Origin of the sequence: Chloroflexus sp., from assembly GCF_034431535.1 — a bacterium.
Lineage (GTDB): Bacteria > Chloroflexota > Chloroflexia > Chloroflexales > Chloroflexaceae > Chloroflexus.
In genome coordinates this window covers 1-57671 of record NZ_DAOUDC010000046.1, presented here as the reverse complement: position 1 = coordinate 57671, position 57671 = coordinate 1, and the positions used below count along the sequence as shown (strand labels likewise).

At 59.3% G+C, this 57671-nt stretch carries 51 protein-coding genes, 1 tRNA gene and 1 pseudogene (1 of these 53 running past the window's edge); 35 read left to right on the top strand and 18 right to left on the bottom strand.

Annotation, left to right across the window (positions count from 1 at the left end; all coding sequences use genetic code 11):
* The 10 genes from U9R61_RS10970 to U9R61_RS10925 all read left to right on the top strand — a co-directional run.
* A protein-coding gene (locus U9R61_RS10970; protein ID WP_322488856.1) for a hypothetical protein crosses the window boundary here: on the top strand, positions 1–380 show its 3' portion. It extends 220 nt beyond the left edge of the window; only the last 380 of its 600 coding nucleotides appear in the window; its start codon lies beyond the left edge, outside the window; its stop codon occupies positions 378–380.
* Complete coding sequence (locus U9R61_RS10965) at positions 325–1506, top strand: Xaa-Pro peptidase family protein (protein ID WP_322488855.1); 1182 nt, start codon at positions 325–327, stop codon at positions 1504–1506. Before U9R61_RS10970 ends, U9R61_RS10965 begins: the two co-directional genes overlap by 56 nt.
* A 64-nt stretch (positions 1507–1570) precedes the next feature.
* A complete protein-coding gene (locus U9R61_RS10960; RefSeq protein ID WP_322488854.1) occupies positions 1571–2692 on the top strand; it encodes an AAA family ATPase in 1122 nt (373 codons plus the stop codon).
* Complete coding sequence (locus U9R61_RS10955) at positions 2689–3339, top strand: DUF4276 family protein (protein ID WP_322488853.1); 651 nt, start codon at positions 2689–2691, stop codon at positions 3337–3339. Before U9R61_RS10960 ends, U9R61_RS10955 begins: the two co-directional genes overlap by 4 nt.
* 333 nt (positions 3340–3672) lie before the next feature.
* Positions 3673–4770: an ABC transporter ATP-binding protein gene (locus U9R61_RS10950; protein WP_322488852.1), complete on the top strand. Its 1098-nt coding sequence runs from the start codon at positions 3673–3675 to the stop codon at positions 4768–4770.
* A gap of 9 nt (positions 4771–4779) precedes the next feature.
* Complete coding sequence (locus U9R61_RS10945) at positions 4780–5649, top strand: ABC transporter permease (RefSeq protein ID WP_322488851.1); 870 nt, start codon at positions 4780–4782, stop codon at positions 5647–5649.
* Complete coding sequence (locus tag U9R61_RS10940) at positions 5646–6512, top strand: ABC transporter permease (protein WP_322488850.1); 867 nt, start codon at positions 5646–5648, stop codon at positions 6510–6512. Before U9R61_RS10945 ends, U9R61_RS10940 begins: the two co-directional genes overlap by 4 nt.
* 26 nt (positions 6513–6538) lie before the next feature.
* Positions 6539–7693 (top strand): spermidine/putrescine ABC transporter substrate-binding protein, encoded by a 1155-nt coding sequence (locus tag U9R61_RS10935; protein WP_322488849.1) that lies wholly within the window; start codon positions 6539–6541, stop codon positions 7691–7693.
* 166 nt (positions 7694–7859) lie between these two features.
* The gene (locus U9R61_RS10930) at positions 7860–8537 is read left to right on the top strand and encodes a 4-vinyl reductase (RefSeq protein ID WP_322488848.1); all 678 of its coding nucleotides are present in this window, start codon (positions 7860–7862) and stop codon (positions 8535–8537) included.
* An 18-nt stretch (positions 8538–8555) separates the two neighbouring features.
* Positions 8556–9494 (top strand): pentapeptide repeat-containing protein, encoded by a 939-nt coding sequence (locus tag U9R61_RS10925; RefSeq protein ID WP_322488847.1) that lies wholly within the window; start codon positions 8556–8558, stop codon positions 9492–9494.
* A 41-nt stretch (positions 9495–9535) separates the two neighbouring features.
* Here U9R61_RS10925 and uvrA read toward each other — a convergent pair whose 3' ends face one another.
* The 10 genes from uvrA to U9R61_RS10875 all read right to left on the bottom strand — a co-directional run bounded on the left by uvrA (position 9536) and on the right by U9R61_RS10875 (position 21852).
* Complete coding sequence (gene uvrA, locus U9R61_RS10920) at positions 9536–12460, bottom strand: excinuclease ABC subunit UvrA (RefSeq protein WP_322488846.1); 2925 nt, start codon at positions 12458–12460, stop codon at positions 9536–9538.
* Positions 12461–12578: 118 nt separating this feature from the next.
* A complete protein-coding gene (locus U9R61_RS10915) occupies positions 12579–13799 on the bottom strand; it encodes a phenylacetate--CoA ligase family protein (RefSeq protein WP_322488845.1) in 1221 nt (406 codons plus the stop codon).
* A 566-nt stretch (positions 13800–14365) separates the two neighbouring features.
* Positions 14366–15157, bottom strand: coding sequence for an ABC transporter ATP-binding protein (locus U9R61_RS10910; RefSeq protein WP_322488844.1), 792 nt, complete (start codon positions 15155–15157; stop codon positions 14366–14368).
* Positions 15158–15211: 54 nt separating this feature from the next.
* Entirely contained in the window at positions 15212–16429 is a 1218-nt protein-coding gene (locus tag U9R61_RS10905) for an ABC transporter substrate-binding protein (protein ID WP_322488843.1), read from the bottom strand.
* 21 nt (positions 16430–16450) lie between these two features.
* Positions 16451–17509, bottom strand: a complete 1059-nt coding sequence (locus U9R61_RS10900; RefSeq protein WP_066789050.1) for a branched-chain amino acid ABC transporter permease — start codon at positions 17507–17509, stop codon at positions 16451–16453.
* A 33-nt stretch (positions 17510–17542) separates the two neighbouring features.
* Complete coding sequence (locus U9R61_RS10895) at positions 17543–18424, bottom strand: branched-chain amino acid ABC transporter permease (protein WP_322488842.1); 882 nt, start codon at positions 18422–18424, stop codon at positions 17543–17545.
* Between the two features lie 76 nt (positions 18425–18500).
* Positions 18501–20450 carry a long-chain fatty acid--CoA ligase gene (locus U9R61_RS10890; RefSeq protein ID WP_322488841.1) on the bottom strand — a complete coding sequence of 650 codons (1950 nt, stop codon included), beginning with the start codon at positions 20448–20450 and terminating at the stop codon, positions 18501–18503.
* 51 nt (positions 20451–20501) lie between these two features.
* Positions 20502–21311, bottom strand: coding sequence for an ABC transporter ATP-binding protein (locus U9R61_RS10885; protein ID WP_322488840.1), 810 nt, complete (start codon positions 21309–21311; stop codon positions 20502–20504).
* 191 nt (positions 21312–21502) lie between these two features.
* A complete protein-coding gene (locus U9R61_RS10880; protein WP_322488839.1) occupies positions 21503–21652 on the bottom strand; it encodes a hypothetical protein in 150 nt (49 codons plus the stop codon).
* The gene (locus tag U9R61_RS10875; protein ID WP_322488838.1) at positions 21652–21852 is read right to left on the bottom strand and encodes a hypothetical protein; all 201 of its coding nucleotides are present in this window, start codon (positions 21850–21852) and stop codon (positions 21652–21654) included. Before U9R61_RS10875 ends, U9R61_RS10880 begins: the two co-directional genes overlap by 1 nt.
* Positions 21853–22038: 186 nt before the next feature.
* On the opposite strand from U9R61_RS10875, the gene U9R61_RS10870 reads away from it, so the two are divergent.
* From U9R61_RS10870 to U9R61_RS10860, 3 genes are all read left to right on the top strand, one after another.
* A complete protein-coding gene (locus U9R61_RS10870) occupies positions 22039–23130 on the top strand; it encodes a HEAT repeat domain-containing protein (RefSeq protein WP_322488837.1) in 1092 nt (363 codons plus the stop codon).
* An 8-nt stretch (positions 23131–23138) separates the two neighbouring features.
* Positions 23139–24827 (top strand): SpoIIE family protein phosphatase, encoded by a 1689-nt coding sequence (locus tag U9R61_RS10865; protein WP_322488836.1) that lies wholly within the window; start codon positions 23139–23141, stop codon positions 24825–24827.
* Between the two features lie 111 nt (positions 24828–24938).
* On the top strand, positions 24939–25274 hold the full coding sequence (locus U9R61_RS10860; protein WP_322488835.1) for an STAS domain-containing protein: 336 nt from the start codon (positions 24939–24941) through the stop codon (positions 25272–25274).
* Positions 25275–25309: 35 nt separating this feature from the next.
* Here U9R61_RS10860 and U9R61_RS10855 read toward each other — a convergent pair whose 3' ends face one another.
* The 3 genes from U9R61_RS10855 to U9R61_RS10845 form a co-directional block, all read right to left on the bottom strand.
* Complete coding sequence (locus tag U9R61_RS10855; protein WP_322488834.1) at positions 25310–26920, bottom strand: iron ABC transporter permease; 1611 nt, start codon at positions 26918–26920, stop codon at positions 25310–25312.
* A 54-nt stretch (positions 26921–26974) separates the two neighbouring features.
* The gene (locus U9R61_RS10850; protein WP_322488833.1) at positions 26975–28018 is read right to left on the bottom strand and encodes an iron ABC transporter substrate-binding protein; all 1044 of its coding nucleotides are present in this window, start codon (positions 28016–28018) and stop codon (positions 26975–26977) included.
* A gap of 167 nt (positions 28019–28185) precedes the next feature.
* Entirely contained in the window at positions 28186–29517 is a 1332-nt protein-coding gene (locus U9R61_RS10845; protein WP_322488832.1) for a M20/M25/M40 family metallo-hydrolase, read from the bottom strand.
* A 156-nt stretch (positions 29518–29673) separates the two neighbouring features.
* Between U9R61_RS10845 and U9R61_RS10840 the strand changes: the two genes are divergently transcribed.
* The 3 genes from U9R61_RS10840 to U9R61_RS10830 all read left to right on the top strand — a co-directional run bounded on the left by U9R61_RS10840 (position 29674) and on the right by U9R61_RS10830 (position 32310).
* Positions 29674–30639 carry a COX15/CtaA family protein gene (locus U9R61_RS10840; protein WP_322488831.1) on the top strand — a complete coding sequence of 322 codons (966 nt, stop codon included), beginning with the start codon at positions 29674–29676 and terminating at the stop codon, positions 30637–30639.
* 143 nt (positions 30640–30782) lie between these two features.
* Positions 30783–31412 carry a DUF4388 domain-containing protein gene (locus tag U9R61_RS10835; protein ID WP_322488830.1) on the top strand — a complete coding sequence of 210 codons (630 nt, stop codon included), beginning with the start codon at positions 30783–30785 and terminating at the stop codon, positions 31410–31412.
* Positions 31413–31512: 100 nt separating this feature from the next.
* On the top strand, positions 31513–32310 hold the full coding sequence (locus tag U9R61_RS10830) for an alpha/beta fold hydrolase (RefSeq protein WP_322488829.1): 798 nt from the start codon (positions 31513–31515) through the stop codon (positions 32308–32310).
* Positions 32311–32404: 94 nt separating this feature from the next.
* Here U9R61_RS10830 and rplS read toward each other — a convergent pair whose 3' ends face one another.
* A complete protein-coding gene (rplS, locus tag U9R61_RS10825; protein WP_066789007.1) occupies positions 32405–32770 on the bottom strand; it encodes a 50S ribosomal protein L19 in 366 nt (121 codons plus the stop codon).
* A 1066-nt stretch (positions 32771–33836) separates the two neighbouring features.
* Here rplS and U9R61_RS10820 point away from each other — a divergent pair.
* The 15 genes and pseudogenes from U9R61_RS10820 (at position 33837) to U9R61_RS10755 (ending at position 48274) form a co-directional block, all read left to right on the top strand.
* Positions 33837–34298 carry a chemotaxis protein CheW gene (locus U9R61_RS10820; RefSeq protein ID WP_322488828.1) on the top strand — a complete coding sequence of 154 codons (462 nt, stop codon included), beginning with the start codon at positions 33837–33839 and terminating at the stop codon, positions 34296–34298.
* Complete coding sequence (locus tag U9R61_RS10815) at positions 34295–34696, top strand: hypothetical protein (protein WP_322488827.1); 402 nt, start codon at positions 34295–34297, stop codon at positions 34694–34696. The genes U9R61_RS10820 and U9R61_RS10815 overlap by 4 nt, the downstream gene beginning before the upstream one ends.
* A gap of 9 nt (positions 34697–34705) precedes the next feature.
* Positions 34706–36199 (top strand): methyl-accepting chemotaxis protein, encoded by a 1494-nt coding sequence (locus U9R61_RS10810; protein WP_322488826.1) that lies wholly within the window; start codon positions 34706–34708, stop codon positions 36197–36199.
* 6 nt (positions 36200–36205) lie between these two features.
* Positions 36206–38008, top strand: a pseudogene (locus U9R61_RS10805) (chemotaxis protein CheA); the annotation flags it as partial.
* 90 nt (positions 38009–38098) lie between these two features.
* Positions 38099–38458, top strand: a complete 360-nt coding sequence (locus U9R61_RS19935; RefSeq protein WP_416208843.1) for a response regulator — start codon at positions 38099–38101, stop codon at positions 38456–38458.
* A gap of 2 nt (positions 38459–38460) precedes the next feature.
* Entirely contained in the window at positions 38461–38820 is a 360-nt protein-coding gene (locus tag U9R61_RS10800) for a response regulator (RefSeq protein ID WP_066788996.1), read from the top strand.
* A 41-nt stretch (positions 38821–38861) separates the two neighbouring features.
* On the top strand, positions 38862–39947 hold the full coding sequence (cheB, locus tag U9R61_RS10795) for a chemotaxis-specific protein-glutamate methyltransferase CheB (RefSeq protein WP_322488824.1): 1086 nt from the start codon (positions 38862–38864) through the stop codon (positions 39945–39947).
* Entirely contained in the window at positions 39944–41368 is a 1425-nt protein-coding gene (locus U9R61_RS10790) for a CheR family methyltransferase (RefSeq protein WP_322488823.1), read from the top strand. Before cheB ends, U9R61_RS10790 begins: the two co-directional genes overlap by 4 nt.
* Entirely contained in the window at positions 41369–42508 is a 1140-nt protein-coding gene (locus tag U9R61_RS10785; protein WP_322488822.1) for a PP2C family protein-serine/threonine phosphatase, read from the top strand.
* A 169-nt stretch (positions 42509–42677) separates the two neighbouring features.
* Complete coding sequence (locus U9R61_RS10780) at positions 42678–44240, top strand: tetratricopeptide repeat protein (protein WP_322488821.1); 1563 nt, start codon at positions 42678–42680, stop codon at positions 44238–44240.
* Between the two features lie 77 nt (positions 44241–44317).
* A complete protein-coding gene (locus U9R61_RS10775; RefSeq protein ID WP_322488820.1) occupies positions 44318–44746 on the top strand; it encodes an ATP-binding protein in 429 nt (142 codons plus the stop codon).
* The gene (locus U9R61_RS10770) at positions 44743–45069 is read left to right on the top strand and encodes an STAS domain-containing protein (RefSeq protein ID WP_066788981.1); all 327 of its coding nucleotides are present in this window, start codon (positions 44743–44745) and stop codon (positions 45067–45069) included. The genes U9R61_RS10775 and U9R61_RS10770 overlap by 4 nt, the downstream gene beginning before the upstream one ends.
* Positions 45070–45256: 187 nt before the next feature.
* Positions 45257–46207, top strand: a complete 951-nt coding sequence (locus U9R61_RS10765) for an L-lactate dehydrogenase (RefSeq protein WP_322488819.1) — start codon at positions 45257–45259, stop codon at positions 46205–46207.
* 30 nt (positions 46208–46237) lie between these two features.
* Positions 46238–46618: a response regulator gene (locus U9R61_RS10760; RefSeq protein WP_066788972.1), complete on the top strand. Its 381-nt coding sequence runs from the start codon at positions 46238–46240 to the stop codon at positions 46616–46618.
* Between the two features lie 180 nt (positions 46619–46798).
* Complete coding sequence (locus U9R61_RS10755; protein ID WP_322488818.1) at positions 46799–48274, top strand: HD domain-containing phosphohydrolase; 1476 nt, start codon at positions 46799–46801, stop codon at positions 48272–48274.
* An 8-nt stretch (positions 48275–48282) separates the two neighbouring features.
* On the opposite strand, the gene U9R61_RS10750 is transcribed toward U9R61_RS10755, so the two are convergent.
* Complete coding sequence (locus U9R61_RS10750) at positions 48283–49194, bottom strand: M23 family metallopeptidase (protein ID WP_322488817.1); 912 nt, start codon at positions 49192–49194, stop codon at positions 48283–48285.
* A 384-nt stretch (positions 49195–49578) separates the two neighbouring features.
* On the opposite strand from U9R61_RS10750, the gene U9R61_RS10745 reads away from it, so the two are divergent.
* The gene (locus U9R61_RS10745; protein WP_322488816.1) at positions 49579–51381 is read left to right on the top strand and encodes a hypothetical protein; all 1803 of its coding nucleotides are present in this window, start codon (positions 49579–49581) and stop codon (positions 51379–51381) included.
* A gap of 68 nt (positions 51382–51449) precedes the next feature.
* Positions 51450–52787 carry a hypothetical protein gene (locus U9R61_RS10740; protein WP_322488815.1) on the top strand — a complete coding sequence of 446 codons (1338 nt, stop codon included), beginning with the start codon at positions 51450–51452 and terminating at the stop codon, positions 52785–52787.
* A gap of 62 nt (positions 52788–52849) precedes the next feature.
* On the opposite strand, the gene U9R61_RS10735 is transcribed toward U9R61_RS10740, so the two are convergent.
* From U9R61_RS10735 to U9R61_RS10725, 3 genes are all read right to left on the bottom strand, one after another.
* Positions 52850–53536, bottom strand: a complete 687-nt coding sequence (locus U9R61_RS10735) for a hypothetical protein (RefSeq protein WP_322488814.1) — start codon at positions 53534–53536, stop codon at positions 52850–52852.
* 372 nt (positions 53537–53908) lie between these two features.
* A complete protein-coding gene (ruvC, locus tag U9R61_RS10730; protein ID WP_322488813.1) occupies positions 53909–54406 on the bottom strand; it encodes a crossover junction endodeoxyribonuclease RuvC in 498 nt (165 codons plus the stop codon).
* A 38-nt stretch (positions 54407–54444) separates the two neighbouring features.
* On the bottom strand, positions 54445–55203 hold the full coding sequence (locus U9R61_RS10725; protein WP_066788950.1) for a YebC/PmpR family DNA-binding transcriptional regulator: 759 nt from the start codon (positions 55201–55203) through the stop codon (positions 54445–54447).
* Between the two features lie 145 nt (positions 55204–55348).
* Between U9R61_RS10725 and U9R61_RS10720 the strand changes: the two genes are divergently transcribed.
* Entirely contained in the window at positions 55349–57472 is a 2124-nt protein-coding gene (locus U9R61_RS10720) for a cyclic nucleotide-binding domain-containing protein (protein WP_322488812.1), read from the top strand.
* A gap of 113 nt (positions 57473–57585) precedes the next feature.
* Positions 57586–57669 (top strand) — tRNA-Leu (locus U9R61_RS10715).
* Positions 57670–57671: the final 2 nt, after the last annotated feature.

Genomic DNA, 57671 nt, shown 5'->3' with positions numbered 1-57671 from the left:
CGCGCACGGCCGGCGCGCAGCGCCACACCCTCGCTGTGACCACCTGTTTTGTCCCTCTCTGTACGTGGATCGGGCGCGGGTGGCACGGGCAGCCGATCGCGCTGGCGCGCGCTGCTGCCACCCTGCGCGACCGGTTCGTGGCGCTGACCAGCTCCGTCGGCTCTCGCGGGACCGGCATACCCGTGGCGGGGACAGTGCTGCCCGCAGGACCACTGCCGCACTCCATGCTGACGACAATTGAACGGCTCGCCACCGATCCACTTGCGCAACTGGTACACTGCTACTACATTGTCGATTCGTCAACCTTGATGATGGAGCGCCACGATGAATCTGTACCACGAAAAATTGCACCAAGCCGGAGAATTGCTCGATGCGCATAATCTTGACCTCTGGCTGATCTTGGTGCGGGAGACGTCTGAACACACTGACCCCGCCCTGAAACTGCTCGGCCACTTTTCGCTGACGTGGACAACGGCGATCATCGTTACCCGCAGCGGGCAAGCGGTAGCGCTGGCTGGGTTGGGTGATGATGAAGCGCTGCGCCGCACCAGCCTGTTCGATGAGGTGCGCTCTTATACCCAGAGCATCGGCCCAGAATTGGTGAGTCTGTTGCAGAGTTATGACCCGCAGCGGATCGGGGTTAACATTAGCCGGAGCGATGTCAGCGCCGATGGCTTGACCTATGGCATGTATCTCAACTTGTGCGATTACCTTGCCGGCACCCCTTACCGCGAGCGGCTGGTCTCGGCGGAGCATTTCGTCGCCGCGCTGCGCAGCCGCAAGACGCCGCAAGAAGTGGCGCGTATGCGCGCCGCCGCCGAGCTGAGTATGCGCATCTTTACCGCCACCGGTGACTTTCTGCGTCGCGGCGTCAGCGAGCGCGAGGTGGCCGCCTTTGTCCATGCCCAAACCCACGCGGCTGGCGCAACCACGGCGTGGAACCCCGTCCACTGTCCCGGCCTCAATGCCGGCCCCAACTCACCGTGGGGCCACACCGGCCCGTCAGATGAAGTGGTGCGGCCCGGCGAAATCTTCCACATGGATTTTGGCGTCCAGCTCGACGGTTACTGCTCGGATCACCAGCGGGTCTGGTATTGCTTGCGGCCCGACGAGCACGAGCCGCCGGCGGAAGTGCAGCACGCTTTTAATGCGGTCAAATCGGCGATTCGTGCTGCTGCGGCGGCCATTCGGCCCGGCGTGGTAGGGTGGGAGATCGACGCGATTGCGCGCCAGACCATCACCGCTGCCGGCTACCCGGAATATCCGCACGCGCTCGGCCATCAGGTGGGGCGCGCGGTGCATGACGGCGGCGTGGGGTTCTACCCGTGCTGGGAACGTTACGGCGACAAACCCTACGGCACGATTGATGCCGGCATGGTGTTGACCCTCGAACTCGGTGTGCGCACGCGCTATGGCTACATTTCGCTTGAGGAAGAGATACTAGTGACACCTGACGGCTGCGAGTGGATTGGGCCGCCGCAAGAGGAGTTGTGGCTGATTCGGTGAGACAGGCGGAAGTGGCGTGGTACAATGGCGCTACACCACTTCAGTGCGAGGAAATAGGTCGCTTATGGCTGGCCGGATGCTGACAAACATCAAGCTGCGAGGGTACACCACCTTTCGCGAACTCGATCTGGAGTTAACCCCGATCAATGTGTTGATCGGGGCGAACGGTGCCGGCAAATCGAATCTGATTGCGCTCTTTACGATGCTCAATCAGATGATGAACGAATCCTTGCAGCTCTACGTTGCGCGAGCCGGCGGCGCCGACCGGATCTTGCACTACGGCAGCAAGACCACCGAGCGAATGGAGTTGGAGTTGTGGTTCACCAACGACCAGCAGTCAGTCGCTAATGGCTATCGCTGCGAATTCGTGTCGGTGCGCGGTGAGTTGTGGCTGGCGCACGAGTCGACCTATTTTCATGATTTCCAGTACTTGCAACCGCTCCGGCGCAGTGAGTCCAACAAATTGCAAAGCGAATCGCTCTTGCCGCAGTGGGCAGCTAGAGATGGCAGCGTCGATCGATTTGTTTATCGGGATATGAACTCGTGGCGGCGCTATCACTTTCACGATACCGGCCCCACGGCGCGAGTCAAGCAACCATGCTCGTTGCGCGACCGGCACTTTTTGCACGCCGATGCAGCCAATCTAGCTGCGTTTCTTTTCCAGTTGGCGAAGCATCACCCGGCTGAATACCGCGCCATCATCGAAACCATCCGGCTAGCGGCTCCCTTCTTCGGTGACTTCGTGCTCAGGCCGCAACCGCGAAATTCTGATCTGATAACGCTTGCGTGGCGCGAGCGCGGTTCCGACTTTATTTTTGGCCCTGATGCCCTATCTGATGGCACACTGCGGTTTATCTGTCTGGCAACACTCTGCCTGCAACCCTCGCGGTATCTGCCGGCAACCATTGTGATCGACGAGCCGGAATTGGGCTTGCATCCGTATGCCATCACCTTGCTCGCCGAACTGGTGCGCAAAGTGGCCGCCACACGACAAGTGATCCTTGCTACCCAGTCGGTAGCGCTGGTCAACCAATTCGCGCCGGAAGAGGTGCTCGTGGTTGACCGGCGTGAAGGCATCTCCACCGTGCGCCGGCTAGACAGCGCCACCCTTGAGCATTGGCTGGCCGATTACGCGCTGGGTGAGTTGTGGGAAAAGAATGTGCTTGGAGGCAGGCCACAGCCATGAAGCGGATCTTGATCCTGTGCGAGGGGCAAACGGAAGAGACGTTTGTCAATGAGATCTTGAATCCGCATTTGGTCACACATCAGCGTTGGGCTGTGCCGACATTGGCTGTGACTAAGCGCACGGCTACCGGATCGCATCGCGGCGGTATTGTGTCGTATGCCAAAATCCGTCGCGATATTGTCAATTTGCTGCGCGACAACGATGCTCGTTGTGTGACGACAATGATTGACTATTATGGTTTACCTGCTAATTTCCCCGGTAAAGCCGCTGTACAGGGCCAAACGCCGCACGAACGAGTTGCTTTTCTCGAACGCGCATTTGCCGATGATATCGGTAATGCCCGGTTTTATCCGTTTCTGATGTTGCATGAGTTTGAGGCGCTGCTGTTTTCGGAACCCGACATCTTAGAGGAATACCTACGACCATCGATCTTTCGCCGCTCGTTTGGCCCGCTTGCCCAATTTGCGACGCCAGAAGAGATCAACGACGGCCCTGATACCCATCCGGCTGCCCGCATCACACGCAGCAAACTTGATTACCGCAAACCAATTGATGGAATCCTGATCGCCAAGAATATTGGCTTGGTCACGATGCGAGAACGCTGTCCCCATTTTGACCAATGGGTTAGGTATCTTGAAACGGTTTGATGCAGGGGATGATGGCACCGCACGGCCGTGGCGCAACCTTCATGGGGTTGCGGTGATTGACTCGGGTGATGCCGCACGGCCGTGCGGCGCTACCTTCACGCGTAACGCTGCATTACTGGTTTTCTGTGAATTGCGCCACGATATTCCGCCAATAGATTATGGTATACTACTGTTAAACTAACGCACAGTGTGATGCCTGCAGGCCACGATGCCGGCGACTTCTCTTGACCTTGTTTGGGTGAAGCGTTGCGATGCGAGATGGCTACCTCGATCAGCCTTCTCGCTATTCGCTACTCATCACTGGTGAGCCAACCAGTTGGGAGGAGTGTTCAGGTGAGCGACTCGATCGCGATTGAACTCCGCGATGTCGTCAAGCAGTTTGGCGACGTGGTTGCGGTCGATCACGTTAATCTCCAGATCCGTGACGGCGAGTTTTTTTCGATGTTGGGGCCAAGCGGTTGCGGCAAGACCTCAACGCTGCGCATGATCGCCGGTTTCGAGCTACCCAACGCGGGCAGCATTCTCATCCATGGCCGGGAGATGGGGCTGACCCCGCCTCACCTGCGCCCGGTGAATACGGTCTTTCAATCGTATGCCCTCTTTCCCCACATGACGGTGGCCCAAAACGTGGCCTTCGGCCTTGAGATGAGCAAGACGCCGAAAGCCGAGATTACCCGCCAAGTGAAAGAGGCGCTTGAACTAGTGCGCTTGAGCGGGTTAGAAGAGCGGCGTCCGCGCCAGCTTTCCGGCGGGCAGCAGCAGCGCGTGGCGCTGGCCCGTGCACTGGTCAACCATCCCGAAGTGCTGTTGCTGGATGAGCCGCTCGGTGCGCTTGACCAAAAGCTGCGCAAAGAGATGCAGCTCGAACTGAAGAGTTTGCAGGCCCGCGTCGGCATCACCTTTGTCTTCGTGACCCACGATCAGGAAGAGGCGCTTACGATGTCTGATCGGATTGCGGTCATGAATAAGGGCAAGCTACTGCAAGTCGGCACGCCGACCGAGATCTACGAACGGCCCAATTGCCGCTTTGTGGCCGATTTTATCGGTGAGACCAACTTTATCGACGGCGTTGTGATCGGGCGCGATGGCAACTACACCGTGCTCGAAACGCCGGAAGGGTTGCATTTCCGCGGCCTAGCGACGCGCCCGCTCAGCGATGGCACCCCGGTCACCTATTCGATCCGTCCGGAAAAGGTGCGGCTGCTGGCCCTCAATGGTGAATTGCCCCCCAATAGCTTAGCCGGCACGGTGATGACGGTGAACTATATCGGCAGCGATACCCGCATTACCGTGCGGATTAACGACCGGCGCACGATTGATATCTGGGAGCAAAATACCCGGTCGACGCTCGACCGGGACGAATACTGGCAACCGGGTGAAGCGGCAGTGATCGTCTGCCCGCCCGACAATGCACTCGTGCTGAGTGAGTAAGGAGGGGTAATGGCGACGATCCAGCAACAGCAACAACGCCGCGATCGCATCCGGCTGGCGCTGCTCCTCACTCCCGGCTTGCTCTGGCTGCTGCTCTTTTTTGCCCTGCCGCTGGTCATCATCTTTGTCTACAGCTTCATGACCAACGACGCGCTGGGCCGGGTGGTCTATGAGTCGACGCTGAATAACTACATCACCATCTTTACCCAGAGCCTGTACGTCAACGCATATGGGCGCTCGATCTGGACGAGTGTGTTGACGACGGTGATCTGTCTGCTGATCGGCTATCCGCTGGCGGTCTTTATTGCCCGCAGTCCGCAGCAATGGCGAATGCCGTTGCTGATGCTGATCCTCATTCCATTTTGGACCAATTTCTTGGTGCGGATTTATGCGTGGCAGATTCTTCTCGCCAACAACGGTATCATTAACGGCTTCCTTGAGATAATCGGCGTGGGCCGGTTGACCCTGCTCAACACCGAAGGCGCGACCTTGGTCGGCCTGATCTATGGTGAGTTGCCGTTTATGGTCTTGCCGCTGTACGCCGCCATTGACCGATTTGATTTCACACTCATGGAAGCTGCCGCCGATCTGGGGGCGAATAAGGCGCAAGCGTTCCTGCGCATTATGTTGCCGATGACCATGCCCGGGATCGTGGCCGGGTCGGTGCTGGTCTTCATTCCCACCCTCGGCCAATTTGTGGTGTCGGAGCTGTTGGGCGGGGCGAAGGTTGACTACCTCGGCAACTTGATCCAGCGCCTCTTCTTGCGCGCCAATCCGATCAACTGGCCGCTCGGTTCGGCGATGGCGGTGTTGATGATGTTGGTACTGCTCGTGCTGATTATGATGTACTTCCGCGTCACCTCGGAGGAAGAGCGATGATCAAAACGGCGCCTGCTACCACCGCCTCGGCGCGCATTCGCGGCGCTTTTAGCGAGGGCCGGCTGACGTGGAGCGGTCTGGCGCTCACCGGGTTTTCGATCTTTGTTTACCTGTTCCTGTATGCGCCGATTGTTATTCTCGTGCTCTTCTCGTTTACCCGCGACGAGTTCGGGGTACGGTGGACCGGTTTCACGCTTGATTGGTACTTCCGCTTGTTCAATAACCCGCGCATGATGGGGGCAGCGTGGAATACGCTGGTGGTAGCGACTGTCTCGACAATCGCCTCGACCATTATTGGCACCCTGCTGGCGATGGCGATGGAGCGATACCGCTTTCGCGGGCGCAATGCGATTGAGGGTTTGATCTATTTGCCGATTGTAGTGCCCGAAATCGTCATGGCGGTAGCGTTGCTCGCTTTCTCGGCAATCGTCTTCGATGTGATCAAAATGGTCACTGGCGAGACGCTACGCCGCAATTTAACCACCGTCACGATTGGTCATATTGCCTTTAGCATCTCGTTTGTGGTGGTGGTGGTGCGCACGAGTCTCAAAAATTTCGACCGCCGGCTTGAAGAAGCTGCCGCCGATTTAGGCGCTGATAGCTGGAATATCTTCTGGCGCATCACCTTCCCGCTCATTCTGCCCGGCATCATCGGCGGCGCGTTGCTGGCCTTTACCCTCTCGCTCGATGATTTCATCATTTCACTCTTTCTCTCTGGGCCGGGCACTTCACTCTTGCCGGTGGAAGTGTATAACCGGGTGCGGCGTGCCGTCACACCGGAAATTAACGCGATCTCAACGCTGATGCTCATCCTGTCGATGGCGCTGGTAGCGCTGTCGCATCTGTTGCAGCGCCGGCGGTGAGAACATAGCAAAAGGAAGGGAGAACGATGATGCAGATGCTTCGGGTGCTTACGGTGGCGCTGCTGCTGGCGCTGGCCTTGGCGGCCTGTGGCGGCGGCCCGGCGACGGGTCCGGGGAATGAGTACGGCGCTAGTGGCGGTGACACGACTGCGCCAAGTGATGGGGTGGATCGGAGCAAACTGGCTCGCCAACTGTACTTCTACAACTGGTCAGATTATATTGACCCCGCCGTACTCGACCAGTTTGAGTCTGAATATGGGGTCAAGGTGATCGTTGATACCTACGACAGCAACGAAGACATGCTGGCGAAGGTGCGCGCCGGCAATTCGGGCTATGACATTGTGGTTCCGTCGGATTATGCGGTGCAGATCATGATTGCCGAAGGGCTGGCTGCGCCGATCGATAAGACCTTGCTATCTAACCTTGTCCATCTCGATCCCAACTTGCTCGATCAGTATTTCGACAAAGGCAATGCCTATTCAATCCCGTATATGTACGGCATTACCGGCATCGCCTATAACACTAAATTCTTCCCCAATGGAATCGATAGCTGGGCGGCGATTCTTGAGCCGAGCCAAGTGGCGCCGTTCGCCGGCAAGTTTAGCATGCTCGACGATGCGCGTGAGACACCGGGAGCTGCGCTGCGCTATATTGGTCAGTCGCTCAATTCGACCGATCCGGCGGCGCTGGCGCGGGTGAAGGAGATTCTGTTGGCGCAAAAGCCGTATCTGGCCGCGTACAACAGCTCGGATGTGAACCGCAAACTGGCCAGCGAAGAGTATGTACTGGCGCATTCGTGGAGTGGTTCGGCCATGCAGGCTCGCAATGGGTTGGGCGATGAGTTCAGCGGCAATCCTGACATTGCGTTCGTGATCCCGAAAGAGGGCGGGATGATCTGGATGGATAATATGATGATCCTGAAGGACTCACCAAATGTCTACACAGCCCACGTGTTTATGAACTTCCTCATGCGGCCAGAGATTGCGGCTCAGATTACCGAATATGTCGGCTATTTGACGCCGAACAAAGATGCATTAGAGCTGCTATCGCCTGAGATCCGCGAGCTGTACACCCAAGGCTTCGCCCCCGACGAAGAGATGTATAAGCGGCTTGAATGGGCGGTGCGTAACGAAGGCACAACCGCTTTCGATGATCTGTGGACTGAGATTAAGGGCCGATAGCGAGAGGGTGTTCGGGCGACGGGTGTATCACCCTGCTTGGTGAGTGTAGCATGGCGAGATATGTAGAGGGCGACGCATGCGTCGCCCTTACAATTTGTGTCCGTTTTACGTTTATTATGGTATCCTAAGCTCATCCGCCAGTTATGGATGCGCAGAGGAGGATGGAATGGAGATCCGTGATCGCCCCGACCATGATCCGGTCGCCGAGATGCTGTTGGTTGATGCGTATATGCGATGGGCGTTGCTGGCGGCAGAGGAGGTCATCGGGCGAAACGGGTTGGCGGTGGTGCTGCGGCAGGCTGGCTTGAGCCAATTGATCGGCAACTATCCATCTGAACAACTGAAGGCGACCAGCGGTTTAACCTTCTACCATTACGCTTCGCTCAATGCCGGGTTGCTGAACTTTTTTGGCCGCTCGGCGCGGAGCATGGCGCTGCGGATCGGTCGCCGGACGGCGCGGCTGGCGATTGAGCAGCAGAGCGCGTTGTTCGGTACTGCTGCCTTGATTGCCTCAAAGGTGTTGCCGTTCGCCACCCAAGTGAAGTTAGGGTTGGCAGCGATGCAAGCCGGGTTGCGCCGGCTCAGCCAAGCGGTGAACCAAGATCGCCGGCTGGCGATCGAGGATCGCGGCGAGGCGTGGGCATATATTGATTATACTTGTTCGATGTCAGCCGGTAAGCAGGCTGATGAACCGATCGGCTATATCCAGTGTGGTGTGCTGCAAGAGGCGTTGTATTGGCAGACCGGTCGTGAATTTGCCGTCGAGCAAGTCGCTTGCCGTTCAATGGGTGCGCCGGCGTCAATTTGGCTCGTGTCTAAGACGCCATTATTGCCTGTCAGTTGATGGATAAAGGAGGGCCGTATGGCCGACCTGACCCCCGATCAGATCTACGATTTACTCAACCGGCCCGGCCCGCTCTGGTTAGTCGGCGCGAATCTGAATGGCGCTAACCTGAGCGCGGCGAACCTCAGCCACGCCAATTTGAGCGAGGCCCAATTGAACCGGGCCCGCCTCACCGACGCTAATCTGTTTCGGGCCGATCTGAGCGTCTGCGAGTTGGGGGGGGCTAATCTGAGTTGGGCGAATCTGCGTGAGGCGAAATTGAGTTGGGCCCAACTCGTGCGAGCCGATCTGAGCGATGCCGATTTGCGTAAGGCTGATTTGAGCTGGGCAAACCTTGAATTTGCCTCGTTGGTTGGCGCGAATCTGCGCGGTGCAAACCTCAGCGCCGCCGACTTCAGCGGCGCGAATTTGTACGGCGCGAACCTGAGCCTGTGTAATCTGAGCGGGGCTGATTTGCGCGATACGGTGATGATCGGCGCCAACCTCAGTGAAGCGCAACTCCGCGAAGCGCAATTGGTCAATTTGAGCGGGGCGAATTTGAGCGGGGCGATCTTGATCCGGGTCAGTCTCAATGGCGCGAATCTCAATGGCGCGAATTTGGCGAGCGCAAATGTGATGCACGCCAACCTGCGCGAGGCGACGCTCGATGAGTCCAACTTTATTGGCGCCAATCTCAGCGAAGCCAATTTGGGCGAGGCGAGTCTGTGTAACGCCGATTTTAGCGAGGCGAACCTCAGCGGGATTTATCTCAGCAGGGCCAATTTGCGCAATGCGATCTTGACCCGCGCTAATCTGTCGCGCGCCAACGTGAGCGGGGTCAATCTGCGCGGCGCCAATCTGCGCGGCGCCAATCTGCGCGAGGCGAGCTTGGCTGAGGCCGATCTGACTGATGCTGATTTGACTGATGCTGACCTGCGCGATTGCGATCTGACCGGCGTGAAGGGGTTGGCAATGTGAATTATGACGAAGACGGCCTGCTGGGCCGTCTTCGTCAATTCCTAATCAGCGTACACCCGCGTTTCCGACCCGCCGGCTGCCGCTACCGGTTCGAGGATTTCGCACAAAAATCTGCCGGTGTGCGACGTAGGATGGCGGGCAACCTCTTCCGGTGTGCCCAGCGCCACCACCTCGCCGCCGCCGTCGCCACCCTCCGGCCCCATATCGATCACGTAATCCGCCGTCTTGATCACGTCGAGGTTGTGCTCGATCACCACCACCGTGTTGCCGGCGTCAACCAGCCGGTGCAAGACCTGCAACAGATGCTGAATATCGGCGAAATGCAGGCCGGTCGTTGGTTCGTCGAGGATGTAGATCGTGCGTCCGGTAGCGACGCGGGCCAATTCCTTGGCCAGCTTCACCCGCTGCGCCTCGCCGCCAGAGAGAGTGGTGGCCGGTTGGCCCAATTTAATGTAATCGAGACCGACATCGTGCAGGGTCTGCAAGATGCGCCGCACCCGCGGCACATTGGCAAAAAACTCCAGCGCCGTCTGCACGTCCATCTCTAACACATCGGCAATCGTCTTGCCTTTGTACTTGACCTGCAACGTCTCGCGGTTGTAGCGTTTGCCCTTGCATTCGGCGCAGCGCACCCAAACATCGGCCAAAAACTGCATGTCGATCTTGATTTCGCCGTTACCCTCGCAGGCTTCGCAGCGCCCGCCACGAATGTTAAAGCTAAACCGGCCGGGGCCATAGCCGCGCAACTTGGCTTCCGGCGTCTCGGCGAACAGCTCGCGTAGCAGATCAAAGAGCTTGACGTAAGTAGCCGGATTTGAGCGCGGCGTGCGCCCGATCGGTTGCTGGTCAATGTTGATCACCTTGTCGAGCCGGTCGAGCCCGTGCAATACGCGGAAAGGGCCGGGTTTGAGCTGAGCGCGGTTGAGCCGGTTGGCTAGCGCCGGGTAGAGCGTTTCGGTGATCAGTGAGGATTTGCCCGACCCAGACACGCCAGTGACGGCGATGAAACAGCCGAGCGGAAAGTTAACGGTGACATCACGCAGGTTGTTGAGCGTTGCCCCTTCCAGCGTTAGCCAGCCTTGCTTGGGTTGGCGGCGGGTGGCCGGGATCGGGATGGTCAGCCGGCCCGATAGGTACTGGCCGGTGAGCGAGGTCGGATGTTGGGCCACCTGTTCCGGTGTGCCGGCGGTCACGACCTGCCCGCCTTTGACGCCGGCACCAGGGCCGAAGTCGATGATCCAATCGGCGGCCTGCATCGTTTCGAGGTCGTGCTCGACGACGATTAGCGTGTTACCGAGATCGCGCAGCCGCAACAGCGAATCGAGCAATTTGCGGTTGTCGCGCTGGTGCAAACCGATGCTCGGCTCGTCGAGGATGTACATCACACCGACCAACCCCGACCCGATCTGCGAAGCGAGGCGAATGCGCTGCGCTTCACCGCCGGACAGCGTCGGCGCGGCGCGGTCGAGAGTGAGGTAGTGCAGGCCGACATTGTGCAAGAAACCGAGCCGTTCACGGATCTCTTTCAGCACATCACCCACAATCGCCTGCTCGGTCTCATTGAGGTGATTGGGCAGCTCGCGCGCCCAATCGAGCGCCTGCGCTACATTCATACGGGTGACATCACGGATCGAGCATCCGGCAACGCGCACCGCCAAACTTTCGGGCCGCAAGCGCGCCCCCTCGCAATCGGGGCAGGGTTGCTCGCTCATATACTGGGTGTAGTACTCGCGCATCGCGTCCGAGCCGCTCTGCATATAGCGTCGCCGGATTTCGCTGGCCAACCCTTCCCACGTGCGGTAATACTCGCCGCGGGAACCGATCTCGTTTTCCCATGCAAACCGAATGCGCTCGTTGCCGCTGCCGTAGATAATCGCGTTGCGCTGGCGTTCGATTAGTTCATCCCACGGCTTGTCGAGGTCAATCTGATAGTATGCGGCAATGGCGAGCAGCGCCTTATAAGCCCACGTATCCTGTTTTTTGCGCATCTCGCCCCAGTACGTCACCGCCCCCTCGTGGATCGAGAGCGCGCCGTTAGGCACCAGCAGCGCCGGGTCAACCTCAAGCCGCGCGCCGAGGCCGGTGCAGGTCGGGCAGGCGCCTTGCGGCGAGTTGAACGAGAACATCTGCGGGGTGAGTTCGGGGAATGAGATACCGCACGACGGGCAGGTATTGCTCTCGCTCATCAACCATTCGCGGGGTTGGGCCGGATCAGCCAGATCATCGGCGAGACTAATGATCACCTTCCCTTCCCCCACCCGTAACGCGGTCTCGATACTGTCGGTCAAGCGCGTGGTAAAGCTGTCGAGGTCGCCATTACCAGCGGCTTGCGGTATCGCCAGCCGGTCAATCACCACCTCAATCGAGTGTTTGACCTTCTTGTTGAGCTTAATCTCTGCGTCGAGCGAGCGGATTTCGCCGTCAACCCGCACCCGTGCAAAGCCCTCGGCTTTGGCTTCGGCGAAGATATCTTTGTACTCGCCTTTGCGTTGGGAAACGACCGGCGCCAGCACCATAAAGCGGGCGCCCCGCGGCAAGGCCAAGACCCGATCAACCATCTGCTGGGCCGATTGGGCGGCAACGGGTTGGCCGCAGCGGTGGCAGTATTGGTGGCCGACGCGGGCAAACAGCAGGCGCAGATAATCGTAAATCTCGGTGACAGTGCCTACCGTCGAGCGCGGGTTTTTGCTGGCGCTCTTCTGCTCGATGGCAATCGCCGGCGATAATCCCTCGATCAGATCGACTTGCGGCTTTTCCATCTGGCCGAGAAATTGGCGCGCATACGCCGACAAGCTCTCGACGTAGCGTCGTTGCCCTTCGGCGTAGAGCGTGTCGAAGGCCAACGAACTCTTGCCCGACCCGCTCACGCCGGTCAGCACGACCAGCCGGTCGCGCGGAATCTCGACATCGATCCCTTTGAGGTTATGCTCGCGCGCGCCCTTGATTACGATTGTCGTCTTGGCCACCGCCGTCTCCGCTGAGGTACGAACGAAGAGAAAGCGCCGCCCCGTTGGCGACGCTACCAATTCTGTATTCTAGTATACCACGGTTTGCTAGAACAAACGAACTAGGCACAAAATGCGATCATGTCCACGTGCGCTGGTCAACGAACGGCTTGGCGTCAGGCGGCAACTCGGCAACCACCTCGACTTTGCAACGGAGCTTGATCGCTTCGTGCAACGCCTGCGCTGCGGAGTCGCGCAAGCTGGCGGGATCGGCATCGCCGGCGGGCACGAGCCGGCAGATCAGCTCATCGCGGTGATTTTCGCGCACTACGACCGCTTGATACGCCTGCACCCCCTCTAGCCGCCGGATCGCTTCGGCAATATGGCGCGGATGGACGAATAAGCCGCGCACTTTGACGCTCTCGCCGCTGCGGCCCAACCAACCCACCAAGCGCGGGGTCTGAATCACTGTCGGCTCATCAGACACCATCAACGCTGACAGATCGCCGACGGCAAAACGGATGAGGATGTAGTCGCGGCGGAAGAGGGTCACGACCACCTCACCGGTTTGGCCGGGAGGCACCGGCTCGCCGGTGTTGAGATCGCAAATCTGCACCAGCGCATCTTCGGGCAAATGCCAGCCGTGCCGTTCCGGGCCGTTGTACCCAAGGTTGCCGGTCTCGGCGGTGCCATAGCCATCGTAGACCAAAATCCCGTACTGCTCTTCAAACAGCTTGCGCAACGAGGGCGGCAGCGGCTCGGCAGCAACGAAGGCTTTGTTGAGCGGCCACGAGCGCGGATCGTGTCCTTGTTCAATCGCCTTTTCGAGCAGCGCCTTGAGATAGCTGGGCAAGCCGGCGTAAGCGGTGACGCCGAGATGGGCCATAGCCTCGATCTGTTGGGCCTGATTGCCGATCCCGGCCGGAATCACGGCGCAGCCAACCGCGCGCGCGCCCTCTTCAAACATCACCCCGGCCGGGGTTAGGTGATAGCCAAAGCAGTTAAGCACGACATCATCGGGGCCAAAGCCGGCAGCGCGGAAGGCCGGCCCCCACCGCCACGGATCGGGTTCATCAGATTCGGGATCGTAGATCGGGCCGGGCGATTGGAAGATGCGGCGCAATCGTGAGAGCGGCACGGTCAACATCCCGCCCAACTGCGGCCCTTGCCGTTGCAGCTCAACCAACTGCTCTTTGCGCAAAATCGGCAACCGGCTCAGATCGGCGGTGGTCTGAATATCAGCCGGCGTCAGTCCGGCAGCCTCCATCCGTTGGCGGAACGCTGGCGAATGCTCATAGCCAAACGCGACAATCTCGCGCACGCGCTGATCAAACCCGGCGTAAAAGGCTTGAATGTCCATCTCCGTCACCTCGTGCTTTAGACAACGACGCGCAGGCGCAACGGTCTTCCGGCGCTCACACAGTGTTGCGACGTCACTGGTTTGCAAACCGCACTCGCAAGGATCATTGTACTCAGCATTGTACCGCATTCGCACCCAACAACCAAGCAAAGGTGCAGAGGGGTGAAGGCAAAGGCGCAAAGGATTTTTGGATACCCCTGCTAAACCCTCCGCTGGGGGAGAGGAGTCTGGCTCCTCCCTCCAGCGGGGGGAGGCCGGGAGGGGGCAAAACAGTGCCTCTCACGCCCACCTAGCAGCTCCCCCTCGCTCGCCGTGAGGCGGGAGCGGGGGTCGGGGGTGAGGGCCATCAGCCTGTGCAGCAGGCTTCGTAAGGGTAGCGCGGCCCTTCAGGGTCGGGTACGAGCTGAGGCATCCGTCCCGCTCAAGCGGGAGATTGCTTCGGTCGGGCGCGCCCTGCTGCGCTAGGTGCCGCCACTCCCTCGCAATGACATACAGGACTCGCCAGTGCAAAACATACCCCTCTCCCTACAAGTGGTAAGAGGGGCAGACGCGCGTTGCGTACCGCGTTACGACAGCCAGCGTTTGCGGCGTTTGTAATGCTTCACCTCGCGATAACTCTTGCGGCTGCCAATCTCGTTGAGGCCAAGGTAAAACTCGCGTACGTCAGCGTTATCTTTCAAATCAGCCGGCGATCCATCGAGCACAATCCGGCCATTTTCCATGATGTACGCATGGTGCGCCGACTCGAGCGCCAAGCGCGCATTCTGCTCAACCAGCAAGATGGTCGTTCGCCGCTCGCGATTGATGCGGCGAATAATTTCAAAGATCTCGGCCACCAGCAACGGGGCCAACCCCAACGACGGCTCATCGAGCATGATCAGTTTGGGATGGGCCATCAAGGCGCGCCCGATCGCCAGCATCTGCTGTTCACCGCCGCTGAGAAAGCCGGCCACTTGATTGCGCCGGTCTTTGAGGCGGGGAAAATAGCTATAGACGAGCGCTAGATCCTCGCTCAACCGGCCCAGCGGTTGGGTGTATGCGCCGGCGCGCAGATTCTCTTCGACGGTGAGGTGCTCGAAGACGCGCCGCCCTTCCATCACCTGAAAGATGCCCATACGCACAATCTCGGCGGCGTCTTTCTTGTGGATCGGCTGCCCCTGAAACAGAATCTCGCCATCGGTGACTTCGCCGTTTTCCGGTTTGAGCAAGCCCGAAATCGCTTTGAGGGTCGTACTCTTGCCGGCGCCGTTTGAGCCGAGCAACGCGACGATGCGGCCTTCCGGTACTTCCAGCGAGAGGCCCTTCAGCACCAGCACCACATCGTTGTAGATGACTTCGATATTATTGAGTGAAAGCATAAGCGATTGATGAGGCGGAAGGGGCAGGTCTGCGACCTGCCCCGGCGATAGACCTTACCGCGCGCTAATGAAATCGGTAATCGGCACCCACTTGCCGTTTTCGACCCGGAACATCTTAAGCGACTTGACCCCGGCGTGATCGGTGGCGCTAAATTGCACCGACAGCGTCACGCCCTTCGTATCGATAGCGCCCATCGTTTCGAGGGCCGTCTTGATATTCTCGCCGGTCACCTCTTTGCCGTCGGCCACCACCTTCTCGACCCCGGCGATCAGAATCGACATCGCCGTCCAGCCTTGCACGAAGGTGCTATCGGCGCCGCCGTAGTCGATATTCTTCGCCTTGGCGAAGTCGAGCGCGATCTTGCCGCCTTCCGACTCGTGGTTGAACGGCACAGCGCCAACCACGCCTTCGGCATCTGCACCAGCCAGCTTGATCAAGATCTCGTTAGCGCACCAGTTCAAGCAGACGAACTGGACATTGTAGCCAAGGCTCTTGGCGTTCTTAATCGCCAGCGCCGCTGGGCTGGAAACGTTCTGCAAGAAGATGTAGTTCGCACCATAGTCGCGGAGCTGGGTCAACTGCGGGGTGAGGTCAGTCGCGCCGCGCGGCGAGGGCACTTCCAGCGGTGTCTCGATCCCCTGCGAGGTGGCGAAGGCGGTGCCGTCGGCCAGCGGCGAGCGACCGAACGGGCTATCGTTGATCAGATAGCCAAACTTCGGCAACCCGCTGTTGCCCTTGGCCTTCCAATCTTCGATCGCCCACTTCATCGCGATGATCAACTGATCCGAATAGGTCGGCGCGACGAGGAAGTTGTAGGGCGTCTCAGCCGGGCTAGCCAGTGTGACCGAGTACGAGGCCGAGATGAACGGAATCTTGTCTTCGGTAATCTTGGGCCGCAACGCCTCGGTATCACCGGTGCCCCAGCCAGAGAAGATAACCACCTTGTCTTGGGTCACGAACTTGGTATACAACTCTTCGGCGCGCGGCACCTGATAGGCGTAGTCTTCGCTGAACAACTGCAACCGTCGCCCATTGATGCCACCCTGCTCATTCTTCCAGTCAATAAAGGCAATCTGTCCACGAGCATAGGGTGTACCGACATCAGCCGTCGCGCCGGTCAAGTCGAAGATCGCACCTACTCTGATCGGTTCGGCACTAGCGCCACCGCCGCCCGTGCCGCCCGTACCGCCGCCACCACCGCATGCGGCCAGCAAGGTCGCAAAGAGGGCCAGCGCCACCAACCACCCGAACGTCCGTCTCTTCCTGTGCATGCCATCCTCCTTCTAAACGCTTCAATAACTGAACGGCCATAGCCGGAAATAATCCTTAATGTTGCGCCACATCTTCACAATGCCTTCCGGCTCGAAGATCAGGAAGAGGATGATAGCTAAGCCAAACGCGCCCTGTTGCATATAGGGCAGATAGGAGTTGATGTTGGGCACGACGTCGCTGAGGGCGCGGGCCAGATTAGAAAGGAATGCGGGCAAGAGCGTCATAAAGGCGGCGCCGTAGATCGAACCAGAGACGCTGCCCAACCCGCCGATGATGATCATCGCGAGGAAGAGAATACTCGTATCGATAGTAAACCGCTCCCACGAAATAATTCCGCGATAGTGGGCGGTGAGCGCACCGGCCAAGCCGGCGAAGAACGACGAGGTGGCGAAGGCGAGCAGTTTGTAGCGGAAGAGGTCAACACCAATCACCTGCGCCGCAATGTCTTGATCGCGAATGGCGACAAATGCCCGCCCGGCGCGAGTGCGGAAGAGGTTACTGACAAAGATGACGGTCAAGATCAGCGCCACTAGGCAGACCCAGTAGAAAGCGAAATCGTTATTTCCCAGCCGATCGAGCGGCAACCCAAACAGATTGTTGCTCGCCCGCGGCAGCGAGAGCGATTCGCCGATGCCAAGCAGTTTGCCGTGGGTTAACACCCAAATGATAATCTCTTGCGAGGCAAGGGTTGCAATCGCAAGGTACAAGCCTTTCAGCCGGAGCGATGGCAAGCCGAAGAACGCGCCGACTGCCGCCGTGAACAAGCTCGCCACCGGGATAGTGATCCACATCGGCGCACCGAGATGAACGGCCATCATGCCGGCGGTGTACGCACCGACGGCGAGGAAGCCGCCGTGACCAATACTAATCTGGCCGGTATAGCCGACGAGAATATTCAGCCCGATCGCACCGATCGCAGCAATGGCTATCGTATTGGCCAGATTGAGCCAGTACCGATCGGCAAACCACGGAAAGATCAGCGCCAGCGCCAAGACGATCACAATCCGGATTCGTTGCGGCCAATACGGGCGTAAACTAACATCGCTGGCATACGTGGTGTGAAACGTTCCGCTCTGCATAGCAAACCCAATCTTGTTATCGCCAATCGCCGCTTACACGCGCTCGATAATCCGTTGGCCAAAGAGACCGTATGGCCGCACCAGCAGGATGAAGAGCAAGATAATGAACGGGGCGACTTCACCCAAGCCCCATTCCGGCGGCAGCAAACCGCCGGCGAACGACTGGAGCAAGCCGATGATCAACCCGCCGATAATCGCGCCGGGAATGCTATCGAGACCGCCCAAAATCACCACTGGAAAGACGAGCAGACCGACTCGCCCGATTGTGCCCGACACACCGCCGAAGATGCTCATGAGCAGAATGCCGCCGACTGCGGCCGTAATCGCCGCGATCGCCCACGCCACCGCCCACACCTTCTTGACGCTAATGCCCATACTGAGCGCCGCTTGCTGATCGTCGGCTACTGCGCGCATCGCGATCCCTTCGCGGCTGAACCGGAAGAAGAGCGTGAGCAGGGCAAAGAGGGTGATAGCCAACCCAAAGGCCCAAATCCGATCAACACCGACATTCGCCCCCAGAATGGTGACGGTATCGGTCGGCAAAAACTGTGGCGCCGGACGAGGCGTCACTCCCCAAATCGCGCCCACAATGGCGCGTAAGAGTGACGAAAGGCCAATCGTCACCATAATCACCGAGATGGCAGGTTCGCCGATCAGCGGTCGCAACACCAGTTGCTCAATCAACACCCCCACCACGGCAGCCAGCGCCACTGCCACTACAACGCCTGCCGGCCACCACAGGCCAAACTGCTCGACCATCGCGTAGGTGAGGTAGGCCCCGATCAACAGCAACTCGCCTTGGGCGAAGTTGATCACGTCGCTGCTCTTGTAGATCAAGACAAAGCCAAGCGCCACCAACGCAAAGATTGCGCCATTGGCAATCCCGCTCAGCGCCAGTTGAATAATCCGATCCATGCGCGTCTCCGTCGTCGCCGAATTGCAAATTGGTGCCAGTATGGGTTTAGAACCGCGTTAGGAACGTACCCCTGTGCTACCGCGCCACGGTCCGCGCGGCCGGGGCTGGCGCCGGCGCAGCCGGGTCGTGCAATTCCTCAATGCGCAGGCGGGTCTTGATCAGCGCCGTGCGCCCGTCTTGATAGGTAATCGTCGTCTCGATTTCCAGCTCGTCTTGGTCGCCGTAGAGCGCGTCAACAATCTCTTGGTAGCGTTGGGCCACCAACCGCCGGCGCACCTTGCGGGTGCGCGTCAACTCGCCATCGTCGGCATCAAGCTCTTTGTGCAGCAACAAGAAGCGACGGATACGCGCCGCCGGCGGCAGGTCGGCATTCGCCCGCTCAACATCTTTGCGGATCAAGGCGTAGACCTGCGGTTTCTGGGCCAGATCGGTATAGGTGGTGTACGAGATTTGCGCATTTTCGGCCCACTTGCCGACGTTGGCGAAATCGATGTTGATCATCGCCGTGACAAAGGGCCAATCGCCGCCGAACACCACCGCTTCCTTGATATACGGGCTAAACTTGAGCTTGTTCTCGATAAACTGGGGCGAAAACTTGGTGCCGTCGGGCAGAGTCATCACGTCCTTCGCCCGGTCGATCACGATCAAGTGGCCATCTTCATCAAAATAGCCGGCGTCGCCGCTATGGAGCCAGCCATCTTCCAGCGCCTCGGCGGTCGCTTCCGGGTTCTTGTAGTAGCCAACAAACACCGACGGGCTTTTCACCAGAATCTCGCCATTCTCGGCAATCCGGATCTCGGTATTGGGCAGGGGCGTGCCGACCGTTTGGAACTTGATCTGGCCATCGCGATGGATGACGCTCAAGCCAGAGCTTTCGGTCTGGCCGTAGACCTGTTTGAGATTCACGCCGATGGCGTGATAAAAGCGGAAGACATCGGGGCCGAGCGCGGCGCCGCCGGTGTAGGCCCGCTTGAGAAACCGCAAGCCGAGATGGTCTTTCAGCATCTCGAACACGGTGATGCGGGCCAGCCAATAGCGCAGGCGCAGACCAAGATCGGGCTGCTTGCCGCTAAAGCGGGCATCGGCCATGGCATAACCCTGCTTCATTGCCCACTCGAACAGCGCCCGTTTTAAGCGGGTCGAGTCTTGAACCTTCACCTGCACCTGCGAGAGCATATTTTCCCAGATGCGGGGCGGCGAGAACATCACCCGCGGCCCGATCTCGCGGATATTCTCTTGCACAGTGCTGGCCGATTCGGGGAAATTGATCGTAAACCCGCACTGCATCCCGGCGGCGACCGTCACCATCTGCTCGCCGACCCATGCCAGCGGTAAGAAGCTGACAAACTCATCGTCGGGGCCGAGCGGATCAACCGAGAGCAAGCCGGCGCCTTGGCTGATCAAATTGCGGTGAGTGAGCATCGCCAGCTTGGGCTTGCCGGTGGTGCCGGAGGTGGTAGACAGGATAGCGACATCGTCGGGCGTGCCGGCAGCCAATTCAGCCTCAAACAGGCCGGGATGGGCGCGATCATAGGCGCGGCCTTGTTCTTCGATATCGGGGAAATGGGCAAGGTAGGGCTGCTGGTAATTGCGCATCCCCTTCGGTTCGTAGTAAATAACCTTCAGCACCCCTTCCAGCCGCGGCCAGATCTCGATAATCTTATCAACCTGCTCTTGATCTTCGACCACAATTACCCGCGCTTCAGCCGCCGAGAGAATGTAATACACCTCTTCGGCCACCGAATCTTGGTAGACGCCGATCGACATTGCGCCGATGGTTTGGGCGGCAAATTCGGCATAGAGCCATTCGGGCCGGTTATCGCCAATGATAGCGATGACATCGCCGCGGCGCACGCCAAGCGCGTGCAGCCCCATCGCAAACGCGCGCACGTGCTCGGCAAACTGCCGCCACGGCACCGTTTGCCAGATGCCAAAATCCTTCTCGCGTAGCGCTACCTTATCGCCGAAACGTTCCGCATTCTGGAATAATAAGCGCGGCAGCGTTGTCTCAGGTATCTGTATCATTGCGTCACCCGACCGTGAGACCGGCAGACAGCGCCGGAAGACTGGTATCGATTACATCCTCGGCATTGCGTGTTCACGGCCCAGATACGCATCTATCACCTTCGGATCTCTGCGCACCTCAGCCGGTGTGCCATACGCGATCAGTTGGCCGAATTCGAGCACCGCCACCCGATCGCTAATATCCATCACGACCCCCATATCGTGCTCAATCAGCACGATCGTTGTACCGTACTCTTCATTAATATCAAGGATGAAGCGGGCCATATCCTCTTTTTCTTCGGTATTCATGCCCGCCATCGGCTCATCGAGCAGCAAGAGGCGCGGATTCATCGCGAGCGCGCGGCCCAACTCCACCCGCTTTTGCAGGCCATACGAGAGCGCGCCGACCATCTTCTTGCGGATCGACTGGATTTCGAGCAGATCGATCACCTGCTCGACAAATTCACGGTGTTCGACCTCTTCGCGCTGGGCGCGCCCCCAGTACAAGCCACCGCTAAAGATACCGCTGCGCATGTGAACGTGACGGCCCAGCATCAAGTTGTCGACGACCGTCATGTGGCGGAAGAGCTCGATATTCTGGAACGAGCGGGCAATGCCGAGACGCGCAATCTGATGGGGCGGCATGCCGATAATGTTGCGCCCTTCAAAGCGGATCTGCCCTTGTTGCGGGCGATACAGGCCGCTGATGCAGTTCAACAGGCTGGTCTTCCCAGCGCCGTTGGGGCCGATGATAGCTTGAATGGTGCCGGGATAGATATCGAAGGTCACCGAAAGCAGAGCGCGGACACCACCAAAGCTGAGACCGATGCGATCGATCTCCATTTGGGGGGCGGGTAGCGCAACCGAATCACGATGCGTCATGCGATCCTCATTGATAATGCACGAAACAGGCACGCACCGCTCATGAGTCGATCAAGCGCATGAAGAAGCTGTAGAACCGCCAATTCGATCGCTGTGATCGACCAATGACGTATCACAAACTATGGGGAATACTTGAGGTCTATTATAACGAAGGTCGCAGAATTGCGCAAATGGGGGTTGGGTTATGGCAGCTACCGCGCGCCATACAGACAGAGGCCGGCCAAGGCGAGCCAAAACCAATGCCACAACCCAAACGGTTGCAGGAAGGCGACCACGAGCGAAATGATCACAAAGATCAGGCCAAGGAGGGCTAGCAAGGCGCGACGATGGTGGGCTGGCATCACGCACCTTCACGCACGACAAAGAAGGCGAGCACCAATAGCGCTGCGGCAATGAACAGCAGCAACGAAAAGGCGAGATTGCCGGTAGCGCTGATCAAGAAAATCGTCATCGCAATCACAATGATCGCCATCATACTACAGCCGCGGCGCACACGGCGGACACTGGCGGCGACATCGGGGTCTTCAGGAGTCTGAGCCATGATTGTTTCCGCTGCTAAACGCTTCCTCCCTATCTTAGCACATCCGTAGCGTGCGACGTGCTGTAATGGTACTGCAATCATAGTTTAGTACTAAAGTACTGTGCAATCTGGAGCCAACATGCTATACTACAGATGTAGGCGAAGCAACAGCTTGGCTGCAATGGCGCATGGGGAAAGGAGCTGCCGATGTTTGACCGCGAGACGTGGCGGCAACGGGTAGCCGAACGATTCAACAACTTTGCTCGCAACCCACGGCAGGAGATCCAAGTAGCCGGCGTCAATACAGTGCTCGGTTTCGTTGCGTTGCGCGCGCTCGAACCTTTCCTCGAAGCCTTTCAAGACGAACCGGTAGCGGCGGTGCTAGCGTTGGCCGAGATTTCGCGCGGCCCCGGCGCCAACCATATTGTGCGCCGAGCAAGCCATTGGCGTTACCAGTTAGCGCAACTGATCGATCGCGAGCTGCGCTCGCGCCCCGAATTGCGTCTCACCATCGAAGAGATTTTATTGGCGTTGAACGTCATTCACCTTGCCCGCCAGCGGTTGAATAGCTCGCGGGATGAATGGTTGCGCCTGACCCTGCTCGCCGAAATCGATTCGTTTGAGAGTGGCGATTTCGAGCAATTGCGCCGCCAGTTGCACGATCCCGGCTGGCAGAGCCGGTACGAAGCGATTCGCCGCCTGCGGGTGCGCGAAGGCCATTTCACCGCCGCCGATCTGGTGTTGCTCCACGATGGTCTGAGCGATAGCGCCTCACATGTGCGTGCTGCCGCTGCCCGCACGCTGGGTTTGATCGTCGGTACACCGCCGCAGCCGCTGGTCAAGACGTTGATCCGGCTAGCCATTCACGATTGCGATTTAGAAACCCGCTTCGCTGCCGCCCGCACGCTAGGTTTGTTGCGCGACCGGATCGCGTCGCCGCAATTGCTCGACCATCTGATTGAGTGCCTTAGCGATCCCGACAGTTTTGTCCGTTCGGCGGCGGCGCTGGTGGTCAGCCAGTTGGGCGAGTTGGCCGGCACCGGCCCGATGATTGAGCGCCTGCTGGCAATGCTGGCCGATAGTGACGCCTACGCCCGTGAAGCCGCTGCCCGCGCCTTGGGCCGCCTCGGCGTTGCCGCCGCGACGTCGCCAGTGCTCAATGCCTTGGCCCAAGCCGTCGATGATACCGATCCAAATGTTCACGAAGCAGCGGTGGATGCGATCGCGCGCCTGCGCAAATTGCGCGCCACCCTGCCGCTTGGTCAGAGCCGCCATCCGACCGAGCCGCTGGCAGTGTAGGTGGGTGCATGCGGCGGCAGATTGCTGTTTTTGCTGATCAGAACGCGATATCTTCGCTCTTGGCCTTCAGCGATGAGCTGGAGGCCAGTTGGCGTTTGCCGCCCGATTATGGCTATTTGTTGCGGCTGGTGATCGAAGAGGTGGTCACCAATATTGTCAAGTATGGCTACCACGATCACAACCGTGACCAGATCCAGCTCGCTTGCGAGTACGAGCAAGGGGTGCTCACGATTACCATTCGTGATCGCGGCCAGCCGTTCGATCCGCGCGATGCGCCGCCGCCGGACATCCATGCCGCTGCTGATCAGCGCTTGATTGGCGGCCTTGGTCTCTTTTTCGTCCGTGAATATGCTGATACGCTGACCTATCACCACGATCCGCACAGCAGCTGGAATGAGTTGACGGTGACAAAGGCGATGAGTATGCTCGACCGGCTGCGGGCCTTGCCGATCTTTCAGGCTGTGCCGGAAGCGGTGCTGGCCGAGCTAGCTCCGCGGTTGGCGGAATGCCGGTTAGCCACCGGTGAAGTGTTGTTCAATCAGGGGGATACCGGCGCCGAATGCTTTGTCATTCTCAGCGGTGCGGTCGAGGTGATTACGTTCGTGAACGGCGCCGAGTTGCGGCTCGAGGTCTTTCACACCGGCCAGATTATCGGTGAAATGAGCCTGATCGATCGCAGTCCCCGTTCGGCGACGGTGCGCGCGATCGAGCCGAGCCGGCTGGTTACGTTGAACGAAGCGGTGTTTGCGACCCTGCTTGGCTCCAGCCCTGAGTTGGCGATGACAATGCTGCGCAGCATTGTCAGCCGGGTGCGCAATACCAACCAGCGCATGATCCACGATCTCGAACGCAAGAATGCCGAGCTGGTGGCTGCTTATCAGCAATTGCAAGCCGCCCAAGCCGAACTCATCCGGCTCAACCGGCTCGAAGAAGAGCTGGCGGTTGCGCGCCGCATTCAACAATCGTTTTTGCCCCGCGTCTTGCCGCAACCACCCGGCTGGCGCATTGCGGCGTTTAGCCGGGGAGCGCAAGCGGTTGGCGGTGATTTCTTTGATACCATTACCCTCCCCAATGGCCAAATCGGGCTGGTGGTCGCCGATGCTTGCGGCAAAGGCGTCACTGCTGCCCTCTTTGTCGCCCTCAGCCGGTCGCTCTTACGCGCCGCTTCTCAAGCTGCCGGCAGCTCCCAAGTCGACGGTGATGCCAGCGCAGCGATTCTGCTGCACGCCGTGAGCCTAACCAATGATTATATCTACCGCGAGCATGGTGACTCGATGATGTTTGTGACCCTCTTTTATGGCCTGCTTGATCCGGACACCGGAGTGATGCAATACATCAATGCCGGCCATAATCCGCCGTTGCGGATCGGGCGCGATGGCGCGGTGATTGAGGAATTGTGCGAAGGCGCGCTGCCGATTGGTATTGTGACCGGACAAACGTATGACGTGCGCGCATTGCAGATTGCTCCCGGCGAGAAGTTGGTCGCATTTAGCGATGGCATTACCGAAGCGATGAACCCGGCTGGTGAATTGTTTGGCGACGACCGTCTCCAAGCGTTGTTGCGCGCGCAAGCGCAGTGTGCGGCGGCTGAGCTAGTGACGGCGGCGGTGTCGGCAGTGGATGCCTTTGCGCAGGGTGCGCCCCAAGCCGATGACATCACCCTCTTGGTGGTAGAGCGGTTGCCGGCGGATGGGTAAGCGAGCGCACGGCTACCGCCGGCAACCGAAACCCATGAACGACCCGTGCTATAATGACCGCATCCTTGATCGCATAGCGGTCCAGCACCTGCTAGAAAGGGGTTTTTCGGCGTGAAAACCGAGCAAGTAGATGACGTGCTCATCATTGAGCTGCCAGCACGCCTCGATGCCGCCGGCGTTGCCACGATCGAACACGATTTGGCTGCCGCAATTACCAACCACGGCGGCAAAGTGTTGGCCGATATGAACGCAGTGACCTTTGTCGCCAGCTTAGCGTTGCGCATGCTGCTGAGCAATCTGCGTGCCGTGCAACCGTTAGGCGGGGATTTGCGCTTGTGCGGGTTGCAACCGCAGATCGCCGAAATCTTCCGCAAGAGCCGCTTTGATACCCTCTTCAAGATTTACCCCGACCGCGAAGCGGCGCTGGCGTCATACCGCGATCGGTGAGAGGCGTGTGGGGCGAGGCGCACCTCGCCCCCTAATTACGCCGAACGCTCGTGCGCCAGCATGATGGCCATGGCAACTGCCGACACCGCCAGTAAGACCAAAGCCGGCGCCGCGGCTTGGGTAAACATCGCTTCGCTGGTAGCGCTCCAGATCATCGTGGCAAGGGTCGGGAAACCGGTTGGGCTGAGCAGCAACGTGGTCGGCAATTCCTTGATCGAGGTGAGGAAAACCAGCGCCGCTGCTGAGAGTATGCCGGGAGTCAGCAGCGGGAGAGTGACGCCGGCAAAGACGGTGAGCGGCGAGCGGCCCAGCGAGCGGGCCGCATCTTCAACCCGCGGATTCATCTGCTGTAACGTGGTGCGAAGGCTGCCGATCGCCTGCGGCAAGAAGCGGATGGCCAGTCCAAACAACAGCATCGGCAGGGTCTGGTACAGCCACGGCGCGTAGTTGGCGCCGAAGAAGACGAGCGCCAGCGCGACGACAATGCCGGGCAGAGCGTAGCCGGTGTAAGCGGCGGCATCGAGGAGGCGGCTCAGCCGGGAGGGGAAGCGGGCTGCCAGCAGCGCAATTGGAATGGCGGCCACAACGGTCAGCACCGCCGCACTGCCGGCAGCGAGCAGGGAATTGGTCATCGGACTCCAAAGCACGTCGAGCGTCTGCCCGTTGAGTAAGCCGCGGATCAACCAGTAGCTCAGCGCCAACAGCGGCATCCCGATACCGAGCAGCGTCAACAAGGCGGCATACAGCGCCGCCAGCCAGCGCCACGGCCCAATGTCGGCCAACCGGCGCGGGCGGGCCACAGCGCAAGTCGTGCGGCTTATGCTGGGCCGGCCACGGATGAGCTGCTCGATCCCGATCAGGCTGAGCGTCAACACAATCAAGACAAGGGCCAACAGAGCAGCGCCGCTGCGATCAAACGATCCGCGATACTGTACATAAATTGAACGGGTGAAGGTCTCGAACTGCAAGAGCGACACCGCGCCGAAATCGCTCAAACTGTAGAGGGCGGCCAGCAGCGCGCCAATCGCAATCGCCGGACGCACTTGCGGCAAGAGAATGCGCCAAAAGACGCACCACGGACTATCACCCATACTGCGAGCCGCGTCTTCCACTGCCGGATCGCACCGTTGCAACGCTGCGCGCGTATTCAGCAACACATACGGATAACTGCTGAGGGTGAGGGCCAAGACGGCGCCGCCGAAGCCATACACCGGCGGCAACCGCTCAACACCCAACGGAGCGAGCATCTGTTGCAGCAACCCCACTGGCCCTAACACCACAATGATCGCAAAGCCGTTGATGTATGACGGCACCGCCAGCGGCAAGGCAGTCGCGATCGTCCAAAAGCGGCGACCGGGAATATCGACGCAGACCGTTAACCATGCTAATGGTGCAGCGATAAGCACACTGAGCAGGGCTGTGGCGAGGGCCAGACCGATACTATTCGTCACGACCCGGAGCGTGCGGGGGCGAAGTAAGGCAGCCCACGCATCAGGCCCGGCTTCGAGCGCGCGCACCAGTAGATATCCGATCGGCAACAACACGAGCGCAACAATGCCGAGACTCAGCCCGATCAAGACCCACGGGCGCGCGCGGCGCTGGGGGATAGCAACGGCAACTTCAGTCAGGGTAGCGCGACGGATCATAGGCTTGGAAAGGTTGGTGCCGCGATCGAGCATGATCGCGGCGCATACACACGGTTACAACGCTCCGACATCGCGCAGCAATTGCAAGGTGCCTTGCAAATCGCGCAACTGGTTGAGATCGATCTGCGTCGTTTGGATCTCAGACAGCGGCTTCAGCCGCGGATCCGGCTGCACATTGCCGGCCAACGGATACTCAAAGGTCTGCTCGGCGAAATAGCGTTGGCCTTCCGTCGAGAGCATATAGTCAATCAGACGTTGCGCTGCGGGCACATTCTTGGCCGTCTTAAGGATGCCAACGCCAGCGATGTTAATCAACGCCCCTACATCACCATTACCGGGGTAATAATTGGCGGCGGCCAGCGTATTGCCCGACTGGCGCTGCAACTGGTAGAGATAGTAGTGATTGACAAAGCCGACATCGATCTCACCGGCGGCAACGGCTTGCACGATCGCCGCATTCTTCTCGTAGGTCTTGACCTCGTTGGCGATCATCCCTTCCAACCAGCGCCGGGCAGCTTCTTCGCCCAACTGCACCCGCATCGCGGTGACAAACGCTTGGAACGAGCCATTGGTCGGCGCCCAACCAACCCGACCTCGCCACTGCGGATCGACAAAGCCCGTAATCGAACGCGGCAAATCGGCCTCGGTTAGCTTATTGGTGTTGTAGACTACCACGCGGGCGCGGCCACTGATGCCAACCCACAAGCCATCGGACGAGCGGAAGCGTGGTTCCACCTGATTGAGCGTTTCGGCGGGCAAGGGTGCTAGCATGCCGGCAGCCACCAACGCACCAAGCGCGCCGGCATCTTGGGCAAAGAAGAGGTCGGCGGGGCTATTAGCGCCCTCTTCGAGGATGGTCGCCGCCAGCTCAGCGGTATCGCCGTAGCGCACTTCAACTTGAATACCGGTGGCTTGGGTGAATTGGGTAAAGAACGGCCCAACGAGGCTTTCGCTGCGGCCGGAATAGACGACAATCTTGGCCGGCGCATCGGTTGATGCAGGCGCTTGGGTAGGAGAACTGGCAGCTTGATTCCCGCAGGCGGCCAGTGTGAATGCGGCCAAGGTCAATAGCGCGCACAGGCGCAGAAAGCGATTCATAGGTTCTCTCCTCGACCACGTCGATTCTTCGTGACAACGACCACAACCTTGCGCAAGGTTGGCGTTAGTATATCCTAACCTTTTCCGAAGGTCAAGCTAATTTACGAACATTTTGGTTGAAATATTTAGAAAAAGGTTGTGAAAGAGGTGGGCAAGCGTAGAGTGGGTTACGTCCACAGCCGGTCGAACGTCTCAATCAGTAATTGGCTATGGCGGCTCAGATCGACAAGGGCGATATGCTCATCGGGGGCAAACAGTGCGCTGGTCGCTGGCGTCAGGCCGATACTGACGGTAGGGATGGGTTGGCCGCCAGTCAGCAGACTAAACGGCGCCACATAGGGTCCAGCCGGTACCACTGGCAAAGGCCGTTCAAACACGCTCGCGCCAATGGCGGCGACTTGGCCCACTAGGGGATTATCGGTGGCGGTAGCCCAAGGCGAATAACCGCCGGGCAATCGTTCGAGGGCGAGATCTGCAAACCCTTTATCGTCAAGATGGCGGCGCACTAACTCAAAGATGGCATCAGGCTGTTGGCCCGGTACCAATTGGAGATCGATCAACACTGAAGCAAGGGCAGGGATTGCCGGCGCGTCACTATGCGGTTCAACCGTCAATGAACTGACATTACAGGTTGGGAGTGTTACCTCTGTACGGCTAAGGGCAGCGCCGTCGATTCCGAACAAAAACTGGTCGATCTGCCATGCTTCCCGGCGCGCGGCGGCGGCCAGTTGCAATTGGCGAATTGCGGCGTTATCAGCGCGAGAAGGCCCTTCAACCGTATCGTAGAAGCCCTCGATGCGCACATCTTCATCATCGCCCTTGAGGGCAGCGAGGGCCCAGATCAAGCGCCAGAGCGGATTCGCGACACTCGTCGCGAAGCCAGCGGGCAACGGATAGGCTGGGCCGCGGGCCGTCAAGCGTAATCGGAGCCAGCCTTTGCTGCCGCTGGCGCAAATCGGCGTACCGTGCTCGTCACGATCGCCGATGCTGGCCAACACCGCATCGCATCGCACCAGATCGGCGTGGGTTAGCAATGCTTCGGCCAATCCCGGACTGCCAATCGTCGCCGCGCCTTCGATCACAAGGGTCACACCGCACGGCAAGCTGCCTTCGCGCTGCACGAGAGCTTGCAAGGCAGCGAGATGGGACGCGAGCGCCCCCTTGCCGCCGGCGACGCCGCGCCCGAAGATCTTGCCATCACGCTCAGCAATAGCAAACGGTTCGTGCGACCAGTAGCGCCAAGGACCAGTTGGCGGCGTATCGTAGTGATGGTAGAGCAACAGCATCTGAGGGCGGCGGCCAGAGCGGTGGGCAATAATCACCGGCGCTGCACTGGTCGCGACGATGCGCACCTGCATGCCGAGCATGCGGATGAAGAGTGCAATCTGTTCAGCGGCAGCGCGCAATTCTTCGACATGCCCGGTGGTTGATGGCAACCGGCAAATGTGGCGCAGCACATGCACGAGTTGTTCAGTTGATGGCGATGCGTGAACAGTCACCCAGATTGCTCCCGTGGCGGTGAAACATCGGATTTGGTGAACGAATTATAACACGGGGTTTACCCCATAAAAGGGTAAGGCCATGCTAGAATAAAGTGCGAAATGTCACATTATTCTTGCAATCCGCGACGGCCGGTCGCGGCTGGAGGTTATAGCATGGATTCCCGGCACCGCGCATTTGTGAACTTTGCATGGCTGAATGTTGGCTACAACCTGCTGGTGATCATGTGGGGTGCGTTTGTGCGCGCTACCGGTTCGGGCGCCGGCTGTGGCGATCACTGGCCGTTGTGCGATGGGCAAGTGATCCCGCGCGCGCCGGACACGGCGCAGATGATCGAGTTTTCTCACCGCGTAACCAGCGGCATTGCGTTAGTGCTGTCAGTGGCATTGTTGGTATGGGCCTTACGATTGTTTGCCGCCGGCCATCCGGCGCGCCGCGCCGCGATTGCCACCATGGTGTTCATGATCGTGGAATCGTTTATCGGCGCTGCGCTTGTCCTCTTCCGCTTGGTTGCCCACGATGTCTCGCTAACGCGGGCGCTATCACTGGGTTTGCACCTGATTAACACCTTCTTGCTGATTGGTGCGATGGCATTGACCGCGTGGTATGCCAGCGGCAAGCCAGCGCCTGAATTGCGCGGCAAAGGCGGCCTGCTTGGCATGTTGATCGCTGCGCTGATCGGTACCGCGCTAGTTGGTTCGAGCGGCGCAGTGACCGCGCTAGGTGATACGCTCTTGCAGTTGGGGGTATTGCCCGGCGGCGTGTCACAAGCGATCACGCTTGACAGCCATCCCTTGGTTTGGATACGCATTATCCACCCGGTGCTCGGCACGATGGTGGGGTTAGCGATGATCACCTTGGCTCAGCGCGCTATGCGCTACGATCCCTCCCCGGCAACGCGGCGGCTGGCATGGGCCACGGCTGCTATCTTTGTCAGTCAGATCTTTCTCGGCACGATCAACGTCATTCTGAAAGCGCCGGTTTGGATGCAATTGGTGCATCTGCTCTTCGCCGATCTCGCATGGCTGACGCTCGTCTTGCTCAGCGCAACGTTGCTGGCCCGACCATCGACCGTTTCTGCGCTGCATGCGCCGGTGGTCTCTGGGTCGCCGGCCCGTTAGCCGGTTTGGCATGTGATCGATAGGAGTTTGGCCTATCGCACAACGGGACTAGGGTCATCTTGTGCGCTGAGCGGCGCTATGGTATAACCAAGTTGAGAAGGGGCATCCTCACCTCATCGCTACTTTGCATAGGAGGCCCGCGAATGGCGCTGCATGGATCGTTAGAACAGGTTTCATTGCGCGAGCTGATCGATCTCGCGACATATAGCTCACTCACCGGATCGCTTGATATCACTGGCGCGCGATCCGGTCGCATCTTCCTCTTCAATGGCCAAATCTACCATATCGAGTGTGAAGGGCAGATCGGTATCGAAGCACTGGGGATTCTGCTCAATGTGCAGCAGGGGATGTTCAACGTCACGAGTGGCGCGCGCAGCGAGCATCAGTCTGTGTGGGGTGATCGCGAGACATTGCTGCGCAATGCCGAGCGCGTGGCGTTACGCTGGCGCCGCTTGTGGCATCAAGTGCCTTCGCTGCATTTGATACCGGTATTGGCAATGCCGCGGGAAGCGGCGAAAGAGCGCGCGAATGTAACGGAGTATCTGATCATTGATGCGATCGATGGGCGCAAGCATTTGAGCGAGATTGCGGCTGAGTTGCACTGGCAGGCGATTGATGTGGTTGAAGGCATTGCCCATCTGGCAGCGCAACAGATTGTGCGGCTCGAAACGATGCCACTGGCGCCGCACGATCCCGTGCCAGAGGCACAACCGCAGCCGGCGCCGCCGGTAATCCCTACTATTGACCGGCTGTTAGCGATTTTGCGGTCGTGATCTCAATCAAGATGGTGTAGAGTGGTAGGGGCGCAGCTATGCTGCGCCCCTACTGTGCGTTATACTATACGCCAACACGCACAAACCTCTGGGGGTTGCAATGGAAGTGACTCTGCCAATCGGCGCCCATGTGCGCTACGATGATGTGGGGAACGGTCAGCCGGTCGTGTTGTTGCATGCGTTTCCGTTGAGTGCGGCGCTCTGGCGCGTGCAATTGACTTCGCTCACCGATCGATGTCGCATGATTGCACCCGATCTGCGCGGGTTTGGCGGCTCGACACCCGCGCCTACACCGCAATCGCTCGACGATTATGCCGATGATGTGCTCGCCTTGCTTGATGCGTTACAGATTGAACGGGCGATCATCGGCGGGTTATCAATGGGTGGCTACATCGCGTTTGCCTTGCTCCGCCGTGCGCCTGAGCGGATCAGCGGCTTGCTGCTAGCCGATACTCGGGCGACTGCCGATAGCGACGCAACCCGCGCGACGCGCGCCGTCAATGCCGAGATTGCGCTGCGTGAGGGCAGTGCCGCCTTGGCGGAACGATTACTGCCGAATCTGCTTGCGCCGCAAGCGAGCGAGGCGCTGCAGGCCGAACTGCTGGCAATTGCCGCGGCTAATCCGTCCGCAGGGGTAGCCGCCGCCTTGCATGCAATGGCGGCGCGCCCTGATTCAACGCCGCTATTAAGCCAGATCCGGGTGCCCACTACCGTGGTCGTTGGCGCGGAAGATACGCTGACGCCGCCGAGCGAGGCGCGGGCGATGCACGAAGCGATTCCCGGCAGCCGGTTCGTTGTGATTCCCGGCGCTGGCCATCTCAGCGCGATCGAGCGTCCGGCTGAATTTAGTCTGGCACTGGTTGAGCTGGTCATGCAGGTGGCTGCCACCAATCCGTAGGAATGTGAGGGGTTGGCCGCCGGCTCAGTGATCGCTGGCAAAAACAATCGCAGCGGCGTATGCGCCGCTGCGGTATGGTTGCCCGAAGTGTCGCCTAGTTCTGGGTTGTTTCCCGCCGCTCGCGGATACGAGCCGCCTTGCCGGTGAGGCCACGCAGGTAGTACAGCTTGGCCCGGCGCACCTTACCGCGCCGGATGACTTTAATCGAGTCGATGCGCGGCGCGTGGAGCAAGAACGTGCGCTCGACGCCAATCCCGTGCGACGCAATCCGGCGCACGGTGAAATTCTCGTTGATGCCTTCGCCGCGGCGCCGGATCACGACACCCTCAAAATCCTGCACTCGTTCGCGGTTGCCTTCAACCACTTTGACGCCGACGCGCACCGTGTCACCGACGCGAAACTCAGGAATGTCGGTGCGGTATTGGCGCCGGCCCAATTCTTCAAGCAATTGCTGCGACACGGCGTCGCTCCTTTCGCATGATGCCGGCAGGCGCCCGCATGGCAGCGGGACTGCGCGGCGCGCTGACACACAAATTTGGCAGGCGGATGGTTTGCCGCCTGCCAGATCGGCTCTGTTCCGTCACAGATTATACCATAGCTGCCGGAGGGCGGCAAGTTGGGGATAATCTCATGCCCCTAATCATTGCGCGCCGCCGGAGGCGGCGAGTGCGGGATCGTGACCGGTGACAATGACAGTGGCAACAGGTTAGGGCGCTTATGAACATTGCCTTGGCGCAACAAAGCAGAGGATTGCTGCGAACGGCGATGGTGTGCGGCCAGTATCACTACCGCGCAGTACGCGCAAGGTCAACGCCTTCGTGTGACGGGGTGGACTAGCATGGAGTGCGGCAGTGCAACTGCCGCATTGCTCCCGCACGCTACGGGGTTACGTGTATTGCTCGCGACAGGTTGGCTGTGGATTGTGAGGATAACTCGTATGGAGTGCAACAGTGCAACTGCCGCACTACGGCTAGCACGCTGCGGAAGCAGAGATGGCATAGAAAGCAATATCTTTTCACGCATGCATCATTGGCTGCGAACTCTTGTGCAGTGACGGCAAAGTTGTTACATTACGGGCACTCCTACCGTTACTGCCAGTAATCGTATCCTAGCCAGTATGCTAAAGTTAGAAGTCATTCAGGAGAATAGTAAACGAGGCAGCATCGGGCAACGAACGCGAATGCCGGTTCTGTGCAGCCGCCGGCGCTATTCCCACCCTGTACAGCACTGAAGCAAGCGTGAGGCGCAAGGATTGGAGTGCAGTTTGGTACATTCTCGTTCTCCCACTGTTTAGGGCTGAGGCGCTGATCCTGAAGGTGTAAGTACTCTTCCAATTGGGCAAAGCGGTAAGGTGTCTTAAGGCGAGAGCGAAGCACGAATGCTTATCCTCTGTTTCTCTCCACGGTTATCGTTGGCAGATGGGAACACGTAAATCTGCACTCCTCTGCAAAGATATCTAGCCAACCGCACCAAAACGCGCTATAATCGCCGCGAACAGCGCTCGTTCGACGGGGTAACGCTCTCGTATGCAATCGTCGCCAGCCCAACCGGTTTCCACTGCCGAATATCTTATGTTTCGGGTCGCCACTGAGCGGTATGCGCTCGCCAGTGCGCCGGTACGCGAAATTATACGCTGGCGCGCGCCGACGCCGGTGCCGGGAGCGCCGCCGATACTGCCCGGCGTGATTAATCAGCGCGGGCAAATTTTGGCGGTAATCGATCTGCGCTTGTTGCTGGGGCTGGCCGCCGCTGCGCCCGATCGCGCTACGCGCCTGATTTGGGTGCATCACGACGCCATCGATGCCGCTTTGTTGGTTGATGCTGTTGATGATCTGATTCCGGTTGATGCGGCGCAACTCGAACCGCCGCTGGTCAATCTGGCCGGCCCAGCCCAACGAGTCATCCATGCCCTCTTTCGCCATTACGATCAGCCAGTGGCAATGCTTGATCCGGCTGCGCTGTTTGCGCTGGTGCAGGAGGCAGCGTGATACTGCTCATCGAAACCGTCGCTCGCCGGTATGTGTGCCGACAGTACGACGTCGACAGCGTTGGTTGGGCCACGCAGGCTGAGCACGACGAGCGCGGGAGGCGCATTATTCGCCACCACTTAGGGCCGCTGCTTGATCCCGCCGATCCGCCGGCATCAGGCCGGTTGCATGCCCTTACGATCAACTTGCGGCGGCGAGTGGTGGAATTGGTTGCGCCGCGGGTTGATCTGTTGGCTGAAGCACCGATGATTGTGCCGCTGGCGCCGTTTCTGACGGCCCGGTTACGCTTGCCGTGGGTCAACGGGGTGGCTCTGCTTGATGATCAGCCGGTCATTGTCCTCGATCTGCGCCGTATGGCTGCCGATCTCGCTCTGGGTCTTCGTTTGGCTCATGCTTGAGGAAGCATTATGAAGTCGGGAATCTCCGCTGGTTTGACTGCTGAACTCTCAGCCTTACGCGAAAATCGCGTGATGTTGCGCTGGTTGATCATCTTTAGCGTTGCGGTGCTGGCGGTCTTTTGGCTCTTTGGGCTGGTGTTGTGGTTCATGAGCCATGTTGATCTGATCACCTTCGCGCTAGCCAGTCTAGTCACGCTGGTTGGCCTTGCCTTGTATGGCGTGGCGGCGTGGTTTATCCGGCAACAGCAAACTGTTTTAGGCCGGCGTTGGCTGTTTCTGGCGATGATCGCCAGCGCGGCGATGGTGCTCTTGCTGTTTGGCGGCGCCGACGGGGCGCGGGTGGTGGTGCTGTTTATGCCGATTGTCAGCGCCGGCTTGCTCGGCAGCGGGCGAGATACGTTGTTGGTCAGCCTTGCCGGGGTGTTGGTGTATGTTGGGTTGCTGCTCGCTGAGCAGTTTTCGCGGGTGCAACCGTTTCTTGGCGATAATGTCGTTATTGATTCGTTTTTTTTGATCCTGACGATCAGTGCGATAGGGACGCTGGCATGGCTCAGTAGCCGCGATTTGAGCCGGGCATTGGCCGAGTCGCATTCACGGGCCGAAGAGTTGCTGCGCAATACCGAACAATTGATGGAGAAGAATATCCAGCAGGTTGAGTTGGGTAGTGAGTTGGCGGCGGCGGCAGCCGAGCTGCAAGCCAATTCGCAGCAACAGGCCGGCGGTGCCAGCGAGCAGGCCAGTGCGGTCTCGGAAGTCTCGACGACAATTGAAGAGTTGGGCAGCACAGCCCGCCAAATTGCGCAGGCCGCCGAGCATGTCTCTGAAGCAGCCCAGCAGACGCTCGAACAGCTCAGCAGCGGCCAAGATGCGGTTGACGAGAGTATTCAGGCGATGGAGCGCATCCGCCAGCGGGTGCAAGATATCTCTACCCGCGTGCTCGGTCTTGGCGAACGGTCGCAACAGATCGGCGAGATTATCGATCTGATCGACGATATTTCGGATGAAACGCACTTGTTGGCGCTGAATGCGGCGATCGAGGCGGCCGGCGCTGGTGAGTATGGCCGTCGCTTTGCCGTGGTTGCAGCCGAGGTGAAGAGTTTGGCGAACCGCACCTTAGCCGCCGCCAAAGAGGTGAAAGGGGTGATTGCCGAAATCCGGCAGGCCACCAGCGCTGCAGTGCTGGCCGCCGAAGAGGGCAGCAAAGAGGTGGAGCGCGGCGTGGAGTTGGCCCACCGCGCCGGCCAAGTGATGGATAACATCGTGATGGTGGCCGAGCGCACCGCGCAGGCGGCTGCCGAGATCGGGTTGGCGACGGCGCAGCAGCAGAGCGCCAGCGAGCAGGTGGTTGAAACGATGCGCGAGATTGCCGAGGTGGCTCGCCAGTCGGCGCTTAGTGCGCGCCAGATGGCCGAGTCAGCCGCAAAGCTGACTGCCATCGCGGCCCGTCTGCACGGGATTGCGAATATTGATGGTGAACGCCCCTCGCGGGGGCGGGATCGTTGATGCCGTATGGATCTGACGAGTTTCTACACCCAATTTCGTGATGAGACGGCTGATAACCTCCGCATCTTGAATGATGCGTTGCTGGCGATTGAGGGGCAGGCTGGCGAGACACTGCGTCGCAGCGAGTTAGATCGCGCCTTTCGCGCCATGCATACGATTAAGGGGTCGGCCCGTATGCTTGGGTTCGATCCGATCGCGCAAGTAGCCCATGCCCTAGAACACGTGTTGGGTGAGATCCGACAAGGTCAGCGTGCGATGGATCGGTCATTGGCCGATCTGCTGCTGCGCGGCGGCGACCTGATTGGGCAATTGGCGGCTCAGGTTCCCCAGTTGCCGGCGCCGGCGCTCGCTGCCGTGCCTGAAATTGTGCAGGCGTTGGGGGCCGCCGCGCCGCAACCAGCGTCGGCCGCCGCGCCGCAACCAGCGTCGCCCGCTGCGCCGCAACCAGCATCGCCCGCCGCGCCGCAACCAGCGTCGCCCATGCTAGCTGAAACGGCGCCGCGCGCGACTCGCCAGACCGTACGGGTGCGGGTTGACCGGCTCGATCGGCTGTTTAATCTGGCCGGCGAATTGGCGGTGAATCAGCAGTGGTTAGGGGAGGTTGGGCAAGAGCTGTATCGGTTGCAAGAAGCGGTGGATCGCCAACGACGCGCGGTACAGGCGCTCGAACAGGAGCTGGCCCGGTTGCGATTTTCGCCGACCCAACGGCAAGCGTTGGATGCGCGGCTGACAATGTTGCGCGATGCGCAGACTGCGCTGACTGATCTTGCCCAGCGCCAGAGCGACCGGCTCGATCGCCATCTGGCTCGCCAGCAGATGCTGGTCAAAGACCTTGAGCAAGAGGTGATGGCGGTACGGCTGTTACCGATTGCGACGATCTTTAATTCCTTGCCGCGCCTTGTGCGTGATTTGGCGGCGGCAACCAACAAGCAGGTGACAATTGAGATTCGCGGCGAGACGACCGAACTTGACCGGAAGGTGCTGGAATTGATCGGTGACCCGCTGGTGCATCTGGTGCGGAATGCGGTGGATCACGGTCTGGAAGCACCTGATGAGCGGGTTGCCGCCGGGAAGCTGCCCGCCGGTCTGATTCAGATCAGCGCCGAGTCGGCTGGCAATGAGGTGCGTATCCAGATCCGCGATGACGGGCGCGGGATTGATCCCGAACGGGTGCGCCGACGGGCGGTTGAGCTGGGGATGTTGGCCGCCGAACGGGCATCTCAGCTCGATACGCAAGAAGCGCTGGATTTAATCTTCCAGCCGGGTTTTTCAACCGCCCGCACCGTGACCGAAATTTCAGGCCGCGGCGTGGGGATGGACATCGTCCGCGCCAATTTGCTCGAACTCGGCGGGCAGGTACGGGTCGATTCCACCGTAGGTCAAGGTACAACCGTCACCTTGACCATCCCGCTCACCCTGATCACCAGCCGGGTGTTGTTGGTGCAAGCTGGTCGCCAGATGCTGGCATTGCCGGCGGCAACGATTCGGGGTATTCTGTGGGTGCGGCGCGATCAGGTGCAGTTGATCGATGGTCAACCGACTATTGCCTACCAACAGCGTACCGTAGCTCTATTGTCACTGGCCGAACTGGTAGGTATGAACGTCGAATCGCCGCTGGCGCGCCATCCGCGCGCGCCGGCGCTGTTGCTCAATCTGCGCCAACGGCGTATTGCCCTGTTGGTCGATGATCTGCTCGACGAGCGTGAGTCGGTGGTCAAACCGCTTGGCCCGCTCTTTGCCCGCCGTCCGGCCTTAAGTGGCGCCGTGCAACTCGGTGATGGCGGCCTCGCCTTGCTGATCAATCCGCTCCAACTCATCGAAGGTGGCGCGCGGCGCGCGGCAGCGTTGCCAGTCCTCAGCCAGTCGCTGCGCGATGAACCCCGGCGGGCGCGATTGCTCGTGGTTGATGACTCGTTTACGACCCGCGAGTTATTGCGCAGTATTCTTCAATCGGCTGGCTATGATGTGACGGCCGCAATTGATGGGGCCGATGCGCTTGACAGGCTGCGTTCCACGACCTACGATCTGGTAGTAAGTGATATCGAGATGCCTCGTGTCGATGGTTTCACCCTCACGACTCGGATCCGGCGCGAGTTAGCCCTCTCGGAACTGCCGGTCGTGCTGATTACCAGCCTTGCCTCTGAAGAACATCGTCGCCGCGGTCTCGAAGCAGGGGCGCAGGCCTACATCGTGAAGAGCCAGTTTAATCAAGACAGCTTGCTGAAGGTGATTCAGCAACTGCTCGGCCACGAGGAGTAGCTATGCCAACCATTCTGGTCGTCGATGATAGCCGTCTCGTTACTGACATTGTCAAAATGCGTCTCGAGATGTACGGCTACACCGTTCAGCTTGCGCATAGCGGTGAAGAGGCGCTGGCAGCGATTGCCGCCGAGCCGCCCGATCTGCTGGTGCTCGATGTACAAATGCCCGGCATCGATGGCTACGAGGTGTGCCGGCGCATTCGCGAGAATCCGGCACTTGACGATTTGCGCATCATTATGCTGACCTCGTCGGATGACAAGCGCGCCGCGTTTGAGGCTGGCGTTGATGATTATTTGAACAAAGACATTGACCTCCTCAATCTACCTAATCGGGTACGGTTGGTGTTAGATATGGAATAGCAGCGCAGCCAATCGGCGGCATACCCGGCGAGTAGACACCCATGACCAGCCCGCTGCGCATCCTGATTGTCGATGATTCGGCGCTGATGCGGCGCTTGTTGCGCCAAATGCTGGAAAGCGATCCGGCTATTCGGGTTGTCGGTGAGGCCGGCGATGGCAAGACGGCGATTGCGCTGACCGCCGAGCTGCGCCCTGATCTGATCACGCTCGATGTACGTATGCCGGTGCTCGATGGCGTCGAGACGACGCGCCAGATTATGGCGTACCATCCGACGCCGATTCTGGTCTTATCGGCGGCGATCAGCGGGAAAGACGCCAATACCTCATTTGAAGCGTTGGCCGCCGGTGCGCTCGAGGTCATGGAAAAGCCGAGCTTGACCGATAGCGGATCGCTCGATCATCTGCGCCGCATGTTGATCAGGCGGGTGAAACTGTTGGCGCGGGTGAAAGTGGTTACCCATCTGCGTGGGCGCCGTCATCCCCCGCCCGAACTCAGCAGTGTTCTGAATGAGACGCCGCATCACGTGCGCGGGCCGCGGATCGCTCCCGGTCAATTTCCGGTGATCGTGATTGGCGCTTCTACCGGCGGCCCCAAGGTCGTGCGCCAATTGTTGGCCGGATTGCCGGCGCAGTTTCCGGCGGCAGTGGTGGTGGTGCAGCACATCGCGCAGGGGTTTGGCGCCGGGATGGCCGAATGGCTGGCCGAGGCGAGCGCCATTCCGATCGAACTGGCCGCCGAGGGGAAGTCGGTGCGCCCCGGTATGGCCCTGCTCGCACCTGATCGGGCTGATCTGTTGATCAAACCTGATGGGACAGTGCGGCTCAGCATGTCGCCGCTGCTCCTGCAACGACCATCGATCGATATTACTATGACTGCAGTCGCCGAATTGTACGGGGCAAGTGCAGTGGGGGTCTTGCTCACCGGCATGGGGCGTGATGGCGCAGTGGGCATGCGCGCGATCCGGCGGGCCGGCGGGTTGACCATCGCTCAAGATGAGGCAAGCTGCACTATCTTCGGCATGCCGCGGGCGGCGATTGAGTTAGGAGCAGCGGAACTGGTGTTGCCGCCCAATCAGATTCTCGCTGTATTGCGTGAGCGGTTTTCTGATTCTGCGAGCATTGTATGATCTTGCCGCCTGAATCGCTAAGCGCCTTGCGCGATTTGTTGGCGCGCTACTGTGGCGTGTTGCTCGACGATGCACGGCTAATCACGTTACGCAGCGCGGTTGAACGGCGCGCTGAGGTAGTTCGACGACCGCCGGCGCAATACGCGGCTGATCTGGCGCTGAGCGCCGATCGGGCTGAATTACAACAACTGGCCGAGCTGCTGCTCAACCACGAGACGGTGTTCTTTCGGAACCGGCCCCATATTGAGGCGCTGCGCAAAACCTTGTTGCCCACCTTGCACGCGACCTTGCCGCCGGGAGCGCCGATCAAAATTTGGAGCGCCGGTTGCGCTACTGGTGAAGAACCCTATTCGATTGCCATCACCGCGCTTGAGACGCTGGGGGAACCGCTACCGCGTCCGGTCGAGATTCTGGCCACCGATCTCAGCGCCGCCGCGCTTGACAAGGCGCGCCGCGGTGTGTATCGTGGGCGCGCACTTGCTAATGTGACGCCGGCGCAGCGCGCACGATACTTTGCTCCTGCCGGAGATGGCTTGGCTGTCCACGAACGGGTGCGCCGGTTGGTGTCGTTTGTGCAGCATAACCTGCTGGAACCATTCCCGCCGGCCACACGCGGGACGCACATTCTCTTTTGCCAAAATGTGACCATCTATTTCTCGATTGATACCTGCCGCGCCCTGATAGCGCGCTTCTACGACATTTTAGCCGACGGCGGCACCCTCTGCCTCGGTTTTTCCGAAACGTTGTGGAATATCTTTGACCAGCTACGGCCGGTCGCGGTTGATGGCGCGTTTCTGTACCGGAAAGATCCGCCGCGGCAGCGCCCAACGGTGGCGCCGGCGGATAAACGGCCCGTCCCGTTGCCCCGATCGGGGCGATTGCGCCCGGCGGCGCAATCGCTAACGGGTGCGCCATTGTTTACCGATGAGACGGTGGTACGCGAGGGCCGGCGCTTGATTGACAGCGGACAGCTTGAGGCAGCGCTCGACTTGTTTGCCCACGCACCGTTGGCCGGACGCCACGCGCCAGCAGTATTGGCATTGGCGGCGCAGGCCCACGCTAATCGGGGCGATCTCGATCTGGCGCTGGCCGAAGCGCGCCGCGCGCTCGAATTGAATCCGTTGGTCACTGAGGCGCACATCTTGCTGGGGTTGATCTACGAGCGGCAGCAACAATTGCCGTTGGCCATTCGCCATTTTGAACGGGCTCGCTATCTAAATACCGAGTCGCCGTTGGTGGCGTTTCACCTTGCCGAGTGCTACCGCCAAACGGGACGGATGACCGATGCAGTGCGTGAATACCGGAATGCTGAGCGGTTGTTGGCCACGCTGCCGCCCGATCACCTGCTGGAAGGCGTGGCTGTCCATTGGCTGGCTGAAAGTTGCCGGCGTTGGATTGGCCGGCTCGATGGAGAGCGTTAAATGGCTGTCCGTAACGGTCGTGTGTCATCCGAACTCGTGATCCGACGGCGGATGTGGCCGAGTCTTTTGGCGCATCACCCGCACAGCCTGATCACCGCACGGCGCAGCACAGCGCCGCCCGATCCGCCACCGACGGCGCCACCGCCTCCGCCACCACCGGTCATCGATGAAGCGGCGCAGCGGCGGGCACGTGAGATCGAACAAGAATTGCAATTGGCCCGCGATATTCAGCAGGGCTTGCTGTTAGAGGCAGCGCCGCACCTGCCCGGCTGGGAAGTGACGGCCATTTCGCTGCCGGCTCGCGATCTTGGCGGTGATCTGTACAACTTTTTGCCCTTGGCCGATGGGAGGCACGGCATCATGATCGGCGATGTCAGCGGCAAGGGGTTGCCGGCCGCGTTGCGTATGGCGGTGGCGCGCACCGTCTTCCGGCACGAAGCGCGCCGCAATGCTGATCCGGCGACCACGTTGGCTGCGGTGAATCGTGGTGTTTTGAGCGAGATTCCGCATGGCATGGTAACCATGCTCTACTTACAGCTCGAACCGCGGAGCGGTGTGATCTGTTGCGCCAACGCCGGCCATACCTTCCCGCTGATAGTAACTGACGAGCTGCGCGAGCTGGAAGTTAGCGGATTGCCGCTAGGAGTTGATGATGAGAGCGAATACACCGAGTTAAGCGCCGCCATTGCTCCCGGCGAGAGCCTATTGCTCTACACTGATGGCTTGGTTGAAGCCGAGGCACCCGATGGCCAAATCTTAGGTTTCGAGCGTTTGGCCGCGTTGGTGATGGCGCAACCGCAGCGCAAACCCCGCGCGCTGGCTGGTGCGCTCGTGCATGAAGTGCGCTCGTGGACGAACGGCGTGCTGAGCGATGATGTGACCATGGTGATCTTGCGGCGGCGCTTGCTCGATCTCACCGCGGAAATCCGTAGCGTGATCGCGGATGTCGTCGGCAGCGATCGCCTCGAACTGCTGTGGGATACCCTCTTTGCCGGCGACGTTCCGGCTGACGCTGAGGCATGGCGCGAACTGTTGCCCCACCTGCAAGCGCCGGCGCAGGCCATGTTGGGCCGGGGCTTGGCGCGCGAATTGATTCAACAGATCCGGTTGACGTTAGATGATTACCGCAAAGTGGCGTAATCGCTCCGGTGGCATAGTTGGGGTAGGTGCGCACGTCTGCCCTAACCACGCCGCTTGTAAAGAAAACTATATACTGTCGTATACTTCTAAATGACGATTCTACAATATACGGAGGGCGAGGGGCATGTTATAGTAGAAATCAGCATCTGTCTGGTCGCCGAGGTGAGCTATGGCATCAACGAACGAACTCCAATTTATGCCCCTCGACCTTGATACCTTTAGCGGTAGCGAGCGTTTCATGACCGGCACACGGCTCGGGGCGGCGTTTAGTCAGGGGATGCGTTCATACTTGCGCGCGGCCTATGCCGATGCAATCGAACATTTCAAAGCGGCGCTCATCGCCGCGTATGTCGATGGTGAAGAGCAAGCCCAAATCTACGAGCGGGAACGAGCTATCATTTATCTCTATATTGGCAATTCGCTTGCATTTCAGGAACATTGGGAAGAGGCGTTGCGCGAGTATCTTGAGGCGGTGCAGACCGATCCGCAACTGGCTGAAGCCCACTACAACCTTGGCGTAGCATTTGCCGCGCTTGGTCAGATCGATCGGGCGATTGCCGCTTTCAAAGAGACGCTCGAGCACAACCCCAACCTCTACGAAGCCCACTTTGCGCTGGGCCGCTGCTACCAGCGCATTGACGACGCCGGCAGGGCGTACATTCACTTTAGCAGTGCCTGCAACGCCCGCCCGCAAGCCGCCGAACCGCGCTACTACATGGGCTTGATGCACCAGAGTCACGGCGCCCATGAATTGGCTCAGCGTTGCTTCGCCGAGGCGTTGCGGGTCGAGCCGACCTTTGTCTCGCCAGAGCCGGTGCCCGACGAGCCGCTCGTCAACCGCAGCGAAGAAGAGGTTGCGCAGTGGTATTACCGCTTAAGCCAAGCCCTCAAGCAACAAGGCTACGAAGAAGAGGCTGAGCGGATCTATCGCGCCTTGTTGCAGTGGCGGCCCCAAGAGTACGCTGCTCGCTATCTATTGGGCAATCTGCTCGCGCGCCAGCGCCGGTTTGAGGAAGCCTACGAAGAATACGAGCAGGTGCCGCCGCAGCATCGCCACTATGTCGATGCCCGCTTGCGCATGAGCGCCATCTTGCGTTTGCAAAAGAAACCGAAACAGGCCTATGAAATTCTCTTCGCCTGCGCCCGCCTCAATCCGCACCATGGCCAGCTCTTCTTGCAGATGGGCAAACTTCTCTACGATATGGGGATGAATGCGCAGGCGGCGCGCGCATTTGAGCGCGCTGTGCAACTGATGCCCACCGATGCGCAGGCCCATTATCTGCTTGGCTTCGTCTATAACTCGTTGGGGCGCGATACGTGGGCGCTGGCCGCGTGGCGGAAAGCCGTTCAATTAGCCCCCGATGCCCATTCATTGCGCTTCGATCTGGGGTACATGTACATCCGGCGCGGTCGCTACGATCTGGCCGCGCGCGAGTTTCAACAAGTGCTTGACCAGTGGCCCGACGATCTCGAAACGCAGTTTATGCTCGGCCTCTGTTACAAAGAATTGCTGGAGCCGGCTCGCGCCATCCCGCTGTTTGAAAAGGTGCTGCGCCGCAATCCGCGCCATGCGCAAGCCCTCTACTACCTCGGCGCCTGTTATCTGCAAGTTGGCAATACGTCGTTGGGCAAAGCCTACCTGCGTCGCTACGATCATCTCGTGCGCCAAACGGCGACTATGAATGGGGTGACTCGGCTACGTTCACACCCTACCTCTCGTCTCTCCTCGTAATTTGGCAATACTCTGGTTCGTTCCGTTCGCTACACTAGGATCGGTGCGAATCGATCAACGCGCGTAGAGGCACAAGCATGCAACGAGTAGAGCTGCGTATTCCGTCAATTCCGATCTTCGAACGAGTAGTGCGCGCCAGCGCGGCTGAAATCGGCAGCGCCGCCGGCCTGAGTCCGGAACGGATCGAAGATCTGAAACTTGCAGTGAGTGAGGCGGTCAACAATGCGATTGATCACGGCAATCGCGGCGATACGGCGAAGCTAGTCGGCGTGATCTTTGATATCGACGGCGACAAGCTCGAAATCCGGATCAGCGATCAAGGTGGCGGAGTGGAACGGCTCGATTTCTCGCGGCATGTGATTGATGACGAACGGCTCGATGCCGGTTACTTGCGCGGTTTCGGGATGTACCTGATTAGCGCGCTGGTTGACGATTACGAAGTAGATTCATCACAGCAAGGAACGGTGCTCACGCTCCGTTTGTATCGGAAGGATCGGCAACAATGAGCGACATTATTCGACGGGAAGAGTTTGGTGATGTGGTGGTTCTCCACATCCTGACCACGAGCGTTGATGCGATCTCGGCTGCCGCCATTGCTGCTGAATGCCAAGAGATGCGTCCAATTACCGTGCTCGATTTTAGTGAAGTCTCGTTTATCAATTCAGCCGGTATTTCAGCATTGCTGAAATTTGTCGTGAATGCGCGCAAATCGGGGTATCAACTCTTTGCGATGAATGTGACACCACATCACCAGAAAATCTTTAAGATGGTTGAAATGGCACGGTATATGCCAACGATCGAAGAGCGCGATCTCGCGGCATACCGTTGAGATGCTCAAGAAGTGTAGCCAATCGTGCAACTATAAGAGGGGCAGGCGATCGCCTGCCCCTTTGGTGTTTCATCGCTTGATGGCTTACAGATAACAAATTGATGACATTGCTTGCGCACCGACGTCGGATGCGCAACCACCAGTGCGATATGGTATGATTAAGAGGAAAAGTGACAGGAGGTTGTGCATGAGTTTACGGAAACGCACCGGAAAAGTTGGCGTGGTTGGCACGGGGATGGTTGGCACTTCCTTTGCGTATGCGCTGATGCAGCGCAGCCTCGCCAACGAGTTGGTGCTGATTGATATTGATCATGCCCGCGCCGAAGGTGAAGCGATGGATCTCAACCATGGCTTGCCCTTCGTGCGCCCGATGCGGATCTATGCCGGCACCTATGACGATCTGGCCGGCGCCGATCTGATCGTTATCGCTGCTGGCGCCAACCAGCGGCCCGACGAAACTCGTCTCGATCTGCTTGGCCGCAATACCGCCATCTTCCGCGAGATCATCCCGGCTATTCTGGCCGCTAACGATGATGGCATTATTGTGGTAGCCACTAACCCGGTTGATATTCTCACCACGATCGGCGCCCAGATTGCTGGCCCGGCAGCGAATCGGGTGATCGGGTCGGGCACCATCCTTGATACCGCCCGCTTCCGGTACTTGCTCGGCCAACATTACGGGGTTGATCCGCGCTCGGTACATGCTTATATTGTTGGTGAACATGGTGATAGCGAACTAGCGCTCTGGAGTCTGGCGAATATCGCCGGCGTCCGGCTGGTTGATTTTGTTGGCGCTAATGGGCAGGGGTACGATCAAGCGGCGCTCGACGCCATCCTCAAACAAACGCGCAATGCCGCGTATGAGATTATCAAGCGCAAGCGGGCAACCTATTACGCGATTGGCTTGGGCTTGCTCTCAATTGCAGAAGCGGTGCTGCGCGACCAACATACGGTTATGACGATTAGCAGCCTGATGACCGGCCAGTATGGCGTGACCGGTATTGCCATCAGTTTGCCGACGATCGTCGGTCGCGATGGCGCGGAAGAGGTGCTCAATCTGCCCTTATCGGACCAAGAAGTCGCGCTCTTCCAGCGTTCAGCTACGATCCTGAAAGAGAATCTGGCTCACGTCAGTTAGGGCTAAGCCAGCAGTCGAGGAGAGTGCGCCGTGCCACCCACAATCATGGTTGTTGAAGATGATGCCGCGACACGCCGGTTGTACCGGTTTTTGCTGCGGAATAGCGGCTACGATGTGATCGAAGCCGAAGATGGGATTGATGCCCTTGAGAAGTTGGCAGTTCATGACTGTGATGTGATCATCACCGACATGAATATGCCGCGCATGGGTGGCATCGAGTTGGTACGCACGCTCCGCCAGAATCGCTCGCAAGTCTATGTCATTATGGTGACGGCCTTCGGCACCCCCGACACCGAGAAGAACGCCTTCCGCACTGGCGTGAACGAATATTTAACCAAACCGTTCGATTTTGACGAGCTTGAGCGGCGATTGCAAAATTATTTCGCTCGCCGTAATCAAGCGGAATCGTGAACACCGGCGCCGCCCACGACATCATCGGCGGCGCCGTCAGTTCAGTACGCTAATGGCAATATTGTCATCAGCCACGGCGCTGCTGTAGTCTTGGTGCAACGTTGGCATGGTTATACTGCTTTAGGGTAGTAATTGACCATGCACTGCGCCTGTTTGTTGTTGATCTGAGGAGCCTCTCGTATGGCGGATTATGCAAGTCCTTCTCCGATTGCCCGCCCCCGGATCCTCGTTGTGGAAGATGAGACTAATATCCGCGAGTTTTGCCGTCTCCTCCTGCGGCGTGAATATGGCGTGGTTGTCGCCGAGCACGGGCTAGCGGCGATCACGATGTTGCAACAGCAACCCTTTGATCTCGTGGTGACCGATCTCCAAATGCCGCACGTCGATGGGATTGCTTTGATCCACCATCTGCGCGCTCACTATCTCGACACTGACGTGATTGTCATGACGGCGAATGCGACGGTGGAAACGGCGCGCGAGGCGCTGAAGCTCGGTGCGCTTGATTATATCGCCAAGCCGGTGGATGCCGAGCAGTTGCAAAAAACTATCCGCACCGCACTAGAGATACGCCGGATCAGGCGCGAGAAAGAACGGCTGTCCGATCTGGTGTTGATGTACCAGTTTAGCCAAGCGATCGCTACCTCGCTTGATATAGAAGAGCAGACCGCTCGCTTGGTCGAGTTCGTGGGCCGGCGTTTTGCGCCTATCCATATCGGCTTGTCGTTGGTGGACACCAATGATGAGACTTTAGTGGTGCTGATCGGTTCTGCGACGGGCAATCATCTGTCGTTAGCCGCGGTTGACGAACAGACGCTGTCCGCTGCCCATCGTCGCCTCATCGCCTTGCCAGCCACATCGCAGGGACGTGCGATCGAAGTGGTGTTGCGCAGTCGCGATCGGGCGATTGGCATGCTTGATCTGGCGCGTTCTGATGAACAACCGCCCTTTGATGCCGCCGAACGGCATCTGATCGAAGTCTTTGCGTCACAGATCGCCGCCGCTCTTGACAATGCCCGGCTGTACCGGACACTCAAAGATCAATACGAGCAGATGATTGCAGCGCTGGCCGGCGCAATCGAGGCGCGCGATTCCTATACCTATGGCCATTCGCGCCAAGTTACGCGCTATGCCGTTCGCTTGGCAATGGAATTGGGCCTGAGCGAGGCTGAGATCGAGCGCATTCATTATGCTGGGTTGCTGCATGACATTGGCAAAATCGGGGTGCGCGACGATGTCTTACTCAAGGCAGGTCCGTTGGCTGCCGAAGAGCTGACTCAGATGCGTCGCCATCCCCAAATCGGTGTGCGCATCCTCGAACAGATCCACGGGTTACGCGATATATTGCCGCTGATTGCCGCCCACCACGAGCGCGTCGATGGCAATGGCTATCCGCTGGGTCTGCGGGGTGATGAAATTCCGCTCGGCGCGCGGATTTTGGCGGTCGCCGATGCCTTCGAGGCGCTGACTGCCGATCGCGCCTATCGCGCGGCGCTTGATCCCGAACAGGCGCTCCAAGTCATTCAACGCGGGCGAGGCAGCCATTGGGATGCGCAGATTGTTGATGTCTTCGTGGCGATGATGCGACGCGAACGGTTGTGGGAACAGTCGCCCCGCTTGCGCCAAGCTACGCGGGTGCAAGCGCCGATTGAGTCGTAGGCGGCGCGTCAGATCAAGGCCTCGATAATGCGCGCGATGATCGCGAAGAAGCCAAGCACGACCAATCCGAACGTCACGATTCCGCCAATGAAGTCGCCAACCGTCGGTTTGGCTACCGTGACCGTTTCGACGGCCTGCGCTGGGCAGCCGGCTGGTGCAGGCTCGACGGTCTGATCACGCTGAAGATATCCATAGGCAAGGCAGGTTGTGCCGTGCTGATCGCTGCGCAGCACATGGCGAAAGGCGATCGGCAGCCCAATGGCAGTAAAGAAGTCGGCCCGATCTTGCCATTGAAAGTGCAGGTGCGGTTCACTGGAATGGCCAGAGTTGCCGCAGGCGCCGATGAGTTGGCCGGCACGCACCGTCTCGCCAGTGGTTACGCAGACACTGCCCTGCTGCAAGTGGGCATAGAGGGTGTAGGCGTGCTCGTGATGCTTGATGATGACGTAATTCCCGCGCAGATTAGGCGTGGTGACATCGATCCAACCGGCGCCAGCGTGGGGATCGTCGCGAATGTCGTTGCGCACGGCGACAACGACGCCATCGGCGGCGGCCAGCACTGGCTGCCCGAACGCGAGGTAGTTGGCCGGTTGGCGTGGATCGCCGCGGTAGGTCAGACCGATCGCTTCATCAACGATCACAAAATCATACGCATACCGCTGGCTGATGAGGCCCCATGAGTGCGATGTTTGCCGATCAACCCCGCTGTTGAACACCTTCCAGCGCCCGTGAAACGGTAATTGGACGGCAAAGGCTTCATCATAGGCGACGCCGCGCCGGAGGCCGCGCCATTGCGCTGCCACTTGCCCGCCGGCTTGCCGGAGGGTGAGTGCGAAGCCCTGAATGTTGAATAGACTCCAAATCGTGACTGAAACGAAATACGCGGTAATGATTCTAAGCGCCTGCAATGCGGTGATCATACGATCGCACTTTACACTGCGGTGGAAGCTGATCGTGACAAACGGGAAGCGTTGCCGTACTCATTGTACGTTGGGGGTATGGGTTGTGTTGCACTGGGGCGGTGGATCTGTGCTTGCGCGATCGGAAAGGGCTGTGGCGGAGGCATCGCTTAGCAGGCTGTGATGGTGTCAGGAACTAATGTTGTGTGCTTGACGTTGAATCAGACAGGCGGGTATAATCGCTGTGGCTCTTTACCGAAGATCGTCTCAGCTTGCATGCGATTTATCACGTATCAGGAACAACTCAGTTCGATTTTGGTGAGGATTAGCTACTATGAACAAAGCAGGCTGATCACTGCGATCATGCCGCAATAGCGCGGAGTGATGAAATAAGGGAGATTCTGCATGACACGACGGATCTTTGCTGCGCTAGGGTTGTTGGTACTAGCGGTTTCATTGCTGGCGTGGCCTCAGCCCGGTGCAGCGCAGGGTGGAGTGCCCGATACCTATCCGCCGTATCAGGTCCGCTACTTTCCCGAAACCGGGCATAGCGCGGTCAATTGGTTTCTAGAGACGTGGAAGAACACGCCCAATGCGCTCTTTGTGCTCGGTTACCCGATCTCAGAGCCGTTTATCGAAGAGAGCTTTACCGAGCCGGGCAAGTTTTATCGCGTGCAGTATTTCGAGCGTGCCATTCTTGAAGAACACCCTGAAAACTTCAGCACCCAGAACAATCGCTACTACATTTTGGGCCGGTTGTTAGGCAGACGGCTCGTGCAAGGGCGTGAGAATGAGCCGCCCTTCCAGCGTGTACCTGATCCGGGTGACGGTACATGGTTTGCGCAAACCGGCCACACCCTGCGCAACAGTCCGGCCCCGTTCCGCACCTTCTGGCTCAACAACGGCGGCCTTGAGGTGTTTGGCTATCCGCTTTCCGAACAGTTCCAAGAGCGTAATCAGGCCACCGGCGAGGTCTACTGGGTGCAATACTTCGAGCGCCAGCGTATGGAGTGGCACCCCGATGAGCCTGATCCGCGCTACCGGATTCTGCTTGGCTTGCTGGGGAATGAGTACCGCGATCTGCGCCACCGCACCAATCCGGCATTTAACTATCGCCCACCTGATCAGTCGTTGCCGCGCCAATTTATCTACGGCTTCAACGCCCATCTCTATGGGCAGGGCACGCAGTGGCAGGATCGCAACCGTGTCTTGCAGATGAGCCGCGATGCCGGTATGTCCTGGATTCGCCAGCAGGTGCGCTGGATGGACTTGCACGATCGATCGGGTGCGATCTACTGGGCTGAACTCGATGATATTGTGGCTGATGCCAACCGGCAAGGCGTGAGTCTGTTGCTCAGCGTGGTCGCTGCGCCGAGTTGGGCGACGGCGAACGGCAGCAACGGTATGCCGAGGCGCGAAAACTTTAAGGACTTCGCCTATTTTATGGGCGAGATGGCGAAACGCTACAAGGGTCGGGTGCAGGCCTACCAGATTTGGAATGAGCAGAACCGCGCTTGTGAGAACGGCGGCGATTGCGCTCGCGATGGCGGCGTTGGCGGGCGGGTAGCCGATGCAAGTTACTACGTTGATCTGCTCGAAGTCGCTTACAAGGCGATTAAGGCCAATGACCCCATGGCGATTGTGGTCAGCGGCGCGCCAACCAGCACCGAGACCAACAATCCGAATATCGCGTTGAGCGATACGTCGTATATGCGCTCGATGGCTTCAAACCCCAAGTTCCGTGCCAATGTTGACGCCATCGCAGTCCATCCCGGCGGCCATTACAATCCGCCTGATACGCTCTGGCCCGACCGGCCCGGCCCCGGCCCCGAATGGCGCACAAGCCGCGAGTTCTACTTCCGTCGCGTTGAAGATATTCGCAATGTGTTGGTACAGAACGGCTTGGCCGACAAACAGATCTGGATTACCGAGTTTGGGTGGGCAACGCGCAATAATACGCCGGGTTACGAGTACGGCAACTCGATCTCGTTCGAGCAGCAAGCCGAGTGGATCGTGCGCGCCTTCCAGATCGGTCGCCGCGAGTATGCGCCGTGGGTGGGGGCAATGTTCCTCTGGAACCTAAACTTTGCCGTACCGTGGCGGACGCAAGGCAATGAGTTGCACGAGCAGGCTTCGTTTGGCGTGATTAACGGCGATTGGAGCCCCCGTCCAGCGTGGTTTGCCATTCAGGCTATGCCGAAGGATTAGGCGGGGTAAGCCATTGTCTTGCCCCATTGGGTAAGCATTGAACCACAACGTGATATGTCGAGGTACGTATGAAACGATTTCATTCCCGGCGCTGGCCGGCACTGGTGCTGATCTTGATGCTCTTGGCTGCCGTATTGGCGGCATGTGGTGGCCAGCCGGCCAACCCGCCAGTGAGTAATGTGCCGACTGCTGCGGTAGTAACGCCTGATACAGCGACGGCGCCCACTACAGCGCCGACCACTGTACCCACGGCGGCGCCGACCACAGCGCCGGTCGAACCGACGGCGACCCCGGCTGAACCGACGCCGGTGCCGGTCAATCCTGATTATCTTGAGTTTGGCATCGTCGGCCACTTGTATTACACCGACCGCGATCGGGTGTTGCAGTTGACGAAAAATGCCGGTTTTGACTGGTTCCGCCAGCAGGTGGTCTGGATGGATATTGAGGATCCGGTGAAGGGCATCTATGGCTGGGATGAGATGGATCGGATCGTGGACGTCGCTAACCGGTTTGGGATTAAGTTGTTGGTGAATGTGGTGCGTTCGCCGACAGCTTACAACGCGACCAACGGTCTGCCCGACGATCCTGAGACGCTGGCCAATTTCCTTGAGCAGATGGTGCGCCGCTATGGCGATAAGATTCAGGCGTACGAAATTTGGAACGAGCCGAATCTCGCGGTTGAAAACGGCGGCGAAATTGTGCCGGAAGATGTCGGGCACTACGTGGAGATTTTGAAGGCGGCGTACACCCGGATTAAGTCGCTGAAGCCGGACGCGATCGTGCTAGCGGCAGCGTCGTCGTCGAGCGGCGTGACGAATCCGGCCATCGCGCTCTCGGATCAAGAGTTCTACCGCCTGATGTACACCTACAACAATGGTGAAGTGCGCAACTACTTCGATGTGCAGGCGGTGCATCCGGGTGGCGCGGCGAATCCGCCTGATACGCTCTGGCCCGACAATCCGAGCTATATTCCCGGTTGCCAGCCGGCGCCCGATCGCTGCTGGAACGACCACGAAACGCACTACTTCCGCCACGTCGAGAATGTGCGCAAATGGATGGAACAGTACGGGATGGGCGATAAGGAGATCTGGATTACCGAGTACGGCTGGGCGACGCCGAATAACACACCGGGTTATGAGTTCGGCAACTATGTGACGCCAGAGCAGCAGGCGGAGTACATCCGCGCGGCGATGCTGCGCGTTTACGACAACTATCCGTTTGTGGGCAATATGTTCCTTTGGAACATCAACTTTGCCGTGCTCTGGGGCGAGCAAGGCAATCCGAACCACGAGCAGGCTGCCTTCGGCATCCTCAACCCCGACTGGAGCCCACGGTTGTCGTATCTGCGTGCGCAAGATACAATTGCTCTGATCAAGACGTGGCAGGGACGGTTTGTCGCGCCGTGATGCGGTAGGGGCGGTTCACAGCACCGCCCCGGCGCGGCGTCACTCGCTGGTTTAGGGGCGGTTCACAGCACCGCCCCTACGTTCACCCCCAATGTGGCTACTATCATTTCCCCCCATTCACGCTCCAGCTCGCCGGCCAGCAGCCAACCGGCGGAGTGGGGTTGCGCGATCATGCCGAGTACGTTGCGGTACGCCGCTGGCAGCGGAATTTCAGGCATAATCCAGCCTTCAGCGGTGGGAACAAGGCGTAGGGCTGGCGGTTCGGGCAATTGGCCATAAGCAGCCAAGATCGCCTCGTCAGCCGGCAATGTCTGCCAGCCGGTGGCTACAATGCGCAGATAGTCAGCCGGCCCGCGCCCGTGACGCCGGCGCACGATCTGGCCTTCCGGTAGTTCGAGCGTGCCATCAGGACTGGTCAGCAGGTTGCGCCAGCCGTTGGGGGCGGTCAGATCAAGCACACTGAGTTGCCGCTTGGCACTAGTGGTGAGACGGCGCGGCGGGCCGAGTTGCGTTGACAGCGGCGCGGGGAGGGCAGCGATCCGGTCGGGGATGGTCAGGGTGACGAAACCACGGCTGGCGAGCCGGCCAAGCAGACCGGCGCGGCGCCAACTGGTGAGATGAAAATGAAACCCCTCGCGCTCGCCCTCACCGCGCAAGACGGGGCCAAGCGCCGGGTTGTGGATGAGGAAGAGGTTGGGCCGGATCTCTTCAAAATCGGCGGGAGCGCCGGGACGGCGACGAGAAGTCATAGCAGTGATTGGGAATAGCCATAAAGCGATGCAAAAGGTTGGTCTTGAACACGTAATGTTCTCGTGCATGGTATAGCATGCATCTGCGAGACAGCGATGTTGCGCTCCGATGGCGGGCTAGCGGCCCGTGCGCCGGTGAGTTCAAGGGCAGACAGAACCATGAGCGCAGATTTGGTTGATAGCTTTGAGATGCTTTGGTTTACCCTCATCCCCCCGACCCTTTCCTACTGGCGCGGGAGAGGGAAGCGCAGAGCCGGGCTTTGCGGCATCGCACAGCGATCAACGGTTGTGCTCAACCCAAGGTGCTTTCCGCCCCTAAAGCTCCGGTGGGAGGTGGCGGGCCGGCGGCCTGTGCTCCCGCTCGCGGCCACCTCACGACGATAACCCGAACCGTTGCAGGTTAGGTGCGGTATAAGCGTGACAAATCGCGATCGCGAGCGCATCAGCGGCATCATCCGGGCGCGGCACGGTGGTCAGGCCAAGGGTCAGGCGCACCATCTCTTGCATTTGGCGCTTATCAGCGCCGCCGTAGCCGGCCACCGCCTGCTTCACCGCCAGCGGTTTATACTCATGAACCGGAATACCGGCTTGGGCGAGCGCCAGCAACACCACCCCGCGCGCTTGGCCGACGGTCAGGGCCGTATTGACATTCTTGCCGAAGAAGAGTTCTTCGACCGCGGCGGTATTGGGGCGGAGGCGTTCGATAATAGCGCGCAACCCATTATAGAGCTGCAACAACCGTTCAGGTTGGGGCATACCGGCGGGGGTGGTGAGGGCACCGGTCTCGATCAGGCGTAACTGACCGCCCGCCATCTCAACCACACCCCACCCCATCGTTGCGGTACCCGGATCAATCCCAAGCACGCGCACAATGCTCCTCGTTGGCGATGCCGGTTGCTGAGTGCAAGTTATGAATCGAAGCGCGCAACCAGCTCGGCGGTAATATCGAGGTTAGAATAGACCTTTTGCACATCGTCGAGGTCTTCGAGCTTCTCGATCAAGCGCAGGGCGGCCAGCGCATCTTTCTCATCGGGTTGGATGAGGGTCTTGGCACGCATGATCTTCTCGGCATTGCTGATCGGCACGCCTTGATCGAGCAACGCTTGCCGGATGGCGTTGAGTTGCGTCCACTCGCAGTAAATTTCGAGCGTCTCGTCATCAAGCACGACATCATCGGCGCCGGCATCGATCGCGATCAATTGCAGCTCATCGGGATCGCGCTTGGTCGCGCTGAGGTCAACGGTAATCAAGCCCTTTTGCTCAAACATCCACGAGACGGAACCGGGTTCGCCGGGGTTGCCGCCATTCTTGTTGAAGGTCGCGCGCACCTCAGAGTTGGTGCGGTTGCGGTTATCGGTTGCGGCTTCGATCAAAATGGCGACTCCGCCGGGGCCGTACCCTTCGTAGAAAATCTCTTCGATAGCGGCTTCGTTTGATTTGCCCAAGCCGCGGTCGATCGCGCGCTGAATATTCTCGTTCGGCATATTATTGGCGCGCGCCTTTTCCACTGCCAGCCGCAAGCGGAAATTCATATCGGGGTCGCCGCTACCGCCTTCGCGGGTGGCAATCGTAATATCGCGAGCCAATTTGGTAAAGAGCTGGCCGCGCCGCTGATCATTCACGCCTTTGGTACGACGAATAGTATGCCACTTCGAATGGCCGGACATAGCACCTAGCCTCCTTAGTCATAGAAGGTTATACTGTACCCAATTATAGCATGGTCATTGAGCGAGGCTGTGCGGGTAGATCAATTTGGCTGGCGGCGGCGTTTAAGTAGACAGAATCATGGACGGGTGCCGGCAGGAGAGCGGTATGAAACCTGTGCTGACGGATCGGGTGCATTGTCTCCCCAACGACATCTACGTTGTTACGACAGCAGCCGGCAATGTATTGGTCAACAGCCCGCCGGAGAGCTTGAAATTTCTGCTGGCGCAGGGTTTGCCGCCGCCAGCGTACGTGCTCTTGCCGCCGGATGCGCCAACGGGGAGCGAACCCAGTTCGCGCGGATTTGTGCGACGCGGGATTAACTACGCCAGTGTGGAATTCTTGATCTATGCCAACTTTTTTGGGCAGCAGCGCCGGATGACCTTGATCACGACGACGGCAGCACAGGCGCAGCGATTGTACACCTTGCTGCGCGAAACGATCAACGGCCCGGCGGTGCTAGCCGATTGGCCGGGGGCATGGTTGCGGCAAGAATGTGAGACGGTCGCGTTTTACCCGCCGCTGGGGCGCGCGCCCACGGTTGATGATATGGTAACGATCGTGGCGTTGGAAGAGGGCGGCGGCAATGTAGGGCCGGTGCAGATTGAGTTTGACGGGAGCGATTTTCGTTTCCTTGAGCAAGGCGTCGAGATTGCGCGTGTTCCCGCCGTGATCAATAGTGTGGCTCATCCCTTGGCAGTAGCGCCGCCGCGACCATTGGTGCGGCAGACGATTACGTTACAGTTTATTGGCGGGAGCGATGGGTTTGACCCGACCGGCATCACCACCTGTTTTCTGGCCTATCTAGGGGCCGGCCAACCGTTATTATTCGACGCGGCGGCCTATCTCAATGTGCGATTGGCGCATTTGGGCCTGTCGCCGCGCCAACTGGATTTGGTTATCATCTCGCACCTGCATGAGGATCACATTGCTGGGTTACCCGAACTCATTCTCGCTGGCGGCAAGCGGGTGCGGTTGGTGACGGCGCAGCCGATCTATCGCTCGCTGTTGCGCGTACTAGGGGCAATGCTCGATCTGCCGCCAGCGGAAGTGGCCGAATTATTCGACTTCTCCCCGCTTGATCCCGGCCAACCATTAGAGGTGCATGGCTACCGGTTTGAAGCGACCTACGCGTTGCATTCGATCCCGACCATTGCGGTGCGGGTGGGGGGGATCGGCTATTCGGGTGACATGCGCTACGACGAGGCGTGGTTAGAGCATCTGCATCAGAGCGGCCAGCTCAGTGCCGAGCGGCTGGCCGCATTGCGCCGGTTTGCCGAAGGGGTAGAGGTGCTGGTGCATGATATGGGGGGCGGCGCTATCCACACCACGCCGACCGCGCAACTCTTGCGTGAGCTAAGCGCTAAGAGCCGGCGGTTAGTGCTGGCCCATACCAGTCGCCAAGATTGGGAAGTCGCCGATGAATTGGCTGGCCGGGTGGAAGTGGCGGTGAGCGGGCATATTGTGGGGTTAGGGGAAGTTGTAGCCGATGACGAACAGCGCCAGCGGTTTGAGACTCTTACCATTTGCCCGATCTTTGCCCGCTTGCCGGCGGCTGAACGGGCCGAGCTGGCGACGCAATGCGCGGTGCTCACCTATCCGGCAGGGTACACCATCGCCCACGAAGGCGATGGTTCAGACGGCAGCGCGTATGTGATCCATCACGGGATCATCGAGATCTTGGTCGGCGGCGAACCGGTGCGGTTGTTAGGGCGCGGCAACAGCTTAGGCGAGCGGGGGGCCTTGATGGGCGAGCCGCGCACGAGCACGATGCGCGCGCACAGCGAAGCGCAATTGCTGCATATTGCGCCTGATCTGTTTACTGAGGTGGCGCGCCAGCTGGGTTTGCATGATGCACTTGCTCGCGCTGAATGGTTGTGGCAACAACCGGCATTAGGGCAGTTGCCGTGGGCGACCTTGCTCGATCTGGCGCTCGATTTTACGCCGCGCCCTGTTCCAGCGGGGACAACCCTTTGCCGGCAGGGTGAGATTGGCGTAACCGGCTATTTGCTGGTGTCAGGGCGATTGGCGTTTGCCGGCGCGACGACCGGCACCAGCGAGCGGAGCGGCGATTGCTTTGGGATGCGGGCAGCGTTACGGGGTGAACCGTACCGGATGACGGTGACGGCGTTGACCGACAGCATCGTGTGGAGCATTGACGCGCCGGCGCTACAGCGGCTCTATCTGATCTACCCCGACCTGTTGTTACACCTGCACACGATCGATCGGTAGCGGGGATCAGAAGCTCATTGCACTGCGGTTAGCGCACTGCGGTGCTGGCGCCAACTATTTGACAAAGTGGGGGGAGCGTAGTATTATGTTGTCGCGTCGGGAAACCGCGCCATGCCGAAGTGGCGGAACTGGCAGACGCGCTACGTTCAGGGCGTAGTGAGGGTGACCTCGTGTGGGTTCAAATCCCACCTTCGGCACC

Excerpts from the sequence above, each read along its gene's own strand:
- U9R61_RS10965 (WP_322488855.1), top strand. The coding sequence starts at position 325 with ATGAATCTGTACCACGAAAAATTGCACCAAGCCGGAGAATTGCTCGAT.
- U9R61_RS10960 (WP_322488854.1), top strand. The coding sequence starts at position 1,571 with ATGGCTGGCCGGATGCTGACAAACATCAAGCTGCGAGGGTACACCACC.
- U9R61_RS10955 (WP_322488853.1), top strand. The coding sequence starts at position 2,689 with ATGAAGCGGATCTTGATCCTGTGCGAGGGGCAAACGGAAGAGACGTTT.
- U9R61_RS10945 (WP_322488851.1), top strand. The coding sequence starts at position 4,780 with ATGGCGACGATCCAGCAACAGCAACAACGCCGCGATCGCATCCGGCTG.
- U9R61_RS10940 (WP_322488850.1), top strand. The coding sequence starts at position 5,646 with ATGATCAAAACGGCGCCTGCTACCACCGCCTCGGCGCGCATTCGCGGC.
- U9R61_RS10935 (WP_322488849.1), top strand. The coding sequence starts at position 6,539 with ATGATGCAGATGCTTCGGGTGCTTACGGTGGCGCTGCTGCTGGCGCTG.
- U9R61_RS10930 (WP_322488848.1), top strand. The coding sequence starts at position 7,860 with ATGGAGATCCGTGATCGCCCCGACCATGATCCGGTCGCCGAGATGCTG.
- U9R61_RS10925 (WP_322488847.1), top strand. The coding sequence starts at position 8,556 with ATGGCCGACCTGACCCCCGATCAGATCTACGATTTACTCAACCGGCCC.
- U9R61_RS10915 (WP_322488845.1), bottom strand. The coding sequence starts at position 13,799 with ATGGACATTCAAGCCTTTTACGCCGGGTTTGATCAGCGCGTGCGCGAG.
- U9R61_RS10910 (WP_322488844.1), bottom strand. The coding sequence starts at position 15,157 with ATGCTTTCACTCAATAATATCGAAGTCATCTACAACGATGTGGTGCTG.
- U9R61_RS10905 (WP_322488843.1), bottom strand. The coding sequence starts at position 16,429 with ATGCACAGGAAGAGACGGACGTTCGGGTGGTTGGTGGCGCTGGCCCTC.
- U9R61_RS10900 (WP_066789050.1), bottom strand. The coding sequence starts at position 17,509 with ATGCAGAGCGGAACGTTTCACACCACGTATGCCAGCGATGTTAGTTTA.
- U9R61_RS10895 (WP_322488842.1), bottom strand. The coding sequence starts at position 18,424 with ATGGATCGGATTATTCAACTGGCGCTGAGCGGGATTGCCAATGGCGCA.
- U9R61_RS10890 (WP_322488841.1), bottom strand. The coding sequence starts at position 20,450 with ATGATACAGATACCTGAGACAACGCTGCCGCGCTTATTATTCCAGAAT.
- U9R61_RS10885 (WP_322488840.1), bottom strand. The coding sequence starts at position 21,311 with ATGACGCATCGTGATTCGGTTGCGCTACCCGCCCCCCAAATGGAGATC.
- U9R61_RS10880 (WP_322488839.1), bottom strand. The coding sequence starts at position 21,652 with ATGCCAGCCCACCATCGTCGCGCCTTGCTAGCCCTCCTTGGCCTGATC.
- U9R61_RS10875 (WP_322488838.1), bottom strand. The coding sequence starts at position 21,852 with ATGGCTCAGACTCCTGAAGACCCCGATGTCGCCGCCAGTGTCCGCCGT.
- U9R61_RS10870 (WP_322488837.1), top strand. The coding sequence starts at position 22,039 with ATGTTTGACCGCGAGACGTGGCGGCAACGGGTAGCCGAACGATTCAAC.
- U9R61_RS10865 (WP_322488836.1), top strand. The coding sequence starts at position 23,139 with ATGCGGCGGCAGATTGCTGTTTTTGCTGATCAGAACGCGATATCTTCG.
- U9R61_RS10855 (WP_322488834.1), bottom strand. The coding sequence starts at position 26,920 with ATGATCCGTCGCGCTACCCTGACTGAAGTTGCCGTTGCTATCCCCCAG.
- U9R61_RS10850 (WP_322488833.1), bottom strand. The coding sequence starts at position 28,018 with ATGAATCGCTTTCTGCGCCTGTGCGCGCTATTGACCTTGGCCGCATTC.
- U9R61_RS10840 (WP_322488831.1), top strand. The coding sequence starts at position 29,674 with ATGGATTCCCGGCACCGCGCATTTGTGAACTTTGCATGGCTGAATGTT.
- U9R61_RS10835 (WP_322488830.1), top strand. The coding sequence starts at position 30,783 with ATGGCGCTGCATGGATCGTTAGAACAGGTTTCATTGCGCGAGCTGATC.
- U9R61_RS10830 (WP_322488829.1), top strand. The coding sequence starts at position 31,513 with ATGGAAGTGACTCTGCCAATCGGCGCCCATGTGCGCTACGATGATGTG.
- U9R61_RS10820 (WP_322488828.1), top strand. The coding sequence starts at position 33,837 with ATGCAATCGTCGCCAGCCCAACCGGTTTCCACTGCCGAATATCTTATG.
- U9R61_RS10810 (WP_322488826.1), top strand. The coding sequence starts at position 34,706 with ATGAAGTCGGGAATCTCCGCTGGTTTGACTGCTGAACTCTCAGCCTTA.
- U9R61_RS10800 (WP_066788996.1), top strand. The coding sequence starts at position 38,461 with ATGCCAACCATTCTGGTCGTCGATGATAGCCGTCTCGTTACTGACATT.
- cheB (WP_322488824.1), top strand. The coding sequence starts at position 38,862 with ATGACCAGCCCGCTGCGCATCCTGATTGTCGATGATTCGGCGCTGATG.
- U9R61_RS10790 (WP_322488823.1), top strand. The coding sequence starts at position 39,944 with ATGATCTTGCCGCCTGAATCGCTAAGCGCCTTGCGCGATTTGTTGGCG.
- U9R61_RS10785 (WP_322488822.1), top strand. The coding sequence starts at position 41,369 with ATGGCTGTCCGTAACGGTCGTGTGTCATCCGAACTCGTGATCCGACGG.
- U9R61_RS10780 (WP_322488821.1), top strand. The coding sequence starts at position 42,678 with ATGGCATCAACGAACGAACTCCAATTTATGCCCCTCGACCTTGATACC.
- U9R61_RS10775 (WP_322488820.1), top strand. The coding sequence starts at position 44,318 with ATGCAACGAGTAGAGCTGCGTATTCCGTCAATTCCGATCTTCGAACGA.
- U9R61_RS10770 (WP_066788981.1), top strand. The coding sequence starts at position 44,743 with ATGAGCGACATTATTCGACGGGAAGAGTTTGGTGATGTGGTGGTTCTC.
- U9R61_RS10765 (WP_322488819.1), top strand. The coding sequence starts at position 45,257 with ATGAGTTTACGGAAACGCACCGGAAAAGTTGGCGTGGTTGGCACGGGG.
- U9R61_RS10755 (WP_322488818.1), top strand. The coding sequence starts at position 46,799 with ATGGCGGATTATGCAAGTCCTTCTCCGATTGCCCGCCCCCGGATCCTC.
- U9R61_RS10750 (WP_322488817.1), bottom strand. The coding sequence starts at position 49,194 with ATGATCACCGCATTGCAGGCGCTTAGAATCATTACCGCGTATTTCGTT.
- U9R61_RS10745 (WP_322488816.1), top strand. The coding sequence starts at position 49,579 with ATGACACGACGGATCTTTGCTGCGCTAGGGTTGTTGGTACTAGCGGTT.
- U9R61_RS10740 (WP_322488815.1), top strand. The coding sequence starts at position 51,450 with ATGAAACGATTTCATTCCCGGCGCTGGCCGGCACTGGTGCTGATCTTG.
- U9R61_RS10735 (WP_322488814.1), bottom strand. The coding sequence starts at position 53,536 with ATGACTTCTCGTCGCCGTCCCGGCGCTCCCGCCGATTTTGAAGAGATC.
- U9R61_RS10725 (WP_066788950.1), bottom strand. The coding sequence starts at position 55,203 with ATGTCCGGCCATTCGAAGTGGCATACTATTCGTCGTACCAAAGGCGTG.
- U9R61_RS10720 (WP_322488812.1), top strand. The coding sequence starts at position 55,349 with ATGAAACCTGTGCTGACGGATCGGGTGCATTGTCTCCCCAACGACATC.